Origin of the sequence: Candidatus Jettenia sp. AMX1 (assembly GCF_030263775.1) — a bacterium.
GTDB lineage: Bacteria > Planctomycetota > Brocadiia > Brocadiales > Brocadiaceae > Jettenia > Jettenia caeni.
The window spans coordinates 1-57,671 of the sequence record NZ_SZPP01000018.1; the positions used below are offsets into that span (position 1 = coordinate 1).

At 41.5% G+C, this 57,671-nt stretch carries 38 protein-coding genes and 1 riboswitch (1 of these 39 running past the window's edge); of the genes, 5 read left to right on the forward strand and 33 right to left on the reverse strand.

The window, feature by feature from the left end:
• Nucleotides 1-140 precede the first annotated feature (140 nt).
• The 3 genes from FBQ94_RS07150 to FBQ94_RS07160 all read right to left on the reverse strand — a co-directional run bounded on the left by FBQ94_RS07150 (nucleotide 141) and on the right by FBQ94_RS07160 (nucleotide 5,660).
• Nucleotides 141-578 (reverse strand): response regulator, encoded by a 438-nt coding sequence (locus FBQ94_RS07150; RefSeq protein ID WP_007223257.1) that lies wholly within the window; start codon nucleotides 576-578, stop codon nucleotides 141-143.
• A 95-nt stretch (nucleotides 579-673) separates the two neighbouring features.
• Nucleotides 674-3,064 (reverse strand): PAS domain S-box protein, encoded by a 2,391-nt coding sequence (locus tag FBQ94_RS07155; RefSeq protein WP_007223258.1) that lies wholly within the window; start codon nucleotides 3,062-3,064, stop codon nucleotides 674-676.
• 316 nt (nucleotides 3,065-3,380) lie between these two features.
• Complete coding sequence (locus FBQ94_RS07160; RefSeq protein WP_007223259.1) at nucleotides 3,381-5,660, reverse strand: PAS domain S-box protein; 2,280 nt, start codon at nucleotides 5,658-5,660, stop codon at nucleotides 3,381-3,383.
• A 326-nt stretch (nucleotides 5,661-5,986) separates the two neighbouring features.
• Between FBQ94_RS07160 and FBQ94_RS07165 the strand changes: the two genes are divergently transcribed.
• From FBQ94_RS07165 to FBQ94_RS07185, 5 genes are all read left to right on the forward strand, one after another.
• Entirely contained in the window at nucleotides 5,987-7,015 is a 1,029-nt protein-coding gene (locus FBQ94_RS07165; RefSeq protein ID WP_007223260.1) for a zinc-binding dehydrogenase, read from the forward strand.
• A 257-nt stretch (nucleotides 7,016-7,272) separates the two neighbouring features.
• On the forward strand, nucleotides 7,273-8,583 hold the full coding sequence (gene hisS, locus FBQ94_RS07170; protein WP_285442069.1) for a histidine--tRNA ligase: 1,311 nt from the start codon (nucleotides 7,273-7,275) through the stop codon (nucleotides 8,581-8,583).
• Between the two features lie 137 nt (nucleotides 8,584-8,720).
• Complete coding sequence (gene aspS / locus FBQ94_RS07175) at nucleotides 8,721-10,493, forward strand: aspartate--tRNA ligase (protein ID WP_007223262.1); 1,773 nt, start codon at nucleotides 8,721-8,723, stop codon at nucleotides 10,491-10,493.
• Between the two features lie 460 nt (nucleotides 10,494-10,953).
• The gene (locus FBQ94_RS07180) at nucleotides 10,954-11,352 is read left to right on the forward strand and encodes a tetratricopeptide repeat protein (RefSeq protein WP_007223264.1); all 399 of its coding nucleotides are present in this window, start codon (nucleotides 10,954-10,956) and stop codon (nucleotides 11,350-11,352) included.
• Nucleotides 11,353-11,397: 45 nt separating this feature from the next.
• The gene (locus FBQ94_RS07185; protein WP_007223265.1) at nucleotides 11,398-12,429 is read left to right on the forward strand and encodes a tetratricopeptide repeat protein; all 1,032 of its coding nucleotides are present in this window, start codon (nucleotides 11,398-11,400) and stop codon (nucleotides 12,427-12,429) included.
• A gap of 256 nt (nucleotides 12,430-12,685) precedes the next feature.
• On the opposite strand, the gene FBQ94_RS07190 is transcribed toward FBQ94_RS07185, so the two are convergent.
• The 30 genes from FBQ94_RS07190 to FBQ94_RS07335 form a co-directional block, all read right to left on the reverse strand.
• Entirely contained in the window at nucleotides 12,686-13,231 is a 546-nt protein-coding gene (locus tag FBQ94_RS07190; RefSeq protein ID WP_007223266.1) for an Aq_1264-related membrane protein, read from the reverse strand.
• A complete protein-coding gene (locus tag FBQ94_RS07195; protein WP_007223267.1) occupies nucleotides 13,197-15,020 on the reverse strand; it encodes an FAD:protein FMN transferase in 1,824 nt (607 codons plus the stop codon). Before FBQ94_RS07195 ends, FBQ94_RS07190 begins: the two co-directional genes overlap by 35 nt.
• 160 nt (nucleotides 15,021-15,180) lie before the next feature.
• Nucleotides 15,181-15,549, reverse strand: a complete 369-nt coding sequence (locus tag FBQ94_RS07200; protein WP_007223268.1) for an outer membrane protein assembly factor BamC — start codon at nucleotides 15,547-15,549, stop codon at nucleotides 15,181-15,183.
• Between the two features lie 338 nt (nucleotides 15,550-15,887).
• Nucleotides 15,888-17,156: a type II secretion system F family protein gene (locus FBQ94_RS07205; RefSeq protein ID WP_007223269.1), complete on the reverse strand. Its 1,269-nt coding sequence runs from the start codon at nucleotides 17,154-17,156 to the stop codon at nucleotides 15,888-15,890.
• A complete protein-coding gene (locus tag FBQ94_RS07210; RefSeq protein WP_007223270.1) occupies nucleotides 17,143-18,405 on the reverse strand; it encodes a GspE/PulE family protein in 1,263 nt (420 codons plus the stop codon). Before FBQ94_RS07210 ends, FBQ94_RS07205 begins: the two co-directional genes overlap by 14 nt.
• A complete protein-coding gene (locus FBQ94_RS07215; protein ID WP_007223271.1) occupies nucleotides 18,405-20,042 on the reverse strand; it encodes a GspE/PulE family protein in 1,638 nt (545 codons plus the stop codon). The genes FBQ94_RS07210 and FBQ94_RS07215 overlap by 1 nt, the downstream gene beginning before the upstream one ends.
• 60 nt (nucleotides 20,043-20,102) lie before the next feature.
• A complete protein-coding gene (locus FBQ94_RS07220) occupies nucleotides 20,103-21,752 on the reverse strand; it encodes a hypothetical protein (protein WP_007223272.1) in 1,650 nt (549 codons plus the stop codon).
• 8 nt (nucleotides 21,753-21,760) lie between these two features.
• Nucleotides 21,761-23,044, reverse strand: coding sequence for a prepilin-type N-terminal cleavage/methylation domain-containing protein (locus FBQ94_RS07225; protein WP_285442070.1), 1,284 nt, complete (start codon nucleotides 23,042-23,044; stop codon nucleotides 21,761-21,763).
• Nucleotides 23,045-23,635: 591 nt separating this feature from the next.
• The gene (locus FBQ94_RS07230; protein ID WP_007223274.1) at nucleotides 23,636-29,170 is read right to left on the reverse strand and encodes a hypothetical protein; all 5,535 of its coding nucleotides are present in this window, start codon (nucleotides 29,168-29,170) and stop codon (nucleotides 23,636-23,638) included.
• A gap of 402 nt (nucleotides 29,171-29,572) precedes the next feature.
• Nucleotides 29,573-30,340 (reverse strand): ABC transporter permease, encoded by a 768-nt coding sequence (locus FBQ94_RS07235; RefSeq protein WP_007223276.1) that lies wholly within the window; start codon nucleotides 30,338-30,340, stop codon nucleotides 29,573-29,575.
• Between the two features lie 263 nt (nucleotides 30,341-30,603).
• Complete coding sequence (locus FBQ94_RS07240; RefSeq protein ID WP_285442071.1) at nucleotides 30,604-31,230, reverse strand: hypothetical protein; 627 nt, start codon at nucleotides 31,228-31,230, stop codon at nucleotides 30,604-30,606.
• Complete coding sequence (locus FBQ94_RS07245) at nucleotides 31,217-32,077, reverse strand: hypothetical protein (RefSeq protein ID WP_007223278.1); 861 nt, start codon at nucleotides 32,075-32,077, stop codon at nucleotides 31,217-31,219. The genes FBQ94_RS07240 and FBQ94_RS07245 overlap by 14 nt, the downstream gene beginning before the upstream one ends.
• 337 nt (nucleotides 32,078-32,414) lie before the next feature.
• Entirely contained in the window at nucleotides 32,415-33,971 is a 1,557-nt protein-coding gene (pilM, locus tag FBQ94_RS07250; protein ID WP_007223279.1) for a type IV pilus biogenesis protein PilM, read from the reverse strand.
• Between the two features lie 117 nt (nucleotides 33,972-34,088).
• Entirely contained in the window at nucleotides 34,089-36,122 is a 2,034-nt protein-coding gene (locus FBQ94_RS07255; protein ID WP_007223280.1) for a secretin GspD/PilQ domain-containing protein, read from the reverse strand.
• A 395-nt stretch (nucleotides 36,123-36,517) separates the two neighbouring features.
• Complete coding sequence (locus FBQ94_RS07260; RefSeq protein WP_007223281.1) at nucleotides 36,518-37,033, reverse strand: hypothetical protein; 516 nt, start codon at nucleotides 37,031-37,033, stop codon at nucleotides 36,518-36,520.
• Between the two features lie 93 nt (nucleotides 37,034-37,126).
• Complete coding sequence (locus tag FBQ94_RS07265; protein ID WP_007223282.1) at nucleotides 37,127-37,969, reverse strand: tetratricopeptide repeat protein; 843 nt, start codon at nucleotides 37,967-37,969, stop codon at nucleotides 37,127-37,129.
• A 12-nt stretch (nucleotides 37,970-37,981) separates the two neighbouring features.
• Nucleotides 37,982-39,076 (reverse strand): HEAT repeat domain-containing protein, encoded by a 1,095-nt coding sequence (locus FBQ94_RS07270; protein ID WP_007223283.1) that lies wholly within the window; start codon nucleotides 39,074-39,076, stop codon nucleotides 37,982-37,984.
• A gap of 544 nt (nucleotides 39,077-39,620) precedes the next feature.
• A complete protein-coding gene (locus tag FBQ94_RS07275; RefSeq protein WP_007223285.1) occupies nucleotides 39,621-40,958 on the reverse strand; it encodes an ABC transporter permease in 1,338 nt (445 codons plus the stop codon).
• 662 nt (nucleotides 40,959-41,620) lie between these two features.
• Nucleotides 41,621-42,499 (reverse strand): ABC transporter ATP-binding protein, encoded by an 879-nt coding sequence (locus FBQ94_RS07280; RefSeq protein WP_007223286.1) that lies wholly within the window; start codon nucleotides 42,497-42,499, stop codon nucleotides 41,621-41,623.
• A 307-nt stretch (nucleotides 42,500-42,806) separates the two neighbouring features.
• Nucleotides 42,807-43,607: a glycosyltransferase family 2 protein gene (locus FBQ94_RS07285; protein WP_007223287.1), complete on the reverse strand. Its 801-nt coding sequence runs from the start codon at nucleotides 43,605-43,607 to the stop codon at nucleotides 42,807-42,809.
• A gap of 215 nt (nucleotides 43,608-43,822) precedes the next feature.
• Entirely contained in the window at nucleotides 43,823-44,359 is a 537-nt protein-coding gene (locus tag FBQ94_RS07290; RefSeq protein WP_007223289.1) for a hypothetical protein, read from the reverse strand.
• Between the two features lie 230 nt (nucleotides 44,360-44,589).
• A complete protein-coding gene (locus FBQ94_RS07295; protein WP_007223290.1) occupies nucleotides 44,590-45,843 on the reverse strand; it encodes a glycosyltransferase in 1,254 nt (417 codons plus the stop codon).
• A gap of 140 nt (nucleotides 45,844-45,983) precedes the next feature.
• Nucleotides 45,984-47,378: a B12-binding domain-containing radical SAM protein gene (locus FBQ94_RS07300; RefSeq protein ID WP_007223291.1), complete on the reverse strand. Its 1,395-nt coding sequence runs from the start codon at nucleotides 47,376-47,378 to the stop codon at nucleotides 45,984-45,986.
• 11 nt (nucleotides 47,379-47,389) lie between these two features.
• Nucleotides 47,390-48,136, reverse strand: coding sequence for a class I SAM-dependent methyltransferase (locus FBQ94_RS07305; protein ID WP_007223292.1), 747 nt, complete (start codon nucleotides 48,134-48,136; stop codon nucleotides 47,390-47,392).
• Between the two features lie 5 nt (nucleotides 48,137-48,141).
• On the reverse strand, nucleotides 48,142-49,140 hold the full coding sequence (locus FBQ94_RS07310) for an NAD-dependent epimerase/dehydratase family protein (RefSeq protein ID WP_007223293.1): 999 nt from the start codon (nucleotides 49,138-49,140) through the stop codon (nucleotides 48,142-48,144).
• Between the two features lie 244 nt (nucleotides 49,141-49,384).
• Nucleotides 49,385-50,458 carry a radical SAM/SPASM domain-containing protein gene (locus FBQ94_RS07315; RefSeq protein ID WP_285442072.1) on the reverse strand — a complete coding sequence of 358 codons (1,074 nt, stop codon included), beginning with the start codon at nucleotides 50,456-50,458 and terminating at the stop codon, nucleotides 49,385-49,387.
• A 102-nt stretch (nucleotides 50,459-50,560) separates the two neighbouring features.
• Entirely contained in the window at nucleotides 50,561-52,246 is a 1,686-nt protein-coding gene (locus tag FBQ94_RS07320; RefSeq protein ID WP_007223295.1) for an ArnT family glycosyltransferase, read from the reverse strand.
• A 622-nt stretch (nucleotides 52,247-52,868) separates the two neighbouring features.
• Nucleotides 52,869-54,221, reverse strand: coding sequence for a prepilin-type N-terminal cleavage/methylation domain-containing protein (locus tag FBQ94_RS07325; RefSeq protein ID WP_285442073.1), 1,353 nt, complete (start codon nucleotides 54,219-54,221; stop codon nucleotides 52,869-52,871).
• Nucleotides 54,222-56,028: 1,807 nt separating this feature from the next.
• Nucleotides 56,029-56,176, reverse strand: a riboswitch (cyclic di-GMP riboswitch).
• Nucleotides 56,177-56,470: 294 nt separating this feature from the next.
• Complete coding sequence (locus tag FBQ94_RS07330; protein WP_007223300.1) at nucleotides 56,471-56,785, reverse strand: DUF2325 domain-containing protein; 315 nt, start codon at nucleotides 56,783-56,785, stop codon at nucleotides 56,471-56,473.
• Nucleotides 56,786-57,265: 480 nt separating this feature from the next.
• Nucleotides 57,266-57,671, reverse strand: the 3' portion of a protein-coding gene (locus FBQ94_RS07335; RefSeq protein ID WP_007223301.1) for a multiheme c-type cytochrome. Its footprint extends 2,105 nt past the window's final position; only the last 406 of its 2,511 coding nucleotides appear in the window; its start codon lies off the right edge, out of view; its stop codon occupies nucleotides 57,266-57,268.

A 57,671-nucleotide genomic window follows, 5' to 3' on the forward strand; every position in this document is an offset into this window, starting at 1 on the left:
CATGCCTGAGGCCGTCTCGACCCGCTCGTAAACCGGATCATAGCCGCCACATCTCAATTCACGGAGGAGCAGTTCTGTATCATCCGGTGAGTCTTCGATAATTAATACGCGGAGCGGTTTCCTCATTTCTATGCTTTCTTTTATCGGTTTGGAGATTTATTTAGGAGGAGCCAGTAAACTCCTAATTGCCGTACTGCTTCGGAGAATTGATTAAAATCAACCGGTTTTTGAATATAACTGTTAGCGCCTAACCTATAGCTCTCAATAAGATCCCTTTCCTCACTTGAAGAAGTAAGGATGATTACCGGGAGTAATTTTGTCTGCTCATGAGCGCGGAGACGCCGCAACACTTCCAGGCCATCTACTTTTGGTAATTTTAAATCAAGCAGTATAACCTCTGGCAGACCGCTTGAGGTATGATCAACATATTTACCGTTACGAAAGAGGTAATCCAGCGCTTCAGCTCCGTCGTTTACTACCATTACTTTATTCATAATATTGTGCTTTTTCAGTGCACGGAGTGTAAGTTCCACATCATCCGGATTATCTTCTACCAGCAAGATAATTTTATTGTTCACAGATTTGTCCTCATAAAAGTACCTAGAATACTAAATAGTAGGCAGTAAGCAGAAAGGAGTATCACCATGTGCTGCTTGCTACCTTTTCCCTTCTGTTATGGCAAGGTAAAATAAAATGTTGCTCCTTTATTCACTTCGCCTTCTGCCCAGATTTGACCACCATGTCGATGAATAATACGTTGAACGGTAGCTAATCCAATACCTGTGCCCTCAAATTCACTTGAGGAGTGCAGGCGCTGAAACGCAGCAAACAGCTTATCGATGTATGCCATATCAAAACCGGCACCGTTATCCCGGACAAAGTACACGAGATTACCATTACACCGGGTAAAGCCGAATTCTATTTTTGCATGCATACATGTTTTGGTAAATTTCCATGCATTATTTAAGAGGTTTTCCATCGCTATCCTGAGTAATTGCGGATCACCGTTAGCGATAAGTTCATCAGCAACAATAAATTCAACGCGGCGCTCCGGCTGCTTTTCCCGAAGTTCCAAAGCAAGCGTTTTTACCATAGCGCTTAGATCAACCTCTTTTCGGCGCATTTCACTCCGTGTTATACGAGACAGATTCAACAGATCATTGATAAGCTGTCCCATACGTTGGCTGGCTGCCCTTATCCGATGAAGATAGTTTTTCCCCTGTTCGTCCAGTGTATCGGCATAGTCTTCCATTAACGCTTTACTAAATCCATCTATGCCTCTTAACGGTGCACGAAGATCATGCGATACTGAATAGCAGAATGCTTCCAGTTCCTTATTAGCAGCAGTAAGTTGGGTTGTAAGATATTCAAGTTGATCACGTTGCTTCCGCAGTTCATTTTCAACTCGCTTCTGTTCAGTAATATCTTCTTTAATTGCAACGAAATGGGCAATGGTTCCATCAGCTTTTTTTATTGGGGAAATAGATGCCGATTCCCAGTAGAGTTCGCCATTTTTTTTCTTATTAACAAATTCCCCATGCCATACATTACCGGAAGCAATCACAACCCATAATTGTTCATATACTTCAATAGGTGTTTTGCCAGATTTTAAAATGCGGGGATTCTTCCCGACTACTTCATCAAAGGTATAACCTGTTAATTGGACAAATTTTGAGTTGACATACTCTATTTTGCCTCTGGTGTTTGTAATTACGATTGAGCATGGATTTTGTTCAACTGCATTAGACAGCTTACGGAGACCATCTTCCATCTGTTTACGTTCGGTGACGTCTACTCCATACAAGTTAACATAAGAAGTATCTTTTACTGGCACAATGGTAAAAGAGAATATTCTGTCTCCATGATTCATTTCGATCCCTTTTTTTATTGCTTTGGTATGGAAAGCATGGGTAATAAATTGGTACAAGAAATCTGGTATGCATTGGCCAACTTCACAGTTCCATTCATGCAGAAAAAATTTACCAGATGAATTAGCATAAAGAATGGTGCCGTCTTGAGCGATACGCAACACAGGATATGGATTCTCGGAGGGAAATTTTGCTGTATTTTTTATTTCTTCCTCTGCCCGCCTGGACTCCGTAATATCCCTGACTATACCCCATGTTCCTTTCGGTTTGCCATTTTCATCTCTGATTACCCAGACCCGAATGGATATTGGAAACACCGTTCCATCCTTCCTTATATATTCCTTTTCGTATTCATCAGTATAGTTTCTTTCAACAATTAGTTCTTTTACTTTCTCAGCTTCCATCTGATGCCACTTTTCAGGTGTAAGTTGCTGATAGGTTAATTTTTTTATCTCTTCCTTAGAGTAACCAAGCATACCTGCATACGCCTCATTGCATTCAAGTATGTGGCCATCCATATCTGTAGCTACAATTCCATCCTTAATAGTCTCATATAAAATACGATACTTCTCTTCAGACTTTTGGAGCACCTCTCTTACCCGTTTTTTCTCAATGTTCTGAATAAGCTCCAGCTTACCTTCACGTTTAATAAGGGCAAGTTGATGGTTGCGGACTACATCTATTATTTCATATGCCCGGCACTTATCAAGAGAATAACTACAAATGGCCATCATCGGGTAGTAGCTAAGGACATTATCTATCGCTTCCTCATAATCTGCGAAACTTTTCCAATCCTTTTTTTCAAGCCAGGCAGTATTGCCGGTTATCCTCATACCATCATAACCTTTAGTCATGGCCCGATTCAGTTTATCAACCCAGCCGTTGAGAACTTCCTGTAAGTTGAAAATACCATCTTTAAGATACCATTCGGTATACGGAATGATTTCTATCTGGTTTTTTATTATATAGTGTTCAAAATCAGGCAGTATTTTTTTCATTGCAGACTTAGCCTCTTCTACGGTAAGAGGTTCTGATGTAATCCACATACAAAATTCATTATTTTTCAGACCAGCCTTAAAGTAGGGTACTAAGATATCAATTAAATCTTCCCTGGTTTGATAAAATTGAGAAAGGTGGGTGCCCCATGGGGTATCGCCAATAATATCTATTCCTGTTTTTCTCATAATATTTGCCATGTTAATTACCTAACATATACTACGTTTGTTCTTTCCTGAGATACGATACGGAGGATTGAATTAAATCGAATTTTTTAATTGTCCTTAAATTAGCCGGTTTGTGCAATCTAAAATTTACCTTTTTCAATATTTTGCTGAAATTTTACTATAATTCAATGGATAAACCCGAAGAGAATGCCTATGCTTCATTTTATAATCCCATTCATTAAATTAAGCATGGAGAAACAAGGTTTGTCCATGCCACCCCTGTTTGGATTTCCTAAACATATATATTAAGAAGTATCACCATGTGCCGCTTGCTGCCTTTTCCCTTCTGTTATGGCAAGGTAAAATAAAATGCCGCCCCTTTATTCACTTCGCCTTCTGCCCAGATTTGACCGCCGTGACGATGAATGACTCGCTGTACGGTAGCCAGTCCAATACCAGTTCCTTCAAACTCGATTGCTGAGTGCAAACGCTGAAATGCTCCAAAGAGCTTGTTGGTGTATGCCATATCAAAGCCGGCGCCGTTGTCTCGTATGAAATACGTTTGTTTACCATTCTGTTGTGTACTACCGAATTCTATTCTTGCATAGGTGTTCTTCCTGGTAAATTTCCATGCATTGTTCAAGAGGTTTTCGAGCGCTATCCGCAGCAATTGTGAATCACCATGAGAATAGAGCCCTTTGGTAATAATACATTCAATCTGGCGTTCCGGCTGTTTTTCTCTCAATTCCATCAAAATATTTTCCACAAGTATGCTCAGATTAACTCTCTTTTGTTGTATTTCACTTCGTGTTATACGGGATAGATTTAATAAATCATCGATAAGTTGCCCCATACGCTGGCTGGCTGCGCTTACCCGTTGGAGGTAATTTTTGCCTTGTTCGTCTAACGTATCAGAGTGGTCTTCCATCATTGCCTTGCAAAAGCCATTAATACTTCTTAGCGGCGCCCGCAGATCGTGTGATACGGAATAGCAGAATGCCTCTAATTCTTTGTTGGAGGCGGCAAGCTGGTTTGTCAGGATCTCTAAATTATCACGTTGCTCTCTCAATTCATCTTCAGCCCTCTTGCGCTCGGTAATATCCTCTTTAACTGCGAGGAAATAAGCAATAACCCCTTCAGAATTTCTTATGGGAGAAATAGATGCATACTCCCAGTAAAGCTCGCCATTCTTTCTCTTGTTATGAAATTCTCCCCTCCATTCTTCCCCGGAAATAATGGTATCCCATAAATGTTTGTATTCTTCAGGAGGCTTCTCGCCGGATTTTAAGATACGCGGATTCTGTCCGATTGTTTCTTTCGGGGTATAACCAGTTGTCTTATAGAATTTTGGGTTTGCGTATTCAATACTCCCTTTTGTATCAGTGATCACAATCGTACACGGGCTTTGTTCTACAGCATTGTATAACTTTCGAAGTTCATTTTCGATTCGTTTGCGTTCTGCAATTTCTTCTATTAATTCGCTTTCTATTTGCGTATGTTCGGCAATTTTCCTTGCAAGTTCTCCGGCCATCGTATTAAAACTCATGGACAGATTTCCTATTTCATCCTTATGAGATATTTTTACCCGGTAATCTAATTCCCCGTCCGCAAACCTTTCTGTTGCATTCATTAAATCTTGAATGGGCTTTGAGGTCGAAACAGCAAAGATAATTCCTATACTCATAACTGCGACTATACCAGTTACTCCAAAAATCAACGCAATGATACCTAACATCTTTAAGGGCGCAAAGACCTCCGCTTTATCTATCTCTGCCAAAAGTATCCAGTCATATTTGGGTATATACAGAGAGGCGCCAACAACCGGAACACCCCTGTAATCTTTATAAATACCAACGGTTTCTTTTTTGCCTTTCATAATCTTACGAACCGGCTCTGTATTTATTATCTGTCTGAGAGAAGCATTTTTTATAAACCTTGATTCCGTCAGCAGTGTCTTATTTTTATTAATTAAATACACTTCCCCGGTTTCTTCCATTTCAACACGATTCGTTGTAATCTCAACGAGAGATGCAAGATCATAGGCATTAATAAGCACACCGATAGGCTTGCCTTGCCTCGAGAAAATTGGCGCAGAGATAAATATACAACTTGAATTAAGATAAGAAGAGTAGTGCGGCTGACCAATCGCGGTATCACCATAGCTTTTCCTTAATCCTTGTTTAAATATATCCAGACCGGACATACTCATACCAATTATATTCTCATGGGTGGATGAGATAACCTTGCCGTATTGGTCAATCAGGATTATTGCTACAAGATGATGATAGAGTGGCTTCTTATTTTTCGATAGGTACTTATTTAAATGAGTTACCGCATGTTGTTGAAAGGTTCTTCCATTGACAATTATTTCAAACTTACTTCTTATGTATCCATCGGAACTGAAATTTTTAGTCCGAGTATCATTTCCTTCCATAAAAGACAAAATATGCTGTTTTTTTGATTCTGCGAGGACTCTTAATTGCCTGAATATTTGCCCCTTTATCGTATTCCTGGCGCTGAGGTAATATACTGTTGTAATGGTAATAACTGGTATGAGGGAAATAGAAAATGCAAAGATAAGTAATCTACCTTTCATTGATAAAAGGGGGTTTATCTTATGAAATCTCATTTTGCTTCTATCCATACTTAATTATTATTTGGAATACTATTAAAAATTTCTGCCTGAGTTTCTATCTTATCATGTTACCGTTAATATGAAACATAAGCTATAATTTTACAGAAATTTTTATCCGGATTGAAGTAGTTTTGTTTAAGATGAAAGAAAATCAGACAGGAAGAATTATGTGAGGAGACGCAAAATCTTGCATCTTTCCTCTCCCTTAAGAGACTAATACTTGAATAAGCGAGGTTTTGTGCTATAGTACATCGGTGTGGTTTTATAAGGGTAAAGCAAACACCATAATTTTCAATACATTTTGTATAGGAGAGAGAGTTATGAAGGCTGTTGTCTTTTACGAACATGGTGGAGTGGATAGATTAACCTATACCGACAGGGAGAAACCAAAGATTTCTCCCTATGAAGTATTGGTAAAAGTAAAGGCGTGCGCACTGAATCACCTGGATATCTGGGTGAGGCAAGGTTTGCCCGGGGCAGAGATCCCTATGCCACATATCCCGGGTAGTGATATTGCCGGTGAGGTTGCTGAGGCAGGAATGGAGGTCAAGAAGTTCAGACCAGGCGATAAGGTACTTATTGCCCCTGGTGTTCGTTGCAGAAAGTGTGTATATTGTATTACGAATAATGACAGCATGTGTAGTAGTTTTAAGATAATGGGATTTCAAGTACAGGGAGGTTATGCGGAATTTGCCAAGGCGCATGTGGATAATATCATCCCTGTTTCCGATAAACATTCCTTCGAGGAATGGGCAGCCATTCCTTTAGTATTTTTAACAGCCTGGCATATGCTTATTACACGGGGACAACTGAAACCGGGAGAGAATGTATTGATCCATGCTGCCGGCAGTGGCATTGGCAGCGCTGCTATTCAGATAGCCCGTGTAGCTGGCGCCCGGGTAATTACTACAGCCCGAGGGAAGGAAAAACTGGAAAAAGCAAAACAGATAGGCGCTGACGAGGTTATAGACTATTCGAAAGACGATTATGGAGAAAGAGTAAGGTCGGTAACTAATAACAAGGGGGTAGACCTTATTTTCGAGCATATTGGTCCCGATACCTGGGAAAAGAATTTGCAGTGCCTTACCAAGGGAGGGCGGATGGTGGTGTGCGGGGCAACAAGCGGGCCTACCACAACGATAGATATCCGGTTTTTATATATGAAACAACATACTATTCTTGGCTGCTATATGGGTAGTAAAAAGGAGCTTTTTGATGTATTGAACCTTGTAGAACTTGGGAGGTTAAGACCTGTTATCGATACCGTATTCCCGCTCAAGGATGCCGCTGCAGCACAGCAAAGAATGCTGAACAGGGAAAATTTCGGAAAGATTGTATTAAAAGTTTAACGTATAGAAATTTCAAAGCGATTCTGTAATGGGCAAGTCGCGCCTTGCCACTACACATCGCTAAAGTCGTCGAATGCCTGTCTTGTAGGGCAACCCTTTAGGGTTGCTATCCCGGCGCATATATTCTTGCGGGGAAGCAAGGCTGAAGCCTTGCCCTACATGTTAGCATACCTCTTAAAAACCCTTGCATATTGTATCCCGATTGATATAATTAAACCTTTATTTATGACTTTCTATAAATCAATAGGATTGGTGCAATGGATCTAAAGATGGAGAAGAAAGCGGATTACATCTTTAAAGCCCCCCGGGGTACAGAAGATATATTACCAGAAAAATGGCCTTTATGGAAAAAGCTTGAAAATATCGGACGGCAGGAGTTCGAACTCTGCGGATATTACGAGATCCGCACTCCCATTTTCGAAGATACTCGCCTATTTATCAGGAGCCTTGGAGATGCAACCGATATTGTCGAGAAGGAGATGTATACCTTTGCCGATAGTGAAGATTCGAGCATAACCTTACGTCCGGAAAGTACAGCCCCTGTTATGCGGGCGTATTTAGAGTGTGAATTACACAAAACAAAAAAATTTCAAAAATTCTACTATATCGGCCCCCAATTCAGAAAAGAACGTCCTCAGGCCGGGAGACTCCGCCAATTTCATCAGATGGGCATAGAAGCAGTAGGCGCAACAGACCCTTTACTCGATGTGGAAACTATCAGCGTGGCCACCCGGATATTCGACCGGCTCGGTCTGAAGGGATACAAGGTCAAGATTAACTCCATTGGCTGTGAGAAATGCAGACCCGTCTTTAGAAATATCCTGAAAGAAAAGCTATCCGGACATGAGAAGGAACTGTGTGAACTCTGCCAGTCACGTCTCAACCGGAATGTGTTTCGCATCCTTGATTGTAAAAACGAAAAATGCAAGGCAATCAGTTACCACATGCCCTCTATTAATGACTATTTGTGCGTGGAATGTCAGATTCATGCAAAGGCAGTACGGGAAGCCCTTTTGGAGATTGGCATTCCCTATATTGTTGATGCCCACCTGGTACGGGGATTGGATTACTATACGAAAACTGTCTATGAGATCACACACTCTTCATTAGGCGCCCGTGATGCAATCTGTGCGGGAGGGAGATATGATAATTTGATCTCTGATCTCGGAGGCCCTTCAATCGGCTCAGTTGGATTTGCTATCGGTATGGAGGCAACGATTCTGGCCCTTGAAAATATTGCGGCAAAAAATAAATCCATATATCAGGAAGTTTCTGGTCCATCTCCCTCTGTCTATATCGTTTCCATTGGTGAAACCAAAAAACAATGCTTTTCTTTACTGAACCTCTTAAGGAAAGGCAATATTTCTGCTGATTTTGATTATGAAGGAAGAAGCCCCAAGGCGCAGATGCGAATGGCAAATAAAATGGGTATAAAATATGTAATTATGCTGGGCCCTGATGAATCGGCGCGCGGCGATGTTAAGGTTAAAGCTATGGAAACGGGCGAAGAAGTTACTCTCAAACAAAACGAAGCCCTCCAGTGGTTACTGGACAAACAATCACATTAACTTGAAGAATTCTTTATTTATTATCCACGATAGTCTCGAATATTTCTCAATCGCCATCTCATGTCTTTGCGTTTTAGTGGCAAATAATCCAGGATAAAAGCTGGCACATTATTGCATTTCAAGGAGATAATCCATACATGTCAATACTCAAGCGAACACATACCTGTGGTCAATTACGCATAGGAGATGTAAAATCGGTCGTAATTCTGGTTGGATGGGTAAGCAGCGTCCGGGATCACGGAGGGTTAATCTTTGTTGATTTGCGGGATCGCTATGGCATTACCCAGGTAGTTTTTAATCCAGACACAGGAAGCGAATTTTACGACATTGCCCGTCAGTTAAGGCAAGAATATGTTATTGCTATAAAGGGAAGCGTTTCTGCCCGACCAACTGGCACCGTAAATCCCAATTTGGATACCGGAGAAATAGAAGTACATGCCGATAGACTTGAAGTCTTAAACAAATCCGAAACACCACCCTTTGAAATTGCTGATGAGAGTAATGTATCTTTAGAATTAAGATTAAAGTACCGCTATCTGGATTTACGGCGCTCTATCATGCAAAAGCGATTGATCTTCCGGCATAAGATATGTCAGACGATACGTGAATATCTCGACCGTCTGAATTTTGTTGATATCGAGACACCCGTACTAACGAAGAGCACTCCGGAAGGAGCAAGGGATTATCTGGTACCCAGCAGGGTTAATCTGGGAAAGTTTTATGCGCTGCCCCAATCTCCTCAACTCTTCAAACAAATTCTTATGGTAGCAGGTTATGACCGGTACTTCCAGATTGTACGATGCTTCCGGGATGAAGACCTCCGTGCCCAGCGGCAGCCTGAATTTACCCAAATGGATATGGAGATGTCTTTTATTGACGAAAATGATATTATCCGGATCATCGAAGGGCTTGTTGCCACTATTTTTGACAAGGTTATCGGTAAAAAGGTTCTGACCCCTTTTCCCAAGCTTTCTTATAAAGAGGCCATGACCTCTTACGGGTGCGATGCTCCTGATCTGCGCTTTGATATGAAGATAAAGGATATATCTGATATTGCTCAGACTTCAAATTTTAAGGTATTTCTCGATACGATCAAATCAGGCGGGCAAGTTCGGGGCATTAATGCTACTGGCTGTGGAAATTATTCAAGGAAGGATATTGATGATTTAACTGCCTTTGTTGGTCAATTTGGAGCTAAGGGCCTCGCATGGTTCAAGGTGGAAGAGAACAGTTTGGCTTCATCGATAGCAAAATTCTTTCCCCTGGAAAACCAGGAAAATATACAACGCCGGATGGATGCAAAGAGAGGGGATTTGCTTCTTTTTGTTGCCGATAAGCCTAAAGTAGTTTCTCAATCACTTGCACAACTCAGGTTACATCTCGGCCATAAAAACAAACTTATTAATACGAGTGTATTTCATTTTTCATGGGTTGTGGATTTCCCATTATTCGACTATAATCAAGATTTACAGCGGTATGAGGCGCTTCATCATCCGTTTACCTCGCCTTATCCTGACGATCTTCCCCTGTTGGAAGAAAAACCTCTGGAAGTTAAGGCCCGCGCTTACGATTTAGTGCTCAATGGTGTAGAACTCGGAGGGGGTAGTATTCGTATTCACACACCTGAAGTACAAAAACGGGTTTTCCGCTTACTTGGTATAGATGATGCTAATGCTGCTGCAAAATTTGGGTTCTTACTTGATGCGCTCAAATACGGCGCTCCACCTCATGGTGGAATTGCTTTAGGTGTAGATCGCATGGTTACGTTACTATTACAGCTCGATGATATTCGGGAGGTTATTGCATTTCCCAAAACACAGAAGGCTACCTGCCTTATGACAAATGCGCCATCGGAGGTTGATACACAACAACTTTGTGATTTAGGGATACGGCTAACAGAACATACATGATCTGTATTACGGTAGAGGCCAACCTCATGCTCTTCCGTAATTATACAAAGCTGTGTTGAATAGATCGAATTGGAGAAATCCGGAACATTACCCCATATGCATCAAGCTAAGAATAGTGTTCCATGAAAAAGGAGATATCCCCCTGGAGAAAGAGCAATGTGTGTCCATGTTCCCCTCTAATCCCCCCTAACCCCCCTTTAAAAAGGAGGAAAGAAGGATAAGTTAAAAAAAGGGAGGAAAGAAAGAAGGATTTTTTCCTGAGAAAAGTTTGCCTGATCAAAAACATCAAACTTTTCCCCCTTTTCTAAAGGGGGACTAAGGGGGATTAAAAGTGGTTTGTTATTCTTCACCGTTTACCTATTTTAGCTTGATGCATATGGAATATTACCCACCCCTATCCCCTTCCAGGATGAGAATAAAAATGATAACAAATTTTATATAAAGTTAGGAGTATTTTTACGTGAAACGACAGATGCTTATATTGCTTATCGGGGCTGCCCTTATGATTCTTATGATTTCATTTGGATTTCTTATATACCTGAAACGGTTACACAATTCCATGTCCTATTTTGAAACAGTTGGACACTATGTACAGCAAGGCAAGCTCGATGATGCTATTGCCCTTTTGAAAGATGGCTTACAAAAAAACCCACACTTTGCGGAGGCTCATGCTGCTCTGGGAATGATCTATAACAAAAAGGATTTATATGACGAGGCACTTTCAGAGTTACAAACAGCATTAACTATCAATCCTGATCTTATCGATGTCTATCAGGAAATGTATTTAATTTATAGAAAGAAGGGTATGGAAGACGAGGCTAAAAAGGCATTAGATTCTTATGAAAAGCTGAAAAAGTAATAGAATTTTTTTGAATAAGCAGTAAGAACGTGTTAAAATTTTTGTATGAAAAAATATTTATCATTATTTTTATCTATCTTTATCCTTGTGGGCATGCTTCACGTACAGGCTATATTTGCTGCTCCGGAGGATGAGGCCAATAAGTATTACCTGGATGCATACAATCTGTATAAACTGGGCAAAATGGATGAATCCATGGAAATGCTAAAAAAAGTCGTTACGATTAATCCAAACCATGCTGAAGCACATTTTGGTATGGGAAGTATCTATTTCCGGCAAAACATGTTCGATAACGCTATTAAGGAATTTACCAAAGTTACCCGCATTAAGCCAGAATATGTTGAAGCTTATCAGAGACTTTGGCTGGCATATAAAAAACTTGGTATGAATGACAAGGCGGAGCAGGAACTTCTCAAATACAAAAAATTGATTGAGGAACGTATGCAGGCTATGGGAGGCGGCGCATCGCCTCAGGTTGCAAAACCGGTTACTCCGCCGCCCAGAAGAGAAGAACCTGAGGATGAGGAAGAAGAAAGACCCGGTCCGGAATATAAACCTTCGGAAACAAGACCTCCTGAAACAACTACCCCACCAAGGACAAGCGTTGCTGAATCAAGGCCACCAGAGCAAGAAGCCAAAGAAGAAAGGTCTGTAGTGGTAAAGCCCGTGGCTCCCGCACCACAAACACCGCAGGAACCGAGACCTCATTCCGTTGTCGAATCAAGACCCCCAATAATACCGCAAACAAGCCCAATACAGATAAGGCCAGCGGTAGAGCCACCCAGGCTGCCTTCAGAGACGAGACCTGCAACGGAAGTTGATACCCATACCGATCATACATCTCCCTATATAAAGGTTAAAAAGCATACATTTTCCTTTAAAAGTCTTCTGAATCCATTTAAAAAGATGAGTTCAACTTTATTTAAAAGTCCTTTTAAAAAGAGTACTGAGAAAGTGAAAAAGCCGTATGTTAGCAAGCTTGTAAAAGGATTTGTTTATTACATTGTGGGTGTACAAATCTGGCTCTGCGTTATTGCGACTTTATGCATATACTTCCGTAAAGCTAAAAAAGGATAAATAGTCCAAGAAAGATTCCCCCTTAAGAGGTCAATCTGACATTCAAGAGGTTTTCACGAGTTTATTAAGGGAATGGTAAAAATGCTAAGAGGTTGTCTGCAAAGTTCATATCCATGCTTAGAATTTATTCCTTTGGTGGATGGATTCCCGATAAAGACGTTCGGGAATGACAGGAGGAACCAACCGTAGATTATACAAATCCAAAAAAAAGAAAACCTCTCGAAGGTAGGTCAATTTACCAATTGTAACTTCTTCTTTACTTAGCTAAACTGTCATGGCCTCTTTTCAGCCACATTTCGCAGAGAGGAATAAAGATATAGGCTCCAAAGCTTAGCGTAAGGAGGACATTGGAAATGATAAAGGTAATCACAAAGTGATGGCATACATACCTGATAAGCCATGGGGCTGCCAGATTCAACAGAATGCCGAGAAAGGAAACACTATATATGGTAATCTTCAACCCTTCACGGGTATGCGTCATTGCCATGATACGGGAGAGAATAAATACTACGATAGGTATTGAAAAGATATGGGTATGAGTTACTTCTAAAAGTTCCCGATAAGATTTTGCAAAGAATAAACCTTCCTCCATCTTAGACTGGTTTTCCTCCATAGATGCAGGAGGTATATCAAACTCTTCCTCTTCATCACCACAATAGTAGCGTATTGTCTTTTCCGGGGAAAAACCCGTTCTCTCATAATAATTCAAAAAGCCAATTCCAACGGCTATAGCGATAATAAACAGGAAAAACGTGAAAAAGATCTTATTACTGACCGGAAGCGACCACATGCCACCTAACATTCCCCTCTCCTTCGCTCTTAATTTTCCTGAATTTCTCTTTAAAACCCATCGTCATATCTACCATAATTTTTCCATCCTTCCCCTCATACATGATTAAGGCGCCGACGCCGGGAATCTTATCAATCAATTTTAAACCTTTTTCAGGCCCTAAAACAAATACACTGGTGGATAACACATCAACCTCTGTGCCCGCAGGAGCAACAATCGTCGTTGCCATCACACCGCTTACCGGTTTTCCCGTCCTCGGATCTATGATATGTGAATATCGTTTTCCCTGTATCTCAAAGAACCGTTCATAATCTCCGGATGTTGCAGTAGCCTCATTTGTGAGTTCCAGATAGCCGAGAATTTCATTACTATCCCGTGGATGCTGCACACCGACCTTCCATACATTTTTACCGGCCGGGGCGCCAAGTACAGAAATATTCCCGCCAAGATTAACACAGGCATTATCAATATCAAATTTTTTCATGATTTCCATTGCCTTGTCTACAGCATATCCCTTCCCGATACCGCCCAGATCAATTTGAGTCTGATTATTTTTATAGGATATGGTGCAGAGATCTTTTGATCCCGCCCTTTTATTATCTATTACAATATTCTTATAAGATACGGCAGGTAAAATATCCTCTATCTCTTTATCCGATGGGATGTGCCTGTTTTCATCAAAAAATCCCCAAAGGGCAACAATCGGAGAAACGGTAATGTCAAAAGCGCCTTCACTCAGTTCACTATAGTATTGCGATATCTTAATCACATCGAGAAGTTCTTTATCGCAGGGTACAGATGATTTTGCTGCCTTTTTGTTGAGCAGGGAAAGCTCGCTATCCTCTTTGTAATTGCTCATAATGCGATCCATACGTTCCATTTCATCGAGAGCCGCATCGATTGCCTTGCCGGCAATTTTTTCATCGTTGGAATAAACAGATATCTCTGCAAAAGTACCCATAATCATACGGGTCTGTTTCAGGAGTTTCCTCCCGGAAGATACATCTTTTCCATCATCAGGAGCTAATGTACTTTTTTCAAGACCTTGTCCCTTCTTCTCATTGGCATTTCTTTTCTTCTTTACCTGTTGAGACCTGCTTGATTCTTCAGGAGATCTCTCTTTTTCTGATGTTACCGCACCAATCTCTTTAGGCCTTATATGACTCGCATCTCTTTTACCACTGAGATAATATTCATGAATGACAACGAGTACCTTTCTTACACCTGCACACATACACTGCACAGACATGGTAGCGCCGGTAATATTGATGATATCCTTATTTAACCGGATCGGGTTCTTGATTGATTTTCCAATAAATTGATAAAGGAACCGTTTCCTGGCAACATCTCCACCACGGCTCTCACGGTAAACAAGAACGGCTACATTATTAATCTTCCCATCTGGTTTTACACCGACAATAAAGGTAAAAGGATGAAATTTGCCAACCTCTTCAGTAATAATTGCATATCCCTGGATAACACCTTTACTCTTACCAATATAAACCTTAAATCCACCTTCATAAAGCCTTCTTGCAAGTTGTTTTTCAAGACCACGTTTTTCTTCAGGTGTCATGATAAATTCATCAGTTACAATCTCATCACACTCAGAAAAAACAAGGGTAAGCGCCTGTTCTTCTGTAAGATACGTCTGAAGTTGAAAACTCTCTTCAGACTCTGTGCTTGCATGTACTTTCTGAACATCAAAAAACAGAGAGACGATGGGTAACAACAATAATAATAGAAATATAAAAACAGAACGTTTTATTCTCTTATCTATGAGTTTCATTGATTGATCTAACATTTTTCTTTATACAAAAAATTCCATTGTATGTAATCGGCTTTTGTAAGCCCGAAGTTTTCCCGGAAAAAATCACTTTTTTTATGAATTTCTTTATCCTCTTTATCTGAAGGAAAGCACAATAATGAAAGGTATTGACTTGCTGAATGAAACGGTGTAGTGCTTACTGGTTAGCAAGGATATTTTCCAGTTTCTTCAGGAATTCCTGTTCAATGACACCATCAGATGGAATGCGGCTCCATCGATATGCACCACTGCCACCCGGCGGTTTCTCTTCAATCTGAGTATTTACAGAAACATAGGTTTTATTTTGTTCGCCACTTACTTTTATAGTCAGGCGATAGCGTTCCTGCCATTGCCCTTCCAGGAGTACCCCGGTAGTTCTTCTTCTTGACCATCCCTTCACCCATTGAGTTCTTATAATACCCTTTTCTTTGTCTACGGCTTTAACACGAATACCCTCAATTACCTGCATTGCCGCATCCCATACGGTATTTACATCCTTATCAAAATAGCGTGAGACTGCGGACATACTTCTCAACCCACCCCTCGAAGCACACCCTGTAGGAACAGTAGTCCAGAGAATCATACATAGCAATACGAAAACAAGAGATGTAGCAACTGACAATCTTTTTCGGTTTGTATTCATAATGGTAAGAATAGTAACAGAAATAATTTCCTTTTACAAATAATTTGTTCAATCTCTTTTAATAAACTGAGACTCAAAATCAATTAATATAAAAAAACCGGAAAAATGTCAACATAAAATTAAAAAAATCAACATGCTCAGGATATAATTCTTTTATACAGAGAATCGAAGAAGATCCTATCACCCTATCTTACTATTTTCTACAGATTAAACTATCCTTCTTATTTCATGTTTCCAAGCGTTTGTGTTAATTTAACCATGGGCATATAAAGGGCAATGATCACAGTTCCTACGATACTGGCAAGGAGAATTATGATAAAGGGCTCTAACATACTTTCCAGACGTTTATACAATATATCCAGCTCCTGATCATAAACATTTGATGTCTCTTCCAACATTTCGCCAAACATACCGGATGTTTCCCCTACCTCAACCATATGGATTGCAAAGACATCGAATAACCGGCTGCGTTTCATCATATCATTCATCGCCTTCCCTTCATAAACCCCTTTTGTGATTAACTCAACCTCACGGCTGATAACGACATTTCTGACAACAGAACCGGCCACTTTAAGCGATTCCAGGATCATAATACCACTTTTCAGAAGTGTTGCATTGGTCCGGTAAAACAGAGATAGGCTTGATTTCCGAATAATATGACCTATGAGTGGAAGAGTGAGCATCAGATGATCCGTTCCATATCTTCCATATTTCGTCATCCGTAAGACCTTAATTAAAATAAAGATTGCCAGGGGAGTAAAGATCAGTACATACCAGTGTACACTCAACCACGTGCTTGCAGAAAGCACCGTGGTTGTTATTTTCGGTAATTCCATGTGTAGTGTCTGGTATGACTTTTTAAATTTAGGAATAATAAACAGGTTTAAAAGCGCTATAATCCCAAAGGTCATAATAATAACAATACTGGGATAGATGGCGGCAGAAATGAGTTTCGATCTCCTTTTCAAAACCGTATCAAGATAATTTTCCAACCGTGTCAGCACTTCAATCAGGTTTCCGCTTTTTTCACCAGCATGAATTAAACCAAGGTAGAGTTTATTAAAATATTTCGGATACAGAGCAAGTGTTTCCGCAATGCCCTTCCCTGCTTCAACATTATCGGCCAGATTTTTGACGAACTTTACCAGGCGCTTCTTTTTTGTCTGTGCTTGCAATATCGTAAGGGATTGATACAGGGGAATACCTGCCTGGAGAAATATGCGAAGTTTTCGGGTAAATTCTACAATATCTTTTTTCTTTACACCCTGAAAAAACGAGAGAAGTGAAGAGAGTTCCCATCTCTTAAAATACTTTTCCCCTTTTGCATTGGTGGAATGATGTTCCTGGGTAAGATCTGCAGACAGCAGGGAAACAGGGAGAAAACCACTTCTCTTGAGCTTGTTTACTGCCTCTTCGGCATCCCTCGCCCTGATACGTTTTACTACAAGCTCACCGTGGGAATTTATAACCTTAACATCAAAAAGTGGCATAGGTATTCTCCATAACTTCACGATATGTCGTTACACCCTCAAGTACCTTCTTTACCCCATATTCCCTGAGACTCACCATGCCTTTCTCCTTTACCACGTTATAAAGTGATTCCGTAATATCCATAGCACTAATAAGTTTCTTTTCGTCATGCGTAATATTCATCATCTCAAAAAGTCCTACCCTTCCCCGGTAACCGGTATAGTTACAGAGATGACATCCCCTGCCCCGGTAGAAAACCGGTGAATGTAAGAGTCCGGCCTCAAGCGACAGGATTTCTTCTTCGCTTGGTATATATGATTCCTTACAATTTTTGCAGATCATCCGCACTAACCTTTGAGCCACGATAAGATTGACGGTATCAGCCAACAGGTAGGATTCTACTCCCATATCAACAAGTCTTGATATTGTACCCACAGTATTCCTTGTATGAACCGTGCTGAGAACAAGATGGCCGGTAAGTGACGCCTCAATAGCCATCTTTGCAGTCTCCGTATCCCGGATTTCACCAACAAGGATGATATCCGGGTCCTGCCTCAATATACTCCTCAGGGATGATGCAAAGGTTAAGCCTATTTCTGGTTTGATCTCAACCTGCATAATGCTGTTGATCTCGTATTCTATCGGGTCCTCAGTGGTAATAATCTTTGTATCTATCTGATTTAATTCATTCATAATGGCATAGAGTGTTGTTGTCTTTCCTGAGCCTGTCGGACCGGTAATAAGGATAACGCCACTTGACTTTCCCATATTTTCTCGTATCATCTTCAGCCCCCCGTCATCAATGCCCAAACCTGTCAGATCGAGTTTAACAGCAGATTTGTCAAGTATCCTTATAACAATTCCTTCGCCATAGATCATCGGTATAACAGATACCCTCAATTCAACAACCCGCTGATCCACATTGATGGTAAACCGGCCATCCTGGGGCAGTACCTTCTCAGTTATATTTAATCTTGCCAGCACCTTAATTCTGCTTATGAGACCAACACCAAGTTGAAAAGATATCGGTTGCGTCTCGCGGAGTAAACCATCAATCCGGAATTTAATTACATAACGGCCATAACAGGCTTCCAGGTGAATATCGCTCGATCTGCTCCTGATAGCTTCCAAAAGGATAAAATTCATTCCCCTGATTATTTCAGGTTGTGTGGCAAGTACCCGCAGATCCTTCTCGGCCAGATTACCCTGAAGCTGCCGTTCAAGGCCGTAAAACACATCCTTGCTAATCTTGAGTGGACTATCTTCCATCAGGTAACCCTCAATACCTCGTATATCGATGTTATCCCCTTCATGGCCTTCCTGATCCCATCTACTCTTATAGCCCGCATACCCTGTTCTAATGCCGCCTTCCTGATCACCATCGATGATGCCCCTTTTTTTGTTAACTCCTTTATCTCTTCGTTCAGGGTCATAATCTCAAAGAGAGCGGTTCTTCCCTTATAACCACTAAAATTACATTCCTTGCATCCCGCCGGACTGAACCACATCGCGTCCTTTTCAACATACCAGCTTCCATCAAACTCCTCTTCTCCTTCCTTTCTCATCCAGGATAAAACCTCATCCTCTGCAGGCTTGAAAGGAATTCTGCATTTTTTACACAACGTCCTTACTAACCGTTGATAGATAACTGCCTGTACTGAAGCATTAATCATAAATGGAGGAAGCCCTATATTGATTAACCGGGTAATAACCGATGGGGCGTCATTGGTATGAAGGGTACTCATAACCTTATGACCGGTCAGCGAAGAGCGCATGGCAATCTCAACCGATTCCAGATCACGCATCTCTCCTACCATAATAACGTTCGGATCGTGCCGTAAAATATGTTTCAGGATTCTGCTGAACCCACGGCCATGTTCAGCACTTACCTGGATTTGATTCACTCCGTCAAGGGTATATTCCACAGGATCTTCAATAGTAATAATTTTTATCTCAGGGCTCATCAGTTCATTCAGCATGGCATACAGCGTTGTTGTTTTCCCGCTCCCTGTTGGCCCTGAAATAATCATCATCCCATCGGGTATAGCAACAATTGAGCTTAGCTGGTTGTAATCTTCTTCAAGCAGCCCCAAGGTTCTCAGCCCCTTGCGCACATTCGATTTATCCAGTATCCGTAATACAATACCCTCGCCATGAATAACAGGTAAGGTTGAGACCCTTATACTGACATCTATCCCGGACTGCTGTATTTTAGCCCTGCCGTCTTGTGGCAATCTCTTTTCCGCAAGGTCGAGCCCTGCCATTACCTTGATACGAGAGATAATCGTAGGCTGTAATCTTTTCTCAAAGGAATTGACCTCATAACAAAAATCATCAACCCGGTAACGAACCCTGAGCCGTGTCTCCAGTGGCTCAATATGTATATCACTGGCATTCATAGAAATGGCATCTGATATGATGGTATTCACCAATTCAACAATGGTATCGTCATCATAGGACAGAACGGGTTCCGCGGAACGGCGCACTGTTTGTTGTAACCCTGCAGACACAAGGTCCATGCTGTTTGAATAATATCTCTGAATCAATCCTTCTATATGATCCTTCTCTGCCATAACGAATTTTACTTTTTGACCTATGAAGAATCGTATGTCATCAAGAACGGTCGAATTTGGCGGATTTGATAAAGCAATAGTTACCATCCCATCCTCGTTATTAACAGGTACAAGCAAATGCCTTCTTACCATATCTTCCGGAACAGACCGAAGTATTTCCGGGGTTAAGTCTACATTGGTTAATTCAATGGATGGTAACCCTGTTGGTGAATCGGGTATCTTTGCTGTTTCATCTTGAACGGTATAGCCAAGATTGATAAAGATATCTTCTCCACCCAATGTCTTGCTGCTCCTTATGAATTGCACTGCATCATCAACTTCTTCTTGCCGCATACTCCTTTAATCTCCTATAATTCGTCTTTTTTTCATGAGAGGCAGGTTTGAGACCTGTCTCTACTCATACAACTCAATCGTACTACCCAGCGATATATAAGACGGCTCACCACGATTCTTAGATAACTGGTCAGCCCGCCATCTCAGATCGATCTTAATTCCTGGAGGAAGATAAGCAGCCCGAAAACATACCGTATTTGTACCGAATACGGGTTCCTGATCCTTTAAATCAAGAAGCAACTTCCCTCCACGTTTGTCTGTGATAGTATAGAAACCGGGTTGTATCGCAAAATTGGTTGCACCCGTATTCCATTGCTGCAGAAAAACCTGGTCTCCCGTCTTGAGATTTATAAAACCATCTTTTACCTGGGAACATGAGAGTAACCCGTCCGCATCAAATCTTCCTGCAGGGAGAAATTGAATAGCAGCGCTTGGCACAGGTGGGGATGCGATTCCACCAAAAAGCACTTTTTTCTGCACGGTATCTACACCAAAAATAGGGTAAACAGTAAACAGAATCCCTTTTCCCCAGAGAAATATAGAATCCCCTATTGATATACTACTGGATGTTTGTGCGCCCTCATCGACAAAGAGATCTGTCGACATACCACCAAAAGAGAATAAGGCTGGTGTTTCAGTACCAAACCTTCCGACCAGGCCAATATCGGGAGGGTATGAAAACCTTTTGATGGTAGATTTTGGTTCTCTATACTGCTTTGTGTGCCTGTCATAGTAGAAAATATTAAATGCGGTTATCGAAGTAGATAAAATCTCTACCCTTGTTACCGGTGTTTTCTCTATTTGCCCATCTCCCTCAGTCCCATTAGGATTCGTAAACACATCATCCCCATTCGGATCCGGATTCGTTATGGGATCGTATCCCGGCTCCTGGCTGTTGGGAATAAGATCAACACCAAAATCTTCATCTTCCATGGTCGTTATGATCCTTTGCAGTTCGAAGGTATAAGCCTTATTGATAAACCCGTCCCCGCCCTGGTCCACTTCGGATAGCAGGGGACCTGATCCATCGGGGTCCCGGTCAAAAAAACCATTTCCTTCTGTACCCGTACCAGAAAAGATTGGATCAAAATTATCATATGCAGGATCAGGATTTGCAACCGGATGGAATCCCGGCTCATCTTCATCAGCCTTTCCATCAACACCGATATCTTCTTCAGTGCCAGATATCTTCTTTTTGAATAATCGGTAACATATATTTGCAGGCACCCACGTATCACCCTTCATAACACTCCCCCGGAAATAGATAACATCCGTATTCCCACTATTCGTTATGCCAAAGACATAATCATAGGTTATCCCATAGGGAAGATTTTCATAATTGAGGAGGGATTCCTGAAAAGTGGTAGAATTATCGTCCTGCGGTGGGTAAAAATCTTCTCTGAGAGAAAACGTACACGGATCATCTGACGGTAGTATTACATCTTCTTTCCCTTCTCTGCTGTTAAAATAATCGTCATCATTCAGATCATTAAAATATTCCATATCTGTTACAGCCCTGATGGTTGAAAGGTCAGAACGTATCATATCCATAATGCGGCTGGCTTCTTTATAAACAGACGACCGCTCCTGCAAGAGAATCGTATGACTCATTCCTATCCTGAGAAAGAGAAGCAATCCCATAGTAATAATCGCCATTATGGCAATGGTTATCACTGTTTCTATTAAGGTAATACCATATACATTTTTCATGTATTCATTCAAAATGGAATTTGAAACCGTTCTACAAAATCCGGCTTAACCAGGCCATCATCAACAACATCATCATTATCATCATCGGCGCCGTTCAGAACAATCTCAGGGAGTGCAGCGCCACTGGTAAGGCCCCTGTCAATCTTGTTATTCATGTCGGTAATCACTTTATCATTTGTCACGCCATCACGATCATCATCCTCTGTATTCCCGGTATTTACCTCAGGCAGTGATGCCGCATCCAGGAGATCCTGGCGGGCAGACTGGAGCGCTGGCCTGACTTTAAAGAAATCCTTATAGATAGCAATTTCAAAGGTAAAGACGTTACTGTCGGAATTATCGTCCGGGTTGATTACCCTTTGATGAAATATCCGGATGGTATACCCATAGTTTGTAATACGTAAAGAGGGGTTTTGAAGATAGGTTTTTATTACCAGGGGTAAACCATCTTGCCCTACTTTCCTGTCCGGAACATTAAGATATCCATTTTTATTAAAATCCGTCTCTCCATCAAACCTTCCATCCCCATCCTCATCAACAAATGTCTCACCAAAATCCCTTATACCATTCCCGTTCGTATCTGAGAATGGTTCTTTGACATCGAATCGTCCATTCCGCTCCGTCCCGTTTGGATTTCTCACCGGATCGAAATTATCCCCTGAAGGGTCAGGATTATGCACAGGAACATAACCTGGTTCCCGTTCATCACGTAAACCATCAATACCCACGTCTTCAAAGGTATCAAAGAGGCCATTTCTGTTGACATCCTCATCACTATCCATTGTCCCGTTAAGGTTAAAATCTTCCTCTAAAGGCGGACCAATAAAATCATGAAAAACCGGATTATTATTTTCATCGGTTACATATTTGATTTCAAGTAATCCGGTATTTAGCCGATACAGAAGCATAACTTCACCCTTGTAAAGAAGTCCGGCGGGATAGAGACCCCTGGCAATACCATTGGGCTTCCCTTCACTTCTCAATATATCATCCCTATCCCCGGGAAAGTTTATCACTTTACCTATTGGTGGAAGATTAGCCGATACAGCGACTCCCTCATGAATAAAAAAAAAGGAATTATCCTGTACAGAGAAGTTCTCTCTTGCCCCTGTGATGACAGTGCTTTTAATTGATTGGGCTACCAGGGAGATTTCAATCCCTGCTGTTTCCTTCTCCATAACCTTAATATCCAATGGATATAAAGTCGCTATGCTACCGGCAATAACAGCAAGAATGGCAATTCCGATAATAGCCTCGAGGAGTGAAAAACCATGTATATCATATTTATTCATATTCATCAGTTAATAAGGGTTTTAAGTTAGGTTGGGTTTTAGAAGACAAAACCCAACGATTTTTCTTTTTTACCCATCCCTCTGCTCTTCTGATTTACCCACCTCTAAATCCCATATGCATCAAGCTAAACACTACCTGACTTGTTCCCAAACTCTGTTTGGGAACATGCGTATCCGAGAAACTCTGTTTCCCGGATCAAGAAGTAACTGATCATATGATCTCTCAGAACTATGGACTCTCGAAACAGAGTTTCCAGGCAATTGTGTTCCCAAACAGAGTTTGGGAACAAGCTACTACAAGCTACTACAACCATTATAGGTCCGAAGGGCTGGAAGTCTCTAGCCAGAGCTGAAGGCCATGGAGATAAGGAATAATACCATAACAGCCCCAAAGGGGTGAAAGATATCATGAGCAATAATGTATCCTGGATACAAAAATCCTTAGCTTGATGCATATGCCCCTCAATTCCCTCCCAAGAGGGAACTTTTGATTCCCCTGCAGAGACGCAAAATCTTGCGTCTCTACAAGAGGTTCCCTTTTAAAAACCACGAAGGAAATAATCCGGTGGATTCGTTATATCTTAATCCACCCTACTCAATTACAGAAAGAATCTCCGGCATCTTTTTTATAACCGTTACCGTTATATCATCTAGTACCGGCGATTCCGTCTGTGTCCCTACGGCAAAGAGATTTGCCCGGTATTCCAAAACAGCATCTTCTGGTACGGGAAGGTCTATCCTGATACCTGTACTTGCCCCATCCCCTCCAAACCAACGCCACAGGACCTTCCCGTCCAGGGCCTTTAAAGTTAATTCAAGGGATACATCGGTTTTCTCCGGCAAATATTCTGTCCATGCAATTGTGCCAATCCGGCTTCCCACAGGCACTATTTTGGTGAAATTACGAACGATATAACCACTATCATCGAGACGGCCATCGTTATTACTGTCTCTAATACCAGGAGATACTCCCTGATTATGGTTTTGGTCCATATCCAGATTAAGATAAAGCTCTCCTGAATCCCATCTCCTATTCCGGTTATAATCGATGTACAGTTCACCATTTTCATACGCATTTGCAAGGGCGCTTGTCCCTGCATCGATAAACCGTTCGCCATAGAATGAATAAAACTCTCCACTGCTGTCATAAAACGTTAAACCCCCCATATCAAACGCCTCTCCTATATCATATACCCCATTGCCGTTCTTATCGCCAAACCTACGGCCTGAAGTATCTCTTCTAAAATTGAGGTTATAGTCCTGATACGGCTCGCCTTTCTCAAAAACTGAGGTTCCAAAAGAAGAAGCAAATCTTTTTGGATTACCGGTAACACTCGATGTTCCGTTATAGACAACCAGGTCATCAATGGTTGCCATAAAGGAAGCCCTATCCGTTACTGACTCAAATATCTTTGTACCAATATGAAAAATCGATGTTGAAGTACCGGAATTCAGGTCACTCAGTCTTGCAGATACCGTTCCCAGGATGAAGGAAGTATCGGTGCCCAGATCCACAGGATTGCCCGGATCCACAAGATTGCCATTGATAAATAGGTTTTGTTCTACATCCTCCCTATTGTCCGATCCATCCGTCTCTATCCACCAACTGTATGCAATATTTTTCCACACACCTGGCTTTAAAGAAAATGTAGTAGTTCCTGCGGTATTATAGGTAGCCGAACCGGGATATATTGACTCATTCGTAAACGGGACATCATTCACAAATAGCCCCGTTACGGTTATGGTACCCGGAAAAGAAAATCTCTCCAGTTCAAGCCTTGCATTATCTATGAGCCCGTCATTATTAGTATCCCCGAAATCCTTAAGAGAGAGTTTGGAAAAAACTGTGTACGTACCTGCCAGGCTGTCAAAAGTAAAAGGTGGGCTATCTTTTATCGCAGTGGATGTACCCATAATCATGCTCAACTGTTCCTCACGAGTAGGTACACCATTATTTTTTGTGACAAAAATTTCATTTTCCATGGAAACTTCATAAAATAATCTTGAGAGGATTATCTCATCAGGTTTATTATTGGTATTTATACCGATGCCAATGATGTCATCTCCATATCCATCCCCGTCATCATCGATACCGTCTTCTGCATTTGTTTCAGGATTTGATGCAGGGTTAGCACCTGTATCATCAATAAAACCATCCCCGTCATTGTCTCTGTTATCAATTACAGTTTCGGGTATCGCCCATGGATTAGTTATCTGAGGAAATTTTATCCAGAACTCCATAGCTCCACACCTGATACCCCGTCCATCCAGGTTAGCGGTAATTGTTCCTTTACCCAATAAGGTATTCAGGTCATATGCAACAACACCTCCGCTCACACTTCCTGAGTCCGACAATGTCTGGGTAATAACACCATCAGGCGCAAGCCTGACTGTTATTGTCCCGGCATCCGGTACAAATAAGCTGTCACCCGTATTAACCGCTTGCGTTACTCCATTGACAATGAGGAGTGGCGTACCTGTTCCAACAAGCATCGGCGTCCCGGTTCCAAACTGGTTCGCAGTATCGGTGCCCATAAGGTGATAATCGCCTTGAAAGTTTGAGGAATAAAGCATTTGAGTGACAGTACCAAGTGGAACGGCATGGTGACTGAGCTGTATCAATCCATCTGCCCATGTTTGTTTCGTCGTTGCTGGGGTATCAACACGATACTCAAACATCCTTAACTCAGGGGTGCTGGTACCTGCAATATATACCCTGTTCCTTCTCGAATCAATCCCAATAGCCACAGCATTATTGGTCTCCATCCCTATTTCCGATGCTGGCAAAATCTGTAACCTTTCATTTCTTGCATGTACTGCAGTAACCGTACCAACGGTACCTTCACTTAGAACAAAAATCAGGTCATCCTCCTCATCCATAACCATCTGTTTTGTATTTGTGGTAACGCTGCCAAGCGGTAAGCTATCTAATTCATAAAATGCGGTAGGCGTCCCTGTAGTAGTGAGCTTAAGGAGTTCATCGCTAGTGCTTGCCCCGAGAATATAAAGAAGGCCGTCGTTGGTATCAACAGTCATTGCAGTCACCTCAAAAGGAAAAGGTAACGGTATCCGTGTTATTTCCTCAAGGAGATGTGAATCAACATCATCTTGATAATTGACTACCGTATCTGTACCTGCGATGAAAAATTGTTCCAGTTTGTTATCAAAGACAATATCTACAGGGGGGCTGGAGAACCCTGTACTGATACTCAATGGTGTTTTTGAAAGGCTGGATGGATGCTTTGGCTGCGTCGGTTTTGGTCTCACGGCATCATCGATCTCTCCATCGACGTCACTATCATCATTATCAATCAAGGTCTCTGGCCTTCCTCTTGTAGATGTCCCGATATCATCAGGAGTACCATCGTTATCATCATCAATACCATTGTTACTTTCATCTGTCAAAGAAGATAAATCATCTACTTCTGGAATTGCACTTACGTCTGCCGGTGGATAACGCCATTCGAGTACATTTGTCGAATTTGATGTTATAGCAGCTATTACCTTGTGCCCTGCGTCAAGTGTAATCTTTTTTGGTATCACACCCGAAACCCCTTCTACGTCTTTTCTTCGTCTTGGAATTACTCTGTTAGGGGTTGTTGTACCGGTAATATCAAATACCCTGATCGTATTACTATTTGATATCCCTGCATACATCCGCCCAAAGTCCGTTGCGGTGAAGAGCGGGTCTATTGACAGAGACGTTATATAGGTACCCGAAGCTAAGCCTGTTATTGTTGCAGTACCTATCTGAGAGAGTGTAGGTACATCGGTTTTATTATATTTCCATATTCCTATATGATTGTCTCCTGCAAGATCCGTATTTCCTCCCACATATACATTCCCGGTAATCTCATCAACCGCAATTGCCGTTGGTTGAAAACCTAATGAGGTACTGGTAGATGAGCCCATTTTGATATCATCTGCAGCCTTCATATTCTCGGGATACGAGTTTGCTTCAAAAAAGGATCTTGTATAAAACGGCTTCGCTACGGTACTCGTCCCATAGTCTTCAAAATCCTTTTGTGTTGTATGCCTGAGAAGATCCATTGTTTTAGCAATAACACGTATCCTTTTTCTTCCTAATTCTCCACCAGTTATAGTATCTCCGGATGAGCCCGAGTACAAAACAGTGAGTAGTTCATCATCTATACCTTTCAATACCGTACTTGTTATAATCCCCAGGGAATCTATCTCATAATATCCGGAATGACTAAGGCTTAATTCAGTTGTAGGCGTACCAAAGTGTGCCTTATCAAGTGAACGGACAAGTATGCCGTTTGGATTAAACCTTTGCAACCGTGTATTTGGCTCTAGCTGGGCAATCAAACTCTTTTTCTTTTCAAAAAGGCGGCGATCGATTTCGGTTGGAGGAGATGATTTTGTTGTGTTTGTACCTATGGTTTCGTCCATAAATATCTCGAAATCTTTCCAACTCGTAAATGGCTTTTGCAGCCGATTAATGAGCATGGTGTTTGCAAGTGTTTTTGCTGCATCAAAAGTTGCTGCATCCATAATCTTCATTCCGTTAGCTATTACGGTCTGTAATATCTCTTTCGGTGCAGTATTTAGATTAACCGGGTATCTGGGCTCTGCCATAAGACTTGTAGGATTGAATGGATCGGGTTTTATCGTGGTTGTATCCTCCCATCCCTCTACCGTAACAAAATCCTTTAACTTTTCAAATTCATCTAAATTATCAAAATAGATTGCCTGATCCTGTGCAGAGTCTCTGTTAATGTTCTCACGGTCGAATATGCGGCCTGCCTTCCGTACCAATAACGGCCGTTGTTCCGGAGGCGCGCAAACGGCGGGAATTGATGTACCGGGACGAATTACCTCCAAAAGCTGGTCGATAGACCGAAAGCGTTTACCAGGCAATGAATTCCTGTATTTGATAATAAGTACGGCATCTGCATCATCAGCCCTCGCTGTGGTTGTTCCAACATTATTTTTTTGATTTATTGAAGGATCGCTGGTAATCGTGGTGTAGAGCTCGCAATCGTATTCTATACCGCGGGAGTTAAATCCAAGATAGGTACCATCATCTGTAATACTATCATCATCACGATCCCTGCCATCCCCCCGTTCGTCGATATAAGAGGTCATCGGATCATCATCCTCAGGCAAGCTCTCATTTACAGGGGTCAGAGGTGTATTGAAAGCACTGGGAACAAGTTCTACGACTTTTAAAAGGTAGTTCAGGAGCAGTGCCGTGAGTACGCCAGGACCGTTCAGGTTTATTTTGCCATTTGCGTCTATTACCTTTATATGTATATTCCCCAAAAAATCCCTTGATCTTTCTCCATATCCCGGTGTTGAAGTACCCATGGGGATACGTTTAGAATACCGCAACCATTTTTGCAAACCGTTTTCAACCGTATCAAGCCTTCCATTATTATTAAAGTCAGGCTCACCGGCATCGTATTTCCCATTCCCCTCGGTCCCTGTTGGATTAAATATTGGGTGATAGTCATCCCCTTTGGGATCCGGATTGTTTATAGGATCGTAACCGGCCTCATAAAGACCATAGAGAGGATGGCCCATTGATACACTATAGGGATAACCAGGAATGCGATCGATGCCAATATCTTCATTAACAATTTGACCGTAACTATCTACAAGGATAATGCCAAAGGCATCTTCAAGTATCCCGTCAGGGGCATCCTGCTGTCTGTTGCCGTTGGTATCTTCCGAGGTCGGTACAATCTCAGGGTCTCCCGATACACCGGGGAGGTCATCAATAATCCCATCCCCATCATCATCTACCCCATTTCGGCCAATAATTGATACATTCTTACTTACAGCACTGATATCAAATTTTCCATCCCAATTATTATCCACCTCTCCATCCCTTGCAATAATGCCATCGCCGTTGAGATCGGTATCCTGAAAAAACGCCGCCCACATCGGGTCGCTGCAGGTTTCGCTCCCGATCTTATTCTGCACCCCTTCGATTGCCATTGACAAACCCATTCTGGCCGCAGACCCCGATAATTCGCTCGTCTTGCCATCCAACATTTTATGATCTAAAAAGGTCAGACCTGATCCTGCTAAAGCAAGGATAAACACAATGGCAATAATTACTACCGTTGATCCAAAAGCTTCTTCCTTCTTAAAATTCATATATCCGGAATTATTCAATTAAGAATTTAGCCACAAAGGCACTTAAAAGACTGAGATGGTTCAAGTTTGCAACCTGAACCTCATATTTATAGCATTGATTTAGCTATTACTTCAACCCGGGTCGTGGAGAAAAAGCGAGCAAGCCGAAGTCCAAAACAAAGTGAGGGGAAAGTAATCCCCCTGTAGAAAAGGGGGAAAATTCTCTTTAAAAAAGGGATAAAGGAATTATGAATTCTCTTTTGTATTTCCCTCTTCTCAGACACGCACCCATTGTATTTCTCACTTTCTAAAACACTCATCTATTTTCCTCATTTCTAAACTACTCACCCATCTCCCACTTTTCTAAAGGGGGATCAAGGGGGATTAGCCTGAGTCTGAACTCTATCCTGAAATTTCAAATTACTAATATATCTCCTTCCTCTCGAGAATTATGGTAGCAATGAAAAGGATCACCCCTATATACATCAAACCGTAAAACGAGGTAATGGCCATGTATCCGCTTGTAATAGGGATGCCGGCGGCAAGGGCAGAACTCACATTGAAATCCTCCAGGTTCGGGAGAATAGAATATATGACATTCCCTATAAACTGACTTACACCACCTTTTTCAATTAACCTGCCACATATATAGGGCGAGAGGTGTCCTGCAGCATAAATAAAAAAACAAACAACGGCATTCAATGCTATGGGTAAGAAAATTGAGAGTGTAAGCGAAATAGCGGTAATTATGGCCACCAGTTCGTAAGAGAGAATAATAGATTTCGTAATATTCCCGTAGTGAAGAATATCTCCCTTCCACAAGAGGGTAAGACCAAAGACCAGGGTAAGAAAGAAAAAGGCACATAATATCGTGAGCATAATACCAATATATTTCCCCAGGATAAACTCCCGCTTACTTATCGGTTTTGCAAATACTACAAGAATCGCCCTGTTCCTGATATCCTCGGAGATAATACCAGGCGAGGCAAGGATGGAGATTAAGAGACCGCACAAAACAATAGAACTTATTCCCATTTCACGGATCATATTAATCTCAAGACCGAACCCGAATGTTGTAATAATCCTTGTGATCAATAGTAAAAGCGAAAAAAAGATTACGAGAAAATACGAGACAGGCTGGCGGATGGAATCCTTAAAAATACCCATGGTAATAATGAGCGTCTTGTTCATAGTTATGCTCCTTGAAATATCACATTAAATTAAGCCTTCGGCAAACTCTATAAATGAGGTTCCCCTCCCTCGATGGGAGGGGTTAGGGGAGGGTGATCTGCTTATTTCTTTCACTCCCCACCTGACCTCCCTCATTCCTTCGAGTCCTCTCAGGACAGGCAAGGGGGAGGAACCAGCAATTTGAATTTCCTATACATCAAGATATATCCTACCATATCTCATAAAAGAGGCGTTCCACCGAAACGTCTCTGCAATCTCAATTATCATCTAATGGTAAATTTGTTCGGTGCCGTAGTGTAATCCTGAATTATCCCTTTTCGGTTCATGATCCGGGCAATGGTTGTATCGATAGAGATCACCTTTATCCCATCCCACTCATCACCCTCTAAAAGAGTTCTATACCGTCCTGATCTTGCACCCTTCAATACAACGCTCAGTCTTTTACTCCTTTCCTTGAGATTCATAATTCCAATAAACAGATATTCTTCTTTTTCAATTACTGCTTCCGTGGACTTTTCTCCTAATATGGCATTCACAGCTTCTGAAAAAAACGGGTTACGGTCTAAGGTTACCGGTTCATTTTCCTGTACTATGGCGTCTCTCATAAAAATTGCCTGCGGTTCCGTGAGGGTAATATCGCTGATTTTTTGCTTTGGTATCTGAATCTCATCGGGTAATCCCATATAACCCTTTACTCTCTCCAGAATCCCTTCCGCTGCTTTATTTTTTTTCGATACAGGGATATCCTGCAGCAGTTTTCCCCGCAAGGAAAAGAAGATTGAACAGAACGTCATCACAGATATTATCAGTAATACCTTTTCTATGTTCAGTTCTTTTATCCATTTTTTAAGAATAGACACGAAATATGTTTGCCCTTTAGTCATTTGCATGTAATCGCCATGTCGGGGTCATTGGGGCATAGGTAATGGAATCTTTGATTACAAGCTCAAGATACAAGAGTTTAAATCTGACATTGAGTTTACCCTTACCTACAACCTGATGCCCATCGGGTACCTGGATTTGTATATCTTCGACGAAAAAGTATCCTTCCGACTTTCTCAATACCTGAAAGGCCTTCAATACTTCGTCTAAACTGAGTTTGCAGTGTGCTTCTATCATTACCAGATCTATATTCTGGAAAACCATAAGATCCTGTAATGAGCTAGACGCACCGGGGTCTCCTACTGTAATACTTACAAAATGGTTCTTATCGAATCCGCCGTCCAGCATTCGTTCCAGAAACATCTTCAGTAGCCACATCCTTCTGAGGTGTTTATTCATTTCATGTATATCAGTATGAATTGATTTTACCTCAAAAAATTTTCCATATACATTAACACCGGGTATTTTCTCAGAAAGCATATCCCTGAAACGGTCGATACATTGTTTATCCTTAATATGAGCAAATCGCTCATCTGGTGATATCACGAACTCGCTTTCCACCTCTGGAAACGAAATGACATCCCTGATATTCTTAGCCTCGGTTCTATAGTAATCATCAAAATATTGAGCTCTCGTAATAAGCTCATCATAGGTAGGGACGCCGCGGATATCATATCGTTTCAGCTCCCGGCTGGATGCCTTGAATTTTGCCAGATGTTTTTCTGCAGGGACAATAAAATGTTTATGTGCGTACCCCCTTGCAACAAGAGTGATAATTACCCCTGCAATAAGGAAACACACAGCCCGCTTGTTAATACCCAACGTATTAGAGACACGGTAAAAAATCGATTTCATAGTATTCCTATCTTAATATGGTGGATTCGCTTAACCCACCCGATACCTATAATATCCAAAGGATGAAACCGGACATATCCTCAACAGAGGAAAGATTCCTCAGTCTGTCATTGCGCGGGTCTTTTCCGAAGCAATCTTAGAGGCAGGGATTGTGGAGCCTGTTCCGGGCGTATCAGCAAGAAATCTCCGGGTTTGCTTCAGCCCTCACCTCGCAACCGCTTCACTCCTCGCAATGATTTTTTAAGAATTCCGTACGTTCCATACACCTGCATACAACCAAGACTCTACTTCTGCCATGTTCCGTTCGGTTTCATCGATTGAATGCTATAATAAATGCTCAATCTGTTACACATTCTATGTGAAAGGTAACCGTTCGATTGCCAAGTTCCTTAATTTCTCTAAAACTGACCCCTTTGAATCCCTTTACCCCTTCCAGATTTGTTACATAACTTTTGAGTATTTCCAGCGGGTTATCGCCGCCCTCCGTTGCCTTAACTTCCCCTTCCAGCCTGAGCCATCGGGAAGAACCGAGGGACTGGAATCCTCCCACGGTCATGATATCAACATTCTTCAGCGTAATATCTGTGGGAATTTTTACATCAAGAAGTTTCACCAGTGCTGCATAAGAAAAATCCTTATCACAAATATCCTTCAGTTTTTTGAGCTGTCCCCCGAGCTTCCTTTGTCCTTCTGCAATACCAACGAGCCTGCCCTCATTATTTATATAGGCTGACAAAGCATTTTCAGCCTTTGCTGCGTTATCCTTGTACACTTTCATACCACTATAGCTGTAGTACAGGGTCATACCTGCCGTGGCTAATACAAAAAACATGGCAATCTTGAGGTATCTCAAGTTCCTTTTAGCCCGGTCTTTGATTTCAGTGAGCCTGGACACTAATCTCATATAAACAGGCATCCTGTTCAGCGATCCAAGCGCTAACCCCGTGGCTACCGCCATACTGCGCGGGTCATAGTTCATACCACGAGCTCTCTTTTTATCAGAGACTTTTATTCCAACTGCTTCAATAGTATCAAGGGCCCTGACATCCTTATTCAGACGCTCGCCCAGATACCCTGTTAACCCTTTATCGGAGCATCTTTCACCTGATACCCAAAAATGAGAGATGTCGAATACCGAGAGTTTCAGTTCGCGCCGGCAGGCCATGAGTGTTTGCTGAATCTCGTCATGAATTGCATGGTATGTACCTTGTGTAGTATTTTCTTCTGTTATTTTCCGTCGAACGCTTCGGAAAAAAACAAGCCTGCTTGCAGGTTTCTCTGCATTGGCTTTCGCTACAATTGCCATATCGAGACCATCATTACTGATATCAGCACAGAAATGCAGCGCCCCTTCTGTACCTTCTTTCATAATAGTAATAAGGTTATACAGTGCAAGAGGTCTCGGAACCGAATGATTCATTCCCTGCACCAGCCCCTCATGAAACTTATGAATAAACTCCAGGGTATCATTCCTGACCAGGGCAACCATCACTAATTCATTCTTTTCCCTGCGGGAAACCCCCTCGATCCTTGAAAACCCAAAATTAATATCGTTGATATTCTGGGAAGAGAGTATTAAATTAAGAAATGATACCATCCTCTCTTTTACGCTTTTCGGAACAAAAAAATATTTATAGAGCACATCTTCAGCCGATGTGGTTATTGCAGGATTCTGCATCCTGAGTTTAGACCTGGAAAGGTCAGCCTTAACCATACGGGCAAGGAATTTCGGCGGCTGATGGATCAGCTTGCCTTCTTTCAGGTACTCCTTTATCGGTATAAGGGCGCAGTTTGATATCAGAAAGGACTTACCATGCTTTACAACCTGGACAACCTTTATCGCATCGATTCCGATATCTATCCCTGTAGCAGTAATCTTCCGTTTCCGTGTCATATAACGATCCTCTGCCCGCGGCAGAAAAAAATGCCTTTTTGACCAATTACAAATACCATGATATTTCTTGCCTTGTTATCTGTTTTTACAAATACTTCGTTCCTGCTTTACTTGAATCTACAAATACCTTTGCCCGGTGGGGCTTAAAATACGGACTGTTACAAAGATCAACAAGTGTGTCTTCTCATTCCTTGTCGTCTTTCTCTTAAATAAATTACCGAGAATGGGAATATCACCCAGAAATGGAGTCTGCTGTTTTGTAAAGTTTTTTCTTCCCGTAATTTGACCTCCAAGTACGACCGTATTTCCGTCTTCAATTGTTAATTGGGTATTTACTATCCTTGACTCAATAATTGGCCGCACAATATCCGGAACGGTAATATCTCTTATAATCGCAGCATTCTGAATCACTTCCTCATCGACAACACTTCTTACAACGGGCTGGATTACCAGGCTGATAGTCTTTGCATCAGCGCCGATACTGGGAGTCACATTGAGGGCAATACCCTCAAAATTCTGATCATTAATATTAGCCTTTAAGGCAGGCTCACTAACAATCACATTTCCGCCAGCCGAAGGCTCGACATCGCTTACACCTGAAGTAACAACCTCGTAATCTTCTACAAAAGGAACGTTCCTGGCAACGGCAATAGTAGCCTGGCTATTATTGGTAGTTGTAACCTTTGGAGAAGAAATGGTTGTTACATTCTCTGATCGGTCTAAAAGAAATAAGACTGCTTGAAAATCAAACTGATCGATGACACCACTCAAGACTACGGTGGAACCTCCCGTAGTTACCGGTGGCGCACTAAAGGGGATGTTAAAGAATGTGCCTGAATTGTCCTTTACCTTAAAGTTGATGCCGAAGTCAAAATCCTCGACATGTGACACCTCAAGAAACCGTGATTCGATAACAACCTGAATTGGATCTTTATCTAATTCTTTTATAAGCGCCGCTATCTCTTTATGAACCTTTGAGGTCGTTCGTAGAAAGACCAGATTCTTCTTCCTGTCCAGAAGTATCTTGCTCCCTTCAGGCCACTCTACCAAATCCTTAATATTCTCAAGGATAACTTCAATGGATGACTTCTTTCCCAGATTACCACTTACTTCACTTACCTTTCCCCCGCCAGGACCCATTCCGGCGCCCGCCATACCCATGTCCATACTCATACCCATGCCCATACCCATACCTCCGCCCATACCCCCGCTCATGCCTCCACCCATACTACCTCCTCCGATACCGCCATTTATTGAACTCAGACTCTGAACAAAACTCAGATCTGAGAGGGCAACAAAATCCTTGACCAATTTCGACTCGTTCAGTCCTTTATTGAGATGATAGACCCGTGTTTCAAACTCCCGTGCAATCTTCTTTTTCGATGCCTCACGTGATGTCAGGTAGACAGTATTACCTTTTGTTTTCATCTCAAGGTCATACTGATCGGAGAGATAATTAAGAATGTCCTCTACGGTCTCATCCCTAACCCTGATATTTATTTTCCTCTCATTGAGGATTGTGGCATCTGCCAGGATATTAACGCCGGTATTTCTGAATATCTCGGAGATCAGAAAGTCCAGATCGACGTTATTAAGATCAATAATCCCTACTTTTTGCATCAACTTCTTTTTTATTTCCGGTGACAGTTCTTTGACCTGTGATATCGATTCGCCTAAACCAGGCGCTCCCTCGATCTCTTCACGATCTTTCTTTGGCTTTTCTTCAGGTAAATGCGCCTCTTTTTCAACATCAAGCAGCATCTTTTCTTTGTCAAGGCTGCTCTGCTTCTCCATACGTTCTTTTTTCTCCTGGAGCTGGGCGCGTCTTGCATTGTAAAGATAAAAATTTGCCTTCCTTCGTGTTTCCGGATCTTTGCTCTTGTTGAGTTTCTCGGCCATTGCTATCACTTCATCGTAGAGACCTTTTTTATATAAGTTCTTCAATTCACGTATTTTTTTATCGCTCTCTTCTACGATATCAACCTCATCATTCGTAGTAACCCTCTTGGGCTGTTGCGTACAACTCGCGAAAAAAATGAGAGCGCTGAAACAAATAATGGTTATCTTAACTTTTCTCAAAAATCCAAATACCATAGTATTGAACTTACCTCTTTCATGTAAAATTTCCCCTTTATATTCGTCAAATTCCATGAGATAATTCTTTCGCGTGATTCATGGTTTATCCTGGTAACGCTGCTACTTTTCAATATAGGGCGAGGCTTTAGCCCCATATGCATCAAGCTAACGTGCGTAAACGGTGGAGAATAATAAACCACCCGTAATCCCCCTTGATCCCCCTTTAAAAAAGGGGGAAATATATGGGTGTTTTAGAAAAGGGGGGAAATCCCTCGTTCCCCTTTTCTAACCTTATCCTTCTTTCCCCCCTTTTCTAAAGGGGGGTAGGGGGGATTCGAGGGGAGCATGGACACACATTATTCTTTTTCCAGGGAGATACCTCCTTTTTCATGGAACACTATTCTTAGCTTGATGCATATGGGCTTTAGCCTTGCTTTACGTAATTGAAATTCCTATTCAGTAACAGGTTTTTACAGCAACATATCCAGTATGGTATCGAACAATATTTCATTATCACTCCCCAGAATCTTTGTATAAGCGGCCTTAACACGGATCGTATAGTTGACGACATCATATTCAATACCCGTAATCCTGCCTGTCGCCCTTACAAACTCACTTCGGAAAGGGATCTGGAGTTTCAGGGTAATATTCTTGCCTTCCTCAAAAACCGGGTCCACTACCGATGATGATTCTGTTTCTGAATTATTCTGAATCTCTTTTTGAGCCTCAGCAGCCGCGCTATCGTTACTTATCTCAAACATAAGTTCCCTCTTGTTTATATAGAGAACCCGGGCCCTTAATGCCACAGTATCCTTCAGAGAATCCTGGAGGTAGTAGAGATAATAGTCCTCAAGTTCAATACCTGGATACCCCTGTACATCAGGAACTGCCTTTGTATCCTGGTTACGGGTGATCGTGTTCCCCTGTATATGAGGCGAATGTTTGTCTGCTTTTTTTAATCGGGATAGTCTTGAAAAGATACCCATATCTCACCACAATGAAATACTCATTTTTCGAATCGGTAATAGAAATTCATAGCACTGCCACTGATATTTGCCCTTTTATCACGTTCTCTCAATTTAACCTCTCTTATCAGCCTGTATAGACGATTCACACATCTTTTCCAGCAGCGCCTTCCGCTCGTCCAGCTCCTTTAACCTCATCTTTATTCCATCTTCAAACTGTTGAAAGTCGGGGTGTTTCGGAACACTTTTCTCAGCAAGCCGCAGTGCGGTAATAGAATCGTTTATCGAGGTAAACGCCTCAGATATGTTCCCTTCCGATTCTTCAATGAGCGCCCTTTCCTTCAACATAAAAGAATACCAATAGTTATAGAAATAATAAGCAGAGGGAGCAAACTCAGCAGCCTTTCCGATATAATAGCAGGCTTCTTTTACCGGATGCTCTCCACGCTTGAGGAAATATTCACGATAGATACTATTTTTCCCTTTGTCATAATAAACCCAACCCAGATAAAAGTACAGTTCCGGACTCTTCGGATTTCGGTTTATCCCTTCTTTCAAAAAATCTACCCCTTCCTTTATCCATTCCCACGACAATTCTTGTTGCTCTTTATGGTTAAAGTCTACTGATATGTTGTAGATCATATTCCAGGCATTGATAATCCAGATATTTGCGAGCCTTGGCTGCAGCTTCGAAATGAGCCGGTACAATGTCAGCGCTTCATACCATATCTTTTTCTCCCATGCATCCATAGCCCTTACCCAGAAAAAATTGACAGCAGCAGCCCGGAACCCTCCGAGTGCAACCGTTCCAACAAACTCACTGGGCAAAAGAGCATCATATGCAGATCCTTCAGAAAGGCCGCTTGACACCCGGCAGGTATCAATCTCCCTGAGAAGGAAATGAAAACTGGTAAACGTTAGTATGAGAACTCCAATTATTATGGTTATTTTTTTCATAAGTAAAAGTCCTTACCGATACTTTGTTAATTTCCAGAGTGCTGCAACACTCATCAACTTGACTGCAAGATCATCTTCCCCACTCTTCAGCAATAATTCCTCAAGAGATTGCATCCCTCTCGCATCACCAAGTTTCCCTATCGCTAACGCAGCAGATGCCCTGACCGAAATCTCTTCATCCACGGTCAGTTTTTCTAACGCCGGTAACGTTTTCTTGCCTCCCAGTTTACCCAGGAATAGCGCTACAACACCGCGAACAATGGGATCATCATCGTCTCTTAATACCTCTATTACCTCAAGACTATCCTTATCCCCTAATCTTCCCAGAACAATCACTGCAAGCGCCCGCACCATCGGTTCCTCATCCTCAAGGCTTTTCCGAAGCTTTACTACAGCCTGCTTATTTATCTTTCCAATCTTCCCGAAGGCAAGGACTGCAACAACACGGGCAGAGATATCCGATCTGTCTTTCAGCTTCCGCTCATAATCATCGATATCCCTTTCGCTCAGATTACTCATATCGCCAAGCAGATAGGCAGCGATGCGGGGATTTACCTCTTTTCTTTCTATGGCCTCTTTGAGACCCGGTATTTCTCCCTGGTAATCTAAAGCGCCGAGGGCAAGAGACGCAGACTCCCGGAAACGCGCATCCCGGTGGTCGAGTAATTGAATGAGTTCAGGGATAACGTCCTTATCACCGATGTCACCAAGTGCAGTAGCAGCAGCAAGCCTTACCCACAACTCTTCATCCTGAAGAGAGGACAACAGGTCAGGGACAACTTCTTTATCTCCGAGAGAGCCAAGCGAAGATACAACAGCGGCTCGTATTTCCATATCATCATCCCTGAGTGCATGACTTAATATGCCATATAACCGCTTGCGATCATGTTTCCCGGTATTCTTTACTACGGCTGTGTATTGCTCAATAGCTTTCAGGGTCTCGGAACTCTTTCCGGGCTGCACCGCCCTGGCAGTGTTGGTATTAGTTCTTTCTGTCTGTTGCACCGTTTCTGAACATGCTCTACTTCCTATGTAAATATCTCCGGCCAGCGCCGCTCCTGCAAATAATGCGTAACACAAATACATTCCGTGCCCTCTCATCTTCATAGATTCCCCTTCCATATTCTTATAACCAATGTATTTTTGTATCCAGAGACTTCATACCTGGCTATACTCCCATATGCATCAAGCTATAGTACTCAAGATATGAAACCGAACGTATTTTTGATAGGGTGGCACGGACAAACTCGTTTGTCCGTGATGGCGCAATCAAATCATGACTCATTGTATTTGGTTTCATTATATTCCGTCCGGTTTCATCTGTTTGATACGATAAGAATAGTGTTCCATAAAAAAGGAGGTATCTCCCTGGAAAAAGAGCAATGTGTGTCCATGCTCCCCTCTAATCCCCCTACCCCTCTTTAGAAAAGGGGGGAAAGAAGGATAAGGTTAGAAAAGGGGAACGAGGGATTTCCCCCCTTTTCTAAAACACCCATATATTTCCCCTTTTTTAAAGGGGGATCAAGAGGGATTACGGGTGGTTTATTATTCTCCACCGTTTCCATATTTTAGCTTGATGCATACGGGCTATATCCCTGCCCTTCAGGGCATGAGACAGTCAGAACGAAAATACAAACCTTTACGATTTCTCTTACCTGCTTATCAATTCTCTTTTCCAGAAACACAACCACGCAAGTAACATGAATGGTATGCCGTAGAATGCCGTATAAGCAATAATTTTCAAAAATATTATGTTATCTATATAGGTACCCTGAAGGAAATATCCTGTAGGATCAAACCTCTTGAAATCCGGAAATGCACTGCTGAAATAAAAAATAATTTTCTTCAAGGTAATAATATGTGCTCCATCGGTAAGATATTTCGGCAATTTTGAATAGGTCTCGGCCTGATGGAGATGTCCATGCCCGGGAATAAATGCCTGCATCTCCTCAATGCTCTTCATGCCGATCAGGTTGCCGAAGCTCTTTAAATATGGCAGGGTATTTCCTGTTATATATGCAAAGAATGAAATCACAAGCGCCATCTTTTGTCCAAAATAGGATGCAGCCGATAACGTGATTACGGAAAGCAATGAGACGAGAAAGAATACAAATCCAAAGGAACGGAAGTAGTTGCTGTAGAAGCTGCATTGATTCCGCAGGAGAAATGCAACATCACCCTTTTGTGGCGCAATATAATAACCCTTCCCTGAGGGAAATACCTTCACCTTTATCCTCTTGTTCTGTTCGATAATAGTCCTGTCTATCGAGATCCGCGTATCCGGGTTCATATTCCCTACATATGCATAGTGTGTCGCTTGAAGGGACTTGTCTTCAGCATCCAGGACATCCACACCGACAAAAGCCGACCCTGCATTGGTGCCTGCATTTACCCCCCCGATTTTTAAACTAATGTCTGCTTTTTCCCCTTGAAAGGGAACCCGGTCAAGGTCATGGAATGCCCAGACGGCATAGCTTCCATCCCCAATGAGTCTGCCACCGGTTGAGATTAATTCAAGATTAGCCGCCTCGCCCACAATAACAGGTCCTTTACCTTTCAGGTATTTTACCGGCCTGAAGATATTCGTTCCCGCAAGACTCTTCCCATGAATCGTCATCAGATAGGCCAGCGTGATACCGGAAAGCATAAACACGATAATAAATCCTATCGCAAAGAACCCGGCAGCCTTTCCCGATAGATAAACAAAACGGCTGGTAGGCCGGGAAAATACTGTATAGATGGTCTTTTCCTCAATATCCTTGTAAATGGATGTGGCGATAAAGTAAATAATCAGCAGGGTACTGAATAACCCTACCATGGTAATTGTTGCCCTGAGGATAAGCTTTATCTTATCCTCGGACGTCATTGCAGGTAATGCTGAAGATATCCCTCCAATAATAAGTCCAAAAATGACCAGGAAGAAAAAAATCCTGTTCCTGATAAACTCCGTCAGTGTTCCGTGAGCGATTGTCACTATCTTTTTTATCATGCGGTCAACCTTTTTTAAATAATAGAGAGACAGGATAAACGGGATGTAATATCTATTTGTTTGTTCTCTCTATCCCTATGAAAAATATAAATCCTCTACGATCAAATCAGGTTGGGTTTTAAAAGACAAAACCCAACGACTTTTCTTTTTTACCCACCCCTAACCCCTCCCGAGAGGGGACTTTCCCCGATCGGGTCGAGGACTAGCTTTTATTCCCCTCCTGAGAGGGGTTAGGGGTGGGTTCATTCCCCCTGGAGAGACGCAAAATCTTGCGTCTCTCCAATTGGATTATGGGTGTGTTATAGTATCCGAATGATGAAACCGAACATATCATCAACTGAAGAAAGATTCCCCAGTCTGTCATTGCGAGGGTCTTTTCCGAAGCAATCTCTTCTGAAATATTCAAGGGATTGTTTCGGACACTACCCTCGCAATGACATTTTCAGAATCCTCTGCATTTCATACACTTACCCATTAGACAAAGACTTAACTTTCTCCCTATTCTGTTCGGTTCCATCTGTTAGATACTATAACGGCATCATGGAAAACTTTGAATTCTCTCTCCATGAAATCAGGTCTTCGGCGACTTTAGCGACGTGTAGTGGGCAAAGCGTACCTTGCCACTGCATAGTTAGTTTGAAATTCCAATACAGGTAATTCTATTACTCACGATGCTCACCATAACCATCTCCCGCCGTCTTGATGCTCTTCACAAAGAATTCTTCAAGGGTAATATTCGATGTCCCTACGGACGTTATCTTTAAACCATTCCGTTCTGCAAATTCGCTAATTTGTTCCCGGACCCTTCCATTGGTATCCTGTACCTCAATCCTTATACAGCCTTTTTTCGATAATATCTCCTGCGTCGGGCCTTCAACGATCAGCTTTCCCTGATGGAGCAATATAATCCGGTCGCAGACGCCCTGCACATCCGCAAGCAGATGGGAAGACATAAGGATCGTCTTTCCTGCCTGTTTAAGGTTTTTAATAAGGTCCTTAACCTGCCGCGTTCCTATGGGATCCAATCCACTGGTAGGTTCATCAAGGATAATGAATTCAGGGTCGTTAATAAGCGCCTGCGCAATACCGATCCGGCGCTGCATCCCTTTCGAATATTCCCTGATACGCCTCTTTCTCGCCTCTTTCAGGCCAACAATCTCTATCAGCTCATCAATACGCCGCCTCTTTACCTTCGCATCCATTCTAAAAAGGCTGCCATAATAATCTAAGATCTCATCAGCGTTAAAAAACTTGTAAAAATAAGACTCTTCCGGCAGGAAACCGATCCGTTCCTTTACCCCGACGTGGGTTGATTTTTGACCTAACAAGGAGATGGTTCCTGACGTGGGTTTCAGGAATCCCATAAGGAGCATAATCGTGGTTGTCTTTCCCGCACCGTTAGGACCGAGAAATCCACACACCTCACCTCGCCGTATATAAAAACTCAGATTATCTACTGCCTTAATCTCCTGCGTGGAAAACATTTTCCGGTAAACCTTTGTCAGGTTATTGATCTCAACAACGTAATTATTTGCTATCATGTGTATTCCTCTCTCAACAACAAACACTAAATCCCGAATATGGCTAAAAATATCTATTTTTTTCTAGAAAGCTATGAACTTGGTTTATTTTAAGTGTCAGTATCAGTGATAGTGGCAAAGTAGTGATCACTTGAGCGCTTTGCTGACACTACCACTGCCACTGACACTAAGCAGGTGATCGTTAACTTAGAAAATAATTACCTGCGCTTATCTGCAGAAATCTACGTCCTTTTATGTAATTACTATCTTTTCCTTCGTGTTCTTCGTGGTTGAAATCTCCTTTTCTCTCCGCTCTCTGTAGCTTCTCCTAATCCCAAAACCCATACCGCAGAATCGTATAAATAGCCAGCGCCCCATCCTTCCACCCGATTTTTTTTCCCTCTGCATACGTTCGTCCGTAATACGAGATGGGTACCTCGTATATCCTGAACCCTTTCCGTGCCACCTTTGCCGTTAGTTCTGGCTCTATACCGAAACGGTTTGATTTAAGATCAAGACATTTCACGACCTCGCGTCTGAAAACCTTGTACCCTGTCTCCATATCAGAGAGATTTAAATTGGTAAACATGTTTGACAGTGTGGTAAGAAATTTGTTTCCAACGTAATGCCAGAAAAAGAGCACCCGCTGTGTTTCCCCGCGGAATCTTGAGCCGTAAACGACATCGGCTTTGGATTCCAGTATTGGTTTCACTAATAGGGGATATTCTCTTGGATCATATTCCAGGTCGGCATCCTGAATAATCACAATATCGCCTGTCGAGAATTTAAATCCTTTCCTGATCGCTGCCCCCTTGCCGCAATTGCGTTCACCATAAATCACTATTACCTCTTGTCTGACCCGTGCTATCTGCTTCAGGACATCGACAGTTCCATCTGTCGAACCATCATCAACGATAATAATCTCCTTGTTGAATGGGGTGTCTAATACATTGCTTACTACTTCAGCTATTGTATGAACCTCATTGTAGACAGGGATAACGATAGACACTTTCACCTGCATCAGATCCATCATTTGATATTCCTGCCGTGCGTCACTCATCCTGCTATTCTGTAGTAACTCAGGAAATTGTGATTGCACATTAGCTGAGCCTTTTTGAGTCATAATCATGATTCTATAATCCTTATACATTAATAAAAGAGATTGAGACCACAGATTACCCAGATTTCACAGATAAGAGAAAAACCTGTTCACCGCCGATAACGCTGAGATTGCAGAGGTAAAACGGTTTGAACCAAAAGCCCTCCTCTGCGCCCTTTGCGGTGGCCTTTTTTCTATCAGTGTAATCTGCGAAATCTATGGTTTCAGGCATTCTAAAACCTGGCTCACCCCAACTCTTGAACAGTTGGTTTCAGAACACACCACACGAACACCACAAGTACTGCAATCGTCCCTGAAAGAAACATCACGCCGGAAGGAATGGCCAGCCATGCTAATGTTTCTTTCGCAAGACCTGTACTTCCAAGCCCTGGGGCCATCATCCCTGCAAACAGCCAGAATAGTGAATATCCTAATGCACCGGCGCCCAGCCCTATAGCAGTTATCATCCTCATGACACTTTGTCCTTTCAGCAAGGAGAGCAGGATGATCATTCCAAGGGATGCAGCGCCCATTCCATTGGCATGAAGATGGGCCCGTTTGAAATATGTCCATGACTTATCCGTCACCTTTGACATCTCCGCCTTATCACCTTTATACACGGTCTCATATACCTCCTGGGCTGATGTCTTAAGGGATCCCTTCATCCCATCTTCTGCTGTCCCAAATGCCGCCCCCAGGCCAAATCCGTAAAGGAGTGTCAAAAGCGCCAATATCATTCCTACCCGGAGCTGCCTCAATTGATAAAAATAGTTCTGTACCACTGCATTTCCTTTCTATAAATTTCGATCTATATATTTACTTATAAGACGTAGGGCAAGGCTTTAGCCTTGCTTCCCCGCTGGAATGTACCTGGGTAAGAGCAACCCTAAAGGGTTGCCCTACATAATTGAAATTCCTATACATTTAAGTTAATCTTCCTTAGTACAGATGATTTAGACGGGTGTGTTTTTCCTGAGTCATTTTATAACTCCCCTGAGTTTAAATTTCATTTCTACAAACATGTCACCCCGTTGGGGCTATGTATCGCTGCTTGTACCCCCTTATCCTCCGTACTGTTTTCTAAACTATCCATTTTCCCCTCCTTCCCCTTCAGCTTTTCATAACTACTAGACTGCCGATAAAACGGGAAGGTAACTGCGCCTGCAATTTGTATTGCATTTGAAATGAAAAAGGTAACACCGGCAACTATGAAACCACCGGGTTTTGGAATACCATGAGGAACACGGACGGACCGCATCATAAAACTCGCAATGATAAGCGAGATACCGCCTATTCCATACAAGTAGTAGAGAGGCTCGTAATTTTTGAGAATAATAAATGAGGTCGTCATCAGGAAAAAGAGTACGAGAAACCATGGCAAAAAGAGGAGTTGTAAGAGCTTTGTGTAATAGATCATCTTCCAGCGCAGAGGCATATAGGCGGACTTATGTAAAAACCGCAGAAGCTCAATGATATAGGCATTACATTTTCTGAATTTATGCTGTAATAATTCCCAAATATTCTCAGGACAACGGGCCTCATAAGCCACGGCCTTTTGACTATAAATGGTTTTGTATCCGTTCATATTTGCAAAGAAGGGGAGAAAGATGTCATCAGCAATTACATCATCAGGGAACTCCCTGATAATAGATCGTCTGAAGGCATAACAAACAGCGATCACGATGGATGAAGAGAACACCTCCGTTTCGAGGAGCCGGCTTTTGTTCTGCATCATCCAGAACTGACGTTCGATGGGAATGGTATTTTCAGGAAAAACAAATGCGCCCACCACGCCAACTTCTTTATCGTACATGAATTCTTGTGCAATATTCATTATGGCGTCTTTTTCCAGAATTCCATCTACATCGCTATTCATTATAATTTCTCCCTTACTACATAAAAGGGCATGGTTCAATTGTTGTATTTTTCCTTTCCGTGGTGATATGAGTAATCGCATCCATGGCAATTCCTTTATCCCGTCCGTTATCAATTGAACGGTTGCATCAGTAGATCCCCCATCGGCAAAGATCACCAGGAGACGGTCGTGCGGATAGTTAAGTAATCTTGTATTTTCTATCTTTGCCTGTATCCACGATGCCTCATTAAAACAGGGTATCACAAGGGTAACGATTGGAAAATCATCGTTTACGGTAACGGTTTTCTGTTTTTTCAGTCTTGCCGTTAAAAAATATACCATGATCGATCCACAGTAACCCCACCAGATAAAGAGAAAGCAAATAAAATAGATGGCAATAAAGATAATCATTATTAGAATTTCTTATTTCTGACTATAATCCAACGTAATATGCGTAGAAATTGTTATCATCGAATCGCTACAAACTTTAGCGTAAAACGCCCAACTTTTTTCATAGCTGCATAGGGCATGGAAACGAGAAAAAGCTTTTATTATCGGATATATCTCTTCCAGAAAACAGCAGGTATTGCCCTACAATAAGTTTCAATCCGGGAAAAGAGCATCTCGTATGGATTCCTGAGAACCTGCTTAGCAAAAGGAAGACTTATATAGAACCTTCTATAAGCCCTCTTTGCCAAGCTTTCCAATTCTTTCATAGATAATTCCGGATAATTCGGAGCACCATTTTTAATCCATCCTTTTTCCTTCAGCTCAGCATAAAAAGGTGTGCCCGGGAAAGGAATCATTAATTGAAACTGGACGGTATGAGGTCTTATCTCGCATGCCCAATCTACAGTTTCATGTATTGATTCCCTTGTTTCATCAGGAAACCCAATACCAAAATCACCGTGAATCCTTAACCCAACCCTTTTTGCATCCAAGGCAAACCTCGTCATTCCGTCTTTTGTAACACCTTTCTTAATTTTGCTTAAAATACTTTTATCGGCTGATTCAAATCCAACATGCAAATTAAGGCAGTTTGCCTTTTTCATTAACTTTAGTACATCATAAGATATATTACCCCGGGCATAACACGACCAGGAAAGTTTTATACCAGTCTTAAGCTTTGCTTCACAAAATTCTATAATCCTTTCTTCGGTAAAAGTGTCATCCTGCAACATCAGAGACCTGATCTCTGGCATCTCTTTAGATATAAACCACAGCTCTTCAATAACATTATCAATACTTCTACAGTTGTACGTAGATCCCTTGATGTAAGAATTTACCCATAAGCAATAGGTACAATACCCCCATTTACAACCTCTTCCAGTCATAATATCCATAAAAGGATAAGGTTCAGAAATAGTTTTATATCGATAGATATGTAAATGCCTTTTAAAGAATCGCGATAAAAAAGGTATTTGATTCAACTGTTCTGTATTGAGGTAAGGCCTCTCAGGATTCTGAATAACATCATCCCCCTCTTTATATACCAGATTAGGAATATCCTTGTCGGCTTTCCCTTCGATGACATCCTGTACAGGCAACTCAAATTCACCAGTAATCAAACGCCGTATACTACGTGTCTTTCTCAATGTTTCTTTTGGGAAGATAGAGGCATAAGGGCCTACAAGAATAGGCTCACAACCAATCTTTTCTGTTAGTCTATCTGCTAGCGCTATATCATTGTCCTCACTTATTCTTCCCGTATAGACAATAAGCCAATCTGGTTTATAATCCGTAACCATTTTTTCAGTTGTTTTATGATCCAGGTTGTATGCAGGGGCATCGACAAGTTTAACCTGATACCCACATTTCTCAAGCCATGCACCGCAATAACCCAGCAAAATTGGATACCACTGTGTACCGGATAATGATACAAAATCGCAGCGAGCGTTACGCATGTATCCGGAAATATAGGGAGAAGACAGCAACAAAACCTTCATAATAAACTCCTTTATTTTACCGCAATAATCCTGACAAGCGGGGCATATCCCTTGTTGTAAGACCTTTTGCCAAACATTTTATTTGTCAGCGGAGATAATCCAAACCAGTGATAATCGAACTTAATATCTTTAAAACCAATGCTTTTGAGTTTTGCTTTAATTGTTTGAGATGGAATTCCATCACTGTGGAACTCAGAACAATGGTGTATCCTTTTTAATGCCTGATCAAATCCCAATACATGGTGATTACTTATAGTATTGATCTTACGATACATTTTTAGTAATAGCCCAAAGCGCTTGAAAAAATGGGAATCCATATCGTGATCGGAATAATAGATACCTCCGGCAGTTAAAACCCGGTAGATCTCAGATAAAATTTTTTCATAAGAATAACAGTGATGAAGAACAGCAAAAGTGACAACACAATTTATTTGAGCATCCTTGATAGGAATTAAATCACTATCGGCAGCTATTCTACAGAGATTTTTATCATCAATATCTTTCATGACCCCATACGATATATCTAAAGCATATCTTCGCTTAAAATAACTATTAGAAACCCTTGAAATAAATCCATTTCCACATCCTAAATCCAAAATAGAATCAGCCTTTATATTTCTGGAGATCATCCGAACTTGATCGTCAACATAACAAATCAATTCCTCTGATCTTCTCCCATCAATACTCTCGTAAGAAGATCCAACAATATCGTAAAAATCCCTATTTGCTTTCTTTACCTTACGCGCTAAGTCATCCATAATCTTTATATAAGAGCATTTTCCTTGTAATAGATAAGCGCCTTCTCCACTGCTTCTTCAAGACTTTGCAATGGTTTCCATCCTAGTTCCTCTTTTGCCTTTTTAGAACTAAAGTATTTGTACCGGTACGATTCTTTTAAGAGCTGTGTTGTCATCAAATCAATTCTTTTTCTTGCGAAAGATGAAAACGATTCAATCCCCTTCATCGCTAATAATGCAGGATAATAGGAGAAGCATGGTAATATCAATTTTGGTTCTTTTAATTTCAGGGTCTTTGCAATTCTTTGAGCTAACATGCTATAGTTCATGTTTTCTGTACAAAATATGTATCTTTCCCCGGATTTGCCCTTTCGGGCTAATAGTAACAATCCTTCTATTAAATCATCTATTGAAACGTAACTTGTACCTCCCGGTGGAACAAACCTCATTTTTCCTTTATAAATAGATGCGATAATCGATCCGGAATTTAACTTCCTATCTCCCTGACCATAGATAGTAGCTATATTAGCAATTGATGCATTTAATCCCTTTTGTATATATCGTTGAACCTCTTCTTCTGCTAATTTCTTTGTGTAAGCATATACATTATCTTTTCCAATTTCATGACTGGAGGTTTCATCGAGGACTGCATCCTTATCCAGAGAATACCCCAGAACAGCACAAGCGCTTAAATGCACTACCTTGTTTACTCCTGCTTTGAAACATGCCTCTAATATATTTCGAGTCCCGATAACATTAATCTGGTATGCCTTTTCAAAATCGGATTTTTTGAAAGAAATATAAGCAGCGGCATGAAAAACCGTATCCGTTCCTTTAACTAACTCTTTTAACAGTGATATATTCTCTATAGAACCATATGCTTTTAAGCACGGTATCTCGTCTGGAAAAGAATTCATGGATGAGTCCCTCAGCAAGAGAATAACCTGATACTTTTCCCTTACTAATGCATAAACAAGATTTGAACCAACAAAACCCGAAGCTCCGGTAATTAGAATGCGTTTCATATCATAATATAAGATTAATTTTTCAAGTTACGAGTAGGGTGGATTACGGCGTTGGTTTTTACGCCGAATCCACCAATACTATTTCCAGAAAAGGTGGATTCGCTACCGCTTAATCCACCCTACCACAATCTGCTTAAATAAAATAAAAATTCCTATACAATTTAATTAATTAGACCTTCAACAATTTTTTCTGAAGCACAGAAAATACTATATAAGATAAGGGTTTCAGCCGTGTCCTGCAACCCTAGGATTGCCCTACAACCACGTCGCTTTGTGAAGCAACTTTATTAAATACCAGTTCGCTGTGTATCGGGAGATCTTCGTGTGCAAAAGTCTTAGACAAATATCTGTCTATAAATTCTCTATCTTCTGCGACCAGGCATTTGCTATGATAATCTTTCAAATACCTATTTTTTAATGCCCTGGATCGTATTACCGCTATAGATTCATCTAATGCATTCCCAAAACTTATATGCATAAACGGACATGGCAACACATCGCCATACGGCGTCAAATAGATTATTTCTTTCATTGCCCCGCAACCCCAACGGACAAAATTTGCCTCAAAATCTGTCCTTATATAAGGGGATCCGGCTGTTAGTTCCCTTATATAATTCACATCTTCATCAGTAATAAGGACATCGTAATTTTCCTGCCATTTACCTGCTGGAACAGCAAGTATCAAATTGAGAATAAACTTTTTCTCCACTGCCATCTCTATGATCTTTTGAATCCCTTCAGTTTTCAGATTCTCATGGTACACCGTAGTCCCTATAGTGATATTGAACCCCCTTTTCAATGCAGATTCTATTCCCTGTATCACCTTTCCATAAGTCCCCTTTACACCTCTAAAGCGGTCATGTTCTTCAGGTATTCCACTGTCGAGGCTTACCGTCAAAATATCTACCCCAACCTTCTTTAGACGATCTAAATTCTCTTCTGTAAGCATAGTTCCGTTTGTGGTAACCGATATGACATTTTTCCATGGCTTACATGCTTCTATAATTTTTTCCCAGTCCTTACATAAAAAAAGCTCTCCTCCCTGGAAAGAGAAATTTACCACGCCAAGTGCCATACAATCGTTTGCTATTCTCTTATAATCTTCTATTGCAAGTCTCTTCGTTCCCCGTCTTGCTTCATCTTTTTCAAGACTTGTCTTGAAACAATGATCACACTTAAGGTTACAATGGTAATCAATTGCAAAATCGACATATCTCAGAGGTCTCCGTTTAAGAAGCATAATCCCTAAAAAAGTAGTTATTAATCTTAAAATCAGGATATGCTTCCTTGGGTTAACGGCATACCTTAAATTGATCATGCTCCTTCTCATATACATCTTAAAATTTCGGATCATACTATAGACATCTCATTACTTTGTTAAAAACGTATCGTGATAAAAATCGTTCATCAAATCGAAAATTTACTTTATTATTTTATAAATTGCATATTTCATACTTTTACCTGCATACATAAGCAGCACATGATCGGGATATTTTATTGCCAGCCGGTCAATCATATGCTCAAATGCAGGAGAGAAATATGCTATCTTGACCAGATACACATTTTTATTATTTGCATACTCAAGCAAATTTTTGAAATTTCTTGTGACTATGTCAGAAGAAAATTTTGATAAATCATTCAAATCCATACCTACGATAGAGGGGATCGATTTCCGACCAGTATAGAGATACACAGTAGGACTTACAGAGGTAGCTACTATGTCATCACTACCCGTATTTTCTTTTATCCACTGGAAGATCTTCTTCTTTTCAGCCCATTCTGAAGATTTTCTGGAGCGCACGATATAAGTACATTCCTGTGCTAAAGCAAGGCCGCAATTTAGCGTAAAAAAAGATAGGGGTATAAGCCACGGCAATTTTGAAATTACTAAGGGAACCTTATCCCGATAAAAATATTTAAACTTTTCCATAAGATAAGAAAATCCATTGATAAAATATAAAAGAATAAATGGTAGTACAGGTATCAAAAAACGGTCAGGTTCAAAAGGCCAGAAGAGAATGATCATCATAAGAAAAAGAATATGCATAGTAACAAGAGAATATTTCCTCAGTATAAAATCTCTGGCTAGTGGAATCATAAATGAAAGAGATAAAGCAGCACAAAGGATGACTATGCAAAAAAGATGGATATAATCTGTAAGAAAATTAAGATGTTCGATCTTGCCAATATCTATTCCTGGTAATAGCAGGTTTGGTACAGCTCCTAAAAAGCATCGATAGATATTTATGAAAAATATTTTAAAGAAGAATATAATTCCGAACTCCTGCGATAACGAATTAACTGCACTGCCATAGCTGCGGAAAGCAATACTGTAGGGAAGCACCTCACGGTGGGAATGATGTACATATTGTAATACTGTCCAGATTATCCACGGTGAGAGAAATAAGAGAACGACAAGTAGCAACTGTAGCGCAGGCAACAATATCTCTTTTATGGATCTTTTTCTATTAAAAAAGAGATAAAGAAATGCAGCACCCAGGATGCTAATACCAATGGAACGGGTCATGATGGAAATAGCTATGGATACTCCAGCAAGGGTAAGATAAAGAAGATGTTTATAACCCCGGGTATTTGACACAAATAATTCAATTGCCCATAAAGAAAGGAGAGAGACCAGACAATACAAAGCCTCAGACATTACCATAGTTGCAGCCCAGACCATCCATGGATTAAAAGCGGTCATTATAACTATTAATAATGCCATACTTGGCGATGCATAGCTCTTTCGAACCAGATAGAAATACACGAGAAAGAGGAAGAGTAATGTAAAGATTGTTGAAGGCGCCTTTAAGACAATGATATTTTCAGGAAACCCGGGAAAGACGCGCCAAACTAAGGAAAGTACAGCCGGATAGAAGATAGGATAGGATATTTGAACAGGGGATTCCGGCAGGCTGATAATCCGGTAACCCTTCCCCTCAGCCAATGCCTTTGCCGTTACGGCATATATTGCATCGTCATGGTAAAGGCCCAGAATATCTGGAAAAAGCGCTACGGAATAAAATATGGCCGCAAGGGATAAAACGATCCCAAGCTTTAACCCCATCCTGTTGGATGAAAATAAGAAATGTAAACAGCCCCTCATCTGTTAAGTATTTCTCTCTTATGAATAGTCTAATTATTAGATATAAAAGGTACTAATGAATACATTGCAGAAAATTATCATGGTGAACAAAGTAAAATAATCTTTAGAATCCCCTTTAACAAAGGAGGCACCGGGAAGTTGTTAATCCCCCTTGATCCCCCTTAAAAAAGAGGGAAATCCCTTGTTCCCCCCTTTCTAAAGGGAAACCTCCTTCTTTTCTCCTCTTTTTTAAAGGGGGGTTAGGGGGGATTAGAGGAACATAGGCACATATAGTATCCAAATGATGAAACCGGATATATCATCAACTGCAGAAAAATTCCCCTGTCTGTCATTGAGAGGGTCTTTTTCGAAGCAATCTTTTCTGAAATATTCAAGGGATTGCTTCGGACACTACCCTCGCAATGACATTTTCAGAATCCTCTCCATTTCATACACTTACCTATTAGCCAAAGATTCAGCTTTCTCCATTGCGGTTCATTATTTCATTTCAACTCCCTGTCCTTCCTGTCTTACTCAGTGATCGTTTTCATCTAAGGAAGGCAGGAAAATCAGAAAAAAAGCCTTTGATGCGGTATACTGCCCGCGCCCGTTGCGGGCGCAGGCGGATATACCATTGAGATGTTTAACTGCTCTGCTCCAATATTGTAGCGATAAGCGGGAATGGGGCCCGTTTAGGAATTGTTGGACCATTTCTACTCAGCAACAAAGCTTCCTCTGTCAGATTTCCGCGGGCGTTTATAATATCGGTAGTTGAATCAAGTTTATTGCTGCCCATCAGGAAGCCAGAATTGTTCTCTCCACAATATCCCAAGATAACGGTGTTCTCTTCACCACTATCCACGACACCATTTCCATTTACATCGCAAATCCACTCATTGCTATCATAGATTGGATTACCAACGCTTACGATTCCATTGCCATCTTCATCGTTATCCCTTCCAAATCCATTCCACAGTCTATTTGAAGGCCTTCCCGTGGTTGGATGTACATACACAGCCTCACGGATGAAGAACTCCACATGGCCGTCAGCAAAACATACATTAGCACCACCATCATGACGGTTACTTACAATACCTCTGGCTGCAATGCTCTGACGATTGCTGCCACCTGCTGCTCCACAAATATCATTCAACGAGATATTTGAGTTTGCAATATTTGTAGCAGTATCAAGATTCCGGCATGGGAGGAATGTCCCATCAATTTGGTAACCTTCGTTTCCAAGTGTTGTAGTCCTGCAAAACGTAAGAGAGCCACCGGTTCCCCAGCCAGTTGCCGCCGCAGCACCACCTGGAGCGAATGATATATTACCTTCTGCTGTTTCTGCGGTAATCATCTCTGTTGGCGGCCGGTATGAATCAAGGTGTCCTGTACCATCCGTATCCGCTATAGCGATAGTCCTTGTAGGGTCTTTTATTTCAGCAAGTGTTACGGGGTAATTGACGTAACCGTTCTTCTTTCTCCCTGAGGTTCTCATAGCCGGAGGCGTCACAGTTTCATATGTTGCCCTTGCATTGCCGAGATAATTGTGGTTGTATCCGTAGGAGTTATTCCTTCCGATCTTCCACTCACCATCAACCTCCGGGCATATGAAGGCACGCGTAAAGACTGATTGATCCAAGTCACCCATTTCATTCGTTGTACCAGTATTACCCTGGGCATTGGTACGAGCTCGTTCATCAGCGCCCATGTAAGGTGAAAGGGTATTGAACCATCTCTGGCGTACCTGTGTGGCGCCGCTCCCTACGTCTATTGCAGATGCTGGATACATCCCGGTATCGGTTACATACTGAACCAGGGCATTCCCCCACTGTCTGAGATTTTCGGCGCACTTGGCCTGCCTTGATTTTGCCAGAGAATTAATTGCTGCCGGGGTTATGATACCTCCGAGAATGCCGGCCACGCCGATGGCAGCCAACATCTCGATCAGCGTAAAACCGGAGACGGATTTACGCCCCTTCTTTAATATCTTTTTCATTGTGTTTTATTTACTCCTTTTCTTTCTCTTAAGATTATTGAAATATTTTTCCACCTGTTTACACTACAAGCATTACCCGCTAAAATTGACCATACAGACCTGCACGATCTTCCACCTTTTTGAGCCAGAGGCCCATCACGTTTCCTTCCTGCCGTTACCACCTCCTTTTTTCATGCTGGCGGAACCGGCAAAACCACCCTGTGTTCTTGAAAATAGTATATTCTGTTTTCTTTTCTGCACTTTTGTGGATCACATCCTTCTCTCAACATACCAGGCATACTTCGTCAGTAAGCCCGATACAACAAAAAAGGCCTGGCAAGGAGGGCTGATGATATACCCTCCTTACCTCGTCCCGGAGATTGTCAGCTATACTTATTTGCCGGTCTGCTGGCAACCTCACCCCTTACTGCCTAACCACAGAGGACACAAAGAATACAGAGAAAAAATCTCCTTTATCTCTATGCACTTTGTAGCTATCAGCTATCTCAAAATTTCACTATTAAAATAAGCCTTCGGCGACTTTATTTGTCACCACACGTAGGGCAAGGCTTTAGCCTTGCTTCCCCGCCGGAATGTGCACGGAAGAGAGCAACCCTAAAGGGTTGCCCTACGGAACTGAAATTCCTATACATTACATTAGGTTGGGTTTTAAAAGGCAAAACCCAACGACCTTTACCCACCCCTAACCCCTCCCAAGAGGGGAATAAATACACCCCTAACCCCTCTCAAGTGGGGAGTATAAAAGTCCCCTCTCGGGAGGGGATTGAGGGGTGGGTTAACAGCATCATGAAAAACTTTGAAATTCCTATACATTAAATTAGACCTTCGGCGACTTTTGTTTTGCGGCCAGGCGTAGGGACGAAGCATTTGCCGTTCAGCGTATACATAGTATTTTAGGCCAATAACGGCAAATGCTTCGCCCCTACAATACATATTGAATTTCCTATACGTTAAATTAGACCTTCGGCGACTTTTTCCCCTCCCTTGATGGGAGGGGTTAGGGGAGGGTGGTTGTCCTTTTCTTTCACCCTCACCTAGTCTCCCCCATCATGGGGGAGGAACTCTTTGTTTGAATTTCCTAAGCATTAAATTATTGAACTATACATAACGACATAAATTCTCAGCACTCTATCATTCCTGGCCTAACCTGGAATCCATTGTTTTTCCGGATTCCCGTTTTCACGGGAATGACATTTACGTCTCTGATAAATGACGCTATGTATAAAACAGGATATGAATTTTCTGTATCCTGTTCATCCTGTCTACCCCCTGCAAAAAAATCTCAACAAAAAAAGCCCAACAAGAGAGGTACCTTCTTTCCTTATCATTGTCCCATTGATTAACAGTTGTACATATTAGCCGGTCTGCCGTTAATCACAATACAATGAAACTGAGTCTCAGTTTCGACAAACACTATACCAGAATAAAAATCATTGTCAATAAAAATATTAGAAATAATACCTTGTTATTAATAACTTTTCATAAGCATTCAATAAAATCCCTGTATCATCAGCCTGCTATCAAAAAGCTTGTTTACGGTTTTTATTGACATTACCCTCTCAAGTATTTATAATTTTTACTAAGGCCTAGCAAAGAGGCAAAAAAACCTCCTTGTCCTGGTCCCGGGGATTAATAATTGTACTTTAGCCGGTCGGTTATTAATCCCTTTTTTTGAAATACCATACCAAAACTCTACGAAAAGCAAGCCTGATACAGTGTCAACATACATTGCAGCTCCGCAAAATTCCTTTACCAATATTTCTAAAAACAAAAAAGCCTTACCGCAAAGATACTCATGGAAAATATCTTCGGCAGTAAGGCTATCTTATTTCAACGTGTCGGTTATGAGTGTAAGTGTCTGTTATTTAAACTGACACTGCCCACCAGCACTGTCCACTGTTACAAGACCCTTTCCTTTGCGCCCCCCGATCACTCGAGGTTTACCTTTATCGAATATTTTACCGCTTTAGTTCTCTGTTACAGAGAAATTTTCATTTTACCTATACAGCCTAAGGTATAGTATAGCCGAAATCATCCGTTTTACGAGAGATAGATCAAGGCTTTAGAGTTTGTGCAAAAATTCCTAAATGGAACCATAGAGAATAAGGGTTTTCATTGAAAAATATGGTATAGAGAGTATGAGTAAAAATAATCTTACTCTTTGCACAGACTCTTTAGCCCCGATTACGCCTGGCTCAAAATTCAAACCGAAAGGTTTGAATTATAATCACGGCTTGATGGTTGACCTGTTACACCAGAGCCTGTAACCCTATCTTTTTTAATTGTCTCTGGTTTTCCTTCATTTTCTGATGTACAGACGACCATGATCTTTTTGCATAGACAATGGGGATGCCTTTACTTTCAGCGATCTTTTTTATCTTATGCGACAGATTATGATTGACAAAGTCGTACAGTACTATGATAAAGTCCATAGTTTCCGGAATTCCTCCGTGTACCTTTTGTCCACTCCTCCCGGTTATATGCCGGACATCATTTACCCCCATTCTATCAAGTTCTTTTGGAATACTACCTAAATGATCACCACCGACAATAAGTACAGACATTTTTCTCTCCTCCTCTTCAAAAGTTATTAATAGATATATTGAGACTCAGTCTCAATATAATATAAAAAAAATTTTAGATGTCAATACAAAATAAAAAATTTATCTTAAGTCTCGTATAGTTAGCAAACTCTAAACAATTCATAATGGTGGAAGAACAGGGACTATGCAGGTAAGTACCTGATCACAAGTTTTTGTACATTCTCTTTATCAAGAGAATATAGAATCCGGAAGACAGAATCCAGAAGACAGGATACTCCTTTTATAAACCTGAACCTGCACAAGAAACAAATACAAACGTTTTGAATCTACAAGGCAAGAGTGAACACAAGTAGGGGCAGGTTTTAAACCTGCCCCTACAACAAAATATTGAAATTCCTGGACATTACATGCGGTCAGGATATACCATAATTCTGATGAATTTATCTATAGATATCCCGAAAAACGGCACGTGTTATTCGCCAATCTTCAACCAAAATACTATCACTTGTTTTTCATAGCATCCTCAAGTGCCTTCAATCGCTTTAACTTCGTTGCCTCATCCTGAATATGCGTGAGTTTTCCCATAGTTTGTGAACTGCCCAACCACCAGCTTATATCCTGCTGGGCATGGGCTACTCCTTTGTACCCCTGCAAATGTTTCCAGAACCACATTTCTACATATTCTCTTTCCACACCGCTTGGATTTCCATCCTTTTCCGTGAATATAGCATAGGCGCCAAGAATTGGTCCTACAACTGGCAAGTGGCCATTGGTTTCTTTCAAGAGGTTATAAACTTCCGGGCCCAATTTTTCAGGGCCGAGTATCTTGACCATTAAATCACTCAAGGGAAAAGGAGGTCTTTCTTCCGGCGATGGCTTAACCATATCCCCGGCAAAAAGCTCTTCT

Bases quoted from the DNA above. Each gene is read 5' to 3' on its own strand.
- FBQ94_RS07155 (WP_007223258.1), bottom strand. From the start codon at position 3,064: ATGGCAAATATTATGAGAAAAACAGGAATAGATATTATTGGCGATACC.
- FBQ94_RS07160 (WP_007223259.1), bottom strand. From the start codon at position 5,660: ATGAGATTTCATAAGATAAACCCCCTTTTATCAATGAAAGGTAGATTA.
- FBQ94_RS07165 (WP_007223260.1), top strand. From the start codon at position 5,987: ATGAAGGCTGTTGTCTTTTACGAACATGGTGGAGTGGATAGATTAACC.
- hisS (WP_285442069.1), top strand. From the start codon at position 7,273: ATGGATCTAAAGATGGAGAAGAAAGCGGATTACATCTTTAAAGCCCCC.
- aspS (WP_007223262.1), top strand. From the start codon at position 8,721: ATGTCAATACTCAAGCGAACACATACCTGTGGTCAATTACGCATAGGA.
- FBQ94_RS07185 (WP_007223265.1), top strand. From the start codon at position 11,398: ATGAAAAAATATTTATCATTATTTTTATCTATCTTTATCCTTGTGGGC.
- FBQ94_RS07190 (WP_007223266.1), bottom strand. From the start codon at position 13,231: ATGTTAGGTGGCATGTGGTCGCTTCCGGTCAGTAATAAGATCTTTTTC.
- FBQ94_RS07195 (WP_007223267.1), bottom strand. From the start codon at position 15,020: ATGTTAGATCAATCAATGAAACTCATAGATAAGAGAATAAAACGTTCT.
- FBQ94_RS07200 (WP_007223268.1), bottom strand. From the start codon at position 15,549: ATGTCCGCAGTCTCACGCTATTTTGATAAGGATGTAAATACCGTATGG.
- FBQ94_RS07205 (WP_007223269.1), bottom strand. From the start codon at position 17,156: ATGCCACTTTTTGATGTTAAGGTTATAAATTCCCACGGTGAGCTTGTA.
- FBQ94_RS07210 (WP_007223270.1), bottom strand. From the start codon at position 18,405: ATGGAAGATAGTCCACTCAAGATTAGCAAGGATGTGTTTTACGGCCTT.
- FBQ94_RS07215 (WP_007223271.1), bottom strand. From the start codon at position 20,042: ATGCGGCAAGAAGAAGTTGATGATGCAGTGCAATTCATAAGGAGCAGC.
- FBQ94_RS07220 (WP_007223272.1), bottom strand. From the start codon at position 21,752: ATGAAAAATGTATATGGTATTACCTTAATAGAAACAGTGATAACCATT.
- FBQ94_RS07225 (WP_285442070.1), bottom strand. From the start codon at position 23,044: ATGAATAAATATGATATACATGGTTTTTCACTCCTCGAGGCTATTATC.
- FBQ94_RS07230 (WP_007223274.1), bottom strand. From the start codon at position 29,170: ATGAATTTTAAGAAGGAAGAAGCTTTTGGATCAACGGTAGTAATTATT.
- FBQ94_RS07235 (WP_007223276.1), bottom strand. From the start codon at position 30,340: ATGAACAAGACGCTCATTATTACCATGGGTATTTTTAAGGATTCCATC.
- FBQ94_RS07240 (WP_285442071.1), bottom strand. From the start codon at position 31,230: ATGCAAATGACTAAAGGGCAAACATATTTCGTGTCTATTCTTAAAAAA.
- FBQ94_RS07245 (WP_007223278.1), bottom strand. From the start codon at position 32,077: ATGAAATCGATTTTTTACCGTGTCTCTAATACGTTGGGTATTAACAAG.
- pilM (WP_007223279.1), bottom strand. From the start codon at position 33,971: ATGACACGGAAACGGAAGATTACTGCTACAGGGATAGATATCGGAATC.
- FBQ94_RS07255 (WP_007223280.1), bottom strand. From the start codon at position 36,122: ATGGAATTTGACGAATATAAAGGGGAAATTTTACATGAAAGAGGTAAG.
- FBQ94_RS07260 (WP_007223281.1), bottom strand. From the start codon at position 37,033: ATGGGTATCTTTTCAAGACTATCCCGATTAAAAAAAGCAGACAAACAT.
- FBQ94_RS07265 (WP_007223282.1), bottom strand. From the start codon at position 37,969: ATGAAAAAAATAACCATAATAATTGGAGTTCTCATACTAACGTTTACC.
- FBQ94_RS07270 (WP_007223283.1), bottom strand. From the start codon at position 39,076: ATGAAGATGAGAGGGCACGGAATGTATTTGTGTTACGCATTATTTGCA.
- FBQ94_RS07275 (WP_007223285.1), bottom strand. From the start codon at position 40,958: ATGATAAAAAAGATAGTGACAATCGCTCACGGAACACTGACGGAGTTT.
- FBQ94_RS07280 (WP_007223286.1), bottom strand. From the start codon at position 42,499: ATGATAGCAAATAATTACGTTGTTGAGATCAATAACCTGACAAAGGTT.
- FBQ94_RS07285 (WP_007223287.1), bottom strand. From the start codon at position 43,607: ATGATTATGACTCAAAAAGGCTCAGCTAATGTGCAATCACAATTTCCT.
- FBQ94_RS07295 (WP_007223290.1), bottom strand. From the start codon at position 45,843: ATGATTATCTTTATTGCCATCTATTTTATTTGCTTTCTCTTTATCTGG.
- FBQ94_RS07300 (WP_007223291.1), bottom strand. From the start codon at position 47,378: ATGAAGGTTTTGTTGCTGTCTTCTCCCTATATTTCCGGATACATGCGT.
- FBQ94_RS07305 (WP_007223292.1), bottom strand. From the start codon at position 48,136: ATGGATGACTTAGCGCGTAAGGTAAAGAAAGCAAATAGGGATTTTTAC.
- FBQ94_RS07310 (WP_007223293.1), bottom strand. From the start codon at position 49,140: ATGAAACGCATTCTAATTACCGGAGCTTCGGGTTTTGTTGGTTCAAAT.
- FBQ94_RS07315 (WP_285442072.1), bottom strand. From the start codon at position 50,458: ATGATCAATTTAAGGTATGCCGTTAACCCAAGGAAGCATATCCTGATT.
- FBQ94_RS07320 (WP_007223295.1), bottom strand. From the start codon at position 52,246: ATGAGGGGCTGTTTACATTTCTTATTTTCATCCAACAGGATGGGGTTA.
- FBQ94_RS07325 (WP_285442073.1), bottom strand. From the start codon at position 54,221: ATGAAAAAGATATTAAAGAAGGGGCGTAAATCCGTCTCCGGTTTTACG.
- FBQ94_RS07330 (WP_007223300.1), bottom strand. From the start codon at position 56,785: ATGTCTGTACTTATTGTCGGTGGTGATCATTTAGGTAGTATTCCAAAA.